The sequence below is a fragment of the Bacillus sp. FSL M8-0063 genome (assembly GCF_038005545.1).
In the GTDB taxonomy this organism is placed as follows: domain Bacteria; phylum Bacillota; class Bacilli; order Bacillales; family Bacillaceae_G; genus Bacillus_A; species Bacillus_A wiedmannii.
Genome location: NZ_JBBOTJ010000002.1, coordinates 425685 through 483355, shown reverse-complemented (window position 1 = coordinate 483355; position 57671 = coordinate 425685). Strand labels below are relative to the sequence as shown.

Annotated in this window: 58 protein-coding genes and 1 pseudogene (2 of these 59 cut by a window edge); 6 read left to right on the top strand and 53 right to left on the bottom strand. The window is 35.9% G+C overall.

All coding sequences use genetic code 11. The features are described 5' to 3' along the window. Positions 1-230, top strand: partial view of a DUF3910 family protein gene (locus MKX31_RS24955; RefSeq protein WP_088047781.1) — the 3' portion only. The gene continues 73 nt to the left of window position 1, outside the view; only the last 230 of its 303 coding nucleotides appear in the window; the start codon falls outside the window, past its left edge; its stop codon occupies positions 228-230. A gap of 99 nt (positions 231-329) precedes the next feature. Here the strand turns inward: MKX31_RS24955 and MKX31_RS24950 are convergent, their stop codons facing one another. From MKX31_RS24950 to MKX31_RS24940, 3 genes are read right to left on the bottom strand one after another with little or no spacing between them, the layout of a single operon-like run. Continuing rightward, positions 330-1709, bottom strand: coding sequence for a zinc ribbon domain-containing protein (locus tag MKX31_RS24950; protein WP_064476160.1), 1380 nt, complete (start codon positions 1707-1709; stop codon positions 330-332). Between the two features lie 12 nt (positions 1710-1721). Further along, positions 1722-3272, bottom strand: a complete 1551-nt coding sequence (locus MKX31_RS24945) for a zinc ribbon domain-containing protein (protein WP_088047779.1) — start codon at positions 3270-3272, stop codon at positions 1722-1724. A 5-nt stretch (positions 3273-3277) separates the two neighbouring features. After that, positions 3278-3769, bottom strand: coding sequence for a zinc ribbon domain-containing protein (locus MKX31_RS24940; protein WP_064476158.1), 492 nt, complete (start codon positions 3767-3769; stop codon positions 3278-3280). A 158-nt stretch (positions 3770-3927) separates the two neighbouring features. Between MKX31_RS24940 and MKX31_RS24935 the strand changes: the two genes are divergently transcribed. Then, positions 3928-5547 (top strand): SWIM zinc finger family protein, encoded by a 1620-nt coding sequence (locus tag MKX31_RS24935; protein WP_088047778.1) that lies wholly within the window; start codon positions 3928-3930, stop codon positions 5545-5547. After that, entirely contained in the window at positions 5531-8287 is a 2757-nt protein-coding gene (locus MKX31_RS24930) for a DEAD/DEAH box helicase (protein WP_088047777.1), read from the top strand. Before MKX31_RS24935 ends, MKX31_RS24930 begins: the two co-directional genes overlap by 17 nt. Before the next feature lie 24 nt (positions 8288-8311). Here MKX31_RS24930 and MKX31_RS24925 read toward each other — a convergent pair whose 3' ends face one another. Beyond that, a complete protein-coding gene (locus MKX31_RS24925) occupies positions 8312-8797 on the bottom strand; it encodes a VanZ family protein (protein WP_064476155.1) in 486 nt (161 codons plus the stop codon). Between the two features lie 110 nt (positions 8798-8907). On the opposite strand from MKX31_RS24925, the gene MKX31_RS24920 reads away from it, so the two are divergent. Then, a complete protein-coding gene (locus MKX31_RS24920; RefSeq protein WP_340981652.1) occupies positions 8908-9132 on the top strand; it encodes a DUF1659 domain-containing protein in 225 nt (74 codons plus the stop codon). Between the two features lie 98 nt (positions 9133-9230). Further along, positions 9231-9446, top strand: a complete 216-nt coding sequence (locus tag MKX31_RS24915; protein WP_001197601.1) for a DUF2922 domain-containing protein — start codon at positions 9231-9233, stop codon at positions 9444-9446. Between the two features lie 19 nt (positions 9447-9465). On the opposite strand, the gene MKX31_RS24910 is transcribed toward MKX31_RS24915, so the two are convergent. Further along, positions 9466-9864, bottom strand: a complete 399-nt coding sequence (locus MKX31_RS24910) for a DUF4359 domain-containing protein (protein WP_016085527.1) — start codon at positions 9862-9864, stop codon at positions 9466-9468. Positions 9865-10058: 194 nt separating this feature from the next. On the opposite strand from MKX31_RS24910, the gene MKX31_RS24905 reads away from it, so the two are divergent. Next, positions 10059-10565, top strand: coding sequence for a competence protein ComK (locus MKX31_RS24905; protein WP_340981651.1), 507 nt, complete (start codon positions 10059-10061; stop codon positions 10563-10565). Positions 10566-10620: 55 nt separating this feature from the next. On the opposite strand, the gene MKX31_RS24900 is transcribed toward MKX31_RS24905, so the two are convergent. The 48 genes and pseudogenes from MKX31_RS24900 to nuoI form a co-directional block, all read right to left on the bottom strand. Then, positions 10621-11091 (bottom strand): sigma-70 family RNA polymerase sigma factor, encoded by a 471-nt coding sequence (locus tag MKX31_RS24900; RefSeq protein ID WP_098111070.1) that lies wholly within the window; start codon positions 11089-11091, stop codon positions 10621-10623. A 218-nt stretch (positions 11092-11309) separates the two neighbouring features. Then, positions 11310-12011: a Yip1 family protein gene (locus MKX31_RS24895; protein WP_064476151.1), complete on the bottom strand. Its 702-nt coding sequence runs from the start codon at positions 12009-12011 to the stop codon at positions 11310-11312. Positions 12012-12139: 128 nt separating this feature from the next. Beyond that, positions 12140-13342 carry an ABC transporter permease gene (locus MKX31_RS24890; RefSeq protein ID WP_262765060.1) on the bottom strand — a complete coding sequence of 401 codons (1203 nt, stop codon included), beginning with the start codon at positions 13340-13342 and terminating at the stop codon, positions 12140-12142. Continuing rightward, positions 13339-14019: an ABC transporter ATP-binding protein gene (locus MKX31_RS24885; protein ID WP_064476150.1), complete on the bottom strand. Its 681-nt coding sequence runs from the start codon at positions 14017-14019 to the stop codon at positions 13339-13341. The genes MKX31_RS24890 and MKX31_RS24885 overlap by 4 nt, the downstream gene beginning before the upstream one ends. Beyond that, positions 14016-15209 carry an efflux RND transporter periplasmic adaptor subunit gene (locus tag MKX31_RS24880; RefSeq protein ID WP_088047773.1) on the bottom strand — a complete coding sequence of 398 codons (1194 nt, stop codon included), beginning with the start codon at positions 15207-15209 and terminating at the stop codon, positions 14016-14018. The genes MKX31_RS24885 and MKX31_RS24880 overlap by 4 nt, the downstream gene beginning before the upstream one ends. Before the next feature lie 239 nt (positions 15210-15448). Continuing rightward, the gene (locus tag MKX31_RS24875) at positions 15449-16783 is read right to left on the bottom strand and encodes an MFS transporter (RefSeq protein WP_046960113.1); all 1335 of its coding nucleotides are present in this window, start codon (positions 16781-16783) and stop codon (positions 15449-15451) included. Between the two features lie 19 nt (positions 16784-16802). After that, the gene (locus MKX31_RS24870; protein ID WP_262765047.1) at positions 16803-17837 is read right to left on the bottom strand and encodes an ABC transporter substrate-binding protein; all 1035 of its coding nucleotides are present in this window, start codon (positions 17835-17837) and stop codon (positions 16803-16805) included. Next, positions 17834-18616, bottom strand: coding sequence for a DUF3919 family protein (locus MKX31_RS24865; RefSeq protein ID WP_262765043.1), 783 nt, complete (start codon positions 18614-18616; stop codon positions 17834-17836). Before MKX31_RS24865 ends, MKX31_RS24870 begins: the two co-directional genes overlap by 4 nt. A 66-nt stretch (positions 18617-18682) precedes the next feature. Next, entirely contained in the window at positions 18683-20113 is a 1431-nt protein-coding gene (locus MKX31_RS24860) for a HAMP domain-containing sensor histidine kinase (protein ID WP_242290038.1), read from the bottom strand. Positions 20114-20124: 11 nt separating this feature from the next. Beyond that, positions 20125-20796: a response regulator transcription factor gene (locus tag MKX31_RS24855; RefSeq protein ID WP_088047769.1), complete on the bottom strand. Its 672-nt coding sequence runs from the start codon at positions 20794-20796 to the stop codon at positions 20125-20127. 121 nt (positions 20797-20917) lie between these two features. Further along, positions 20918-21910, bottom strand: coding sequence for a UDP-glucose 4-epimerase GalE (gene galE / locus MKX31_RS24850; RefSeq protein ID WP_061679387.1), 993 nt, complete (start codon positions 21908-21910; stop codon positions 20918-20920). 89 nt (positions 21911-21999) lie between these two features. Continuing rightward, positions 22000-22818 carry an SGNH/GDSL hydrolase family protein gene (locus tag MKX31_RS24845; protein WP_064476138.1) on the bottom strand — a complete coding sequence of 273 codons (819 nt, stop codon included), beginning with the start codon at positions 22816-22818 and terminating at the stop codon, positions 22000-22002. 98 nt (positions 22819-22916) lie between these two features. Then, on the bottom strand, positions 22917-23831 hold the full coding sequence (tagU, locus tag MKX31_RS24840) for a polyisoprenyl-teichoic acid--peptidoglycan teichoic acid transferase TagU (RefSeq protein WP_103655690.1): 915 nt from the start codon (positions 23829-23831) through the stop codon (positions 22917-22919). Between the two features lie 262 nt (positions 23832-24093). Beyond that, positions 24094-25122 (bottom strand): dTDP-glucose 4,6-dehydratase, encoded by a 1029-nt coding sequence (gene rfbB, locus MKX31_RS24835; RefSeq protein ID WP_340981648.1) that lies wholly within the window; start codon positions 25120-25122, stop codon positions 24094-24096. Between the two features lies 1 nt (position 25123). Further along, positions 25124-25978 (bottom strand): dTDP-4-dehydrorhamnose reductase, encoded by an 855-nt coding sequence (gene rfbD / locus MKX31_RS24830; protein ID WP_131931213.1) that lies wholly within the window; start codon positions 25976-25978, stop codon positions 25124-25126. 4 nt (positions 25979-25982) lie between these two features. Continuing rightward, positions 25983-26543, bottom strand: coding sequence for a dTDP-4-dehydrorhamnose 3,5-epimerase (gene rfbC, locus MKX31_RS24825; RefSeq protein ID WP_030029423.1), 561 nt, complete (start codon positions 26541-26543; stop codon positions 25983-25985). Positions 26544-26558: 15 nt separating this feature from the next. Beyond that, a complete protein-coding gene (gene rfbA / locus MKX31_RS24820; protein WP_226545802.1) occupies positions 26559-27437 on the bottom strand; it encodes a glucose-1-phosphate thymidylyltransferase RfbA in 879 nt (292 codons plus the stop codon). 59 nt (positions 27438-27496) lie between these two features. Next, complete coding sequence (locus MKX31_RS24815) at positions 27497-28600, bottom strand: glycosyltransferase (RefSeq protein ID WP_340981640.1); 1104 nt, start codon at positions 28598-28600, stop codon at positions 27497-27499. Between the two features lie 12 nt (positions 28601-28612). Next, positions 28613-29491 (bottom strand): glycosyltransferase family 2 protein, encoded by an 879-nt coding sequence (locus MKX31_RS24810; RefSeq protein WP_087985955.1) that lies wholly within the window; start codon positions 29489-29491, stop codon positions 28613-28615. 49 nt (positions 29492-29540) lie between these two features. Further along, on the bottom strand, positions 29541-30461 hold the full coding sequence (locus MKX31_RS24805; RefSeq protein WP_340981638.1) for a glycosyltransferase family 2 protein: 921 nt from the start codon (positions 30459-30461) through the stop codon (positions 29541-29543). A gap of 39 nt (positions 30462-30500) precedes the next feature. Next, the gene (locus tag MKX31_RS24800; protein ID WP_340981636.1) at positions 30501-32024 is read right to left on the bottom strand and encodes a lipopolysaccharide biosynthesis protein; all 1524 of its coding nucleotides are present in this window, start codon (positions 32022-32024) and stop codon (positions 30501-30503) included. A gap of 56 nt (positions 32025-32080) precedes the next feature. Next, the gene (locus MKX31_RS24795) at positions 32081-33304 is read right to left on the bottom strand and encodes an O-antigen ligase family protein (RefSeq protein ID WP_340981635.1); all 1224 of its coding nucleotides are present in this window, start codon (positions 33302-33304) and stop codon (positions 32081-32083) included. Between the two features lie 70 nt (positions 33305-33374). Beyond that, entirely contained in the window at positions 33375-34706 is a 1332-nt protein-coding gene (locus MKX31_RS24790) for a UDP-glucose dehydrogenase family protein (protein ID WP_340981634.1), read from the bottom strand. 25 nt (positions 34707-34731) lie between these two features. Continuing rightward, positions 34732-35385, bottom strand: a complete 654-nt coding sequence (locus MKX31_RS24785; RefSeq protein WP_445661309.1) for a sugar transferase — start codon at positions 35383-35385, stop codon at positions 34732-34734. A gap of 50 nt (positions 35386-35435) precedes the next feature. Then, complete coding sequence (gene galU, locus MKX31_RS24780; RefSeq protein WP_340981630.1) at positions 35436-36314, bottom strand: UTP--glucose-1-phosphate uridylyltransferase GalU; 879 nt, start codon at positions 36312-36314, stop codon at positions 35436-35438. A gap of 243 nt (positions 36315-36557) precedes the next feature. Then, positions 36558-37325 carry a tyrosine-protein phosphatase gene (locus MKX31_RS24775; protein ID WP_262786801.1) on the bottom strand — a complete coding sequence of 256 codons (768 nt, stop codon included), beginning with the start codon at positions 37323-37325 and terminating at the stop codon, positions 36558-36560. A gap of 106 nt (positions 37326-37431) precedes the next feature. After that, positions 37432-38133: a CpsD/CapB family tyrosine-protein kinase gene (locus tag MKX31_RS24770; protein WP_340981629.1), complete on the bottom strand. Its 702-nt coding sequence runs from the start codon at positions 38131-38133 to the stop codon at positions 37432-37434. Continuing rightward, positions 38123-38866 carry a YveK family protein gene (locus MKX31_RS24765; RefSeq protein WP_073517175.1) on the bottom strand — a complete coding sequence of 248 codons (744 nt, stop codon included), beginning with the start codon at positions 38864-38866 and terminating at the stop codon, positions 38123-38125. The genes MKX31_RS24770 and MKX31_RS24765 overlap by 11 nt, the downstream gene beginning before the upstream one ends. Before the next feature lie 277 nt (positions 38867-39143). Beyond that, entirely contained in the window at positions 39144-39821 is a 678-nt protein-coding gene (locus tag MKX31_RS24760) for a CpsD/CapB family tyrosine-protein kinase (RefSeq protein WP_340981628.1), read from the bottom strand. A gap of 346 nt (positions 39822-40167) precedes the next feature. Beyond that, entirely contained in the window at positions 40168-40602 is a 435-nt protein-coding gene (gene fabZ / locus MKX31_RS24755; protein ID WP_000931959.1) for a 3-hydroxyacyl-ACP dehydratase FabZ, read from the bottom strand. 505 nt (positions 40603-41107) lie between these two features. After that, positions 41108-42109: a rod shape-determining protein gene (locus MKX31_RS24750; protein WP_000457990.1), complete on the bottom strand. Its 1002-nt coding sequence runs from the start codon at positions 42107-42109 to the stop codon at positions 41108-41110. A 161-nt stretch (positions 42110-42270) separates the two neighbouring features. Then, the gene (gene spoIIID / locus MKX31_RS24745) at positions 42271-42543 is read right to left on the bottom strand and encodes a sporulation transcriptional regulator SpoIIID (RefSeq protein WP_000544012.1); all 273 of its coding nucleotides are present in this window, start codon (positions 42541-42543) and stop codon (positions 42271-42273) included. Positions 42544-42850: 307 nt separating this feature from the next. After that, the gene (locus MKX31_RS24740) at positions 42851-42985 is read right to left on the bottom strand and encodes a hypothetical protein (protein ID WP_000008903.1); all 135 of its coding nucleotides are present in this window, start codon (positions 42983-42985) and stop codon (positions 42851-42853) included. A gap of 288 nt (positions 42986-43273) precedes the next feature. Further along, positions 43274-44179 (bottom strand): M23 family metallopeptidase, encoded by a 906-nt coding sequence (locus MKX31_RS24735; RefSeq protein ID WP_088047747.1) that lies wholly within the window; start codon positions 44177-44179, stop codon positions 43274-43276. 161 nt (positions 44180-44340) lie between these two features. Beyond that, positions 44341-45048 carry an ABC transporter permease gene (locus tag MKX31_RS24730; RefSeq protein ID WP_064476123.1) on the bottom strand — a complete coding sequence of 236 codons (708 nt, stop codon included), beginning with the start codon at positions 45046-45048 and terminating at the stop codon, positions 44341-44343. Then, positions 45048-45890 carry an ABC transporter ATP-binding protein gene (locus tag MKX31_RS24725; protein ID WP_262764866.1) on the bottom strand — a complete coding sequence of 281 codons (843 nt, stop codon included), beginning with the start codon at positions 45888-45890 and terminating at the stop codon, positions 45048-45050. Before MKX31_RS24725 ends, MKX31_RS24730 begins: the two co-directional genes overlap by 1 nt. A gap of 180 nt (positions 45891-46070) precedes the next feature. Further along, on the bottom strand, positions 46071-47078 hold the full coding sequence (locus tag MKX31_RS24720; protein ID WP_262764854.1) for a LytTR family transcriptional regulator DNA-binding domain-containing protein: 1008 nt from the start codon (positions 47076-47078) through the stop codon (positions 46071-46073). Positions 47079-47194: 116 nt separating this feature from the next. Beyond that, positions 47195-47671 (bottom strand): annotated as a pseudogene (locus MKX31_RS24715) (AMP-binding enzyme); the annotation flags it as partial. 108 nt (positions 47672-47779) lie between these two features. Then, entirely contained in the window at positions 47780-48799 is a 1020-nt protein-coding gene (spoIID, locus tag MKX31_RS24710) for a stage II sporulation protein D (protein WP_262764845.1), read from the bottom strand. A gap of 265 nt (positions 48800-49064) precedes the next feature. Beyond that, positions 49065-50369, bottom strand: a complete 1305-nt coding sequence (murA, locus tag MKX31_RS24705; RefSeq protein ID WP_000411269.1) for a UDP-N-acetylglucosamine 1-carboxyvinyltransferase — start codon at positions 50367-50369, stop codon at positions 49065-49067. Between the two features lie 39 nt (positions 50370-50408). Continuing rightward, positions 50409-51113: a YwmB family TATA-box binding protein gene (locus tag MKX31_RS24700; RefSeq protein WP_371399484.1), complete on the bottom strand. Its 705-nt coding sequence runs from the start codon at positions 51111-51113 to the stop codon at positions 50409-50411. Between the two features lie 51 nt (positions 51114-51164). Further along, a complete protein-coding gene (locus MKX31_RS24695) occupies positions 51165-51401 on the bottom strand; it encodes a DUF1146 family protein (protein WP_000940744.1) in 237 nt (78 codons plus the stop codon). Positions 51402-51613: 212 nt separating this feature from the next. After that, positions 51614-53128, bottom strand: a complete 1515-nt coding sequence (gene nuoN, locus MKX31_RS24690) for an NADH-quinone oxidoreductase subunit NuoN (RefSeq protein WP_340981704.1) — start codon at positions 53126-53128, stop codon at positions 51614-51616. A 7-nt stretch (positions 53129-53135) separates the two neighbouring features. Further along, complete coding sequence (locus MKX31_RS24685; RefSeq protein WP_149173780.1) at positions 53136-54638, bottom strand: NADH-quinone oxidoreductase subunit M; 1503 nt, start codon at positions 54636-54638, stop codon at positions 53136-53138. After that, on the bottom strand, positions 54635-56497 hold the full coding sequence (nuoL, locus tag MKX31_RS24680) for an NADH-quinone oxidoreductase subunit L (RefSeq protein ID WP_262764813.1): 1863 nt from the start codon (positions 56495-56497) through the stop codon (positions 54635-54637). Before nuoL ends, MKX31_RS24685 begins: the two co-directional genes overlap by 4 nt. Before the next feature lie 29 nt (positions 56498-56526). Beyond that, positions 56527-56841: an NADH-quinone oxidoreductase subunit NuoK gene (gene nuoK, locus MKX31_RS24675; RefSeq protein WP_000100078.1), complete on the bottom strand. Its 315-nt coding sequence runs from the start codon at positions 56839-56841 to the stop codon at positions 56527-56529. Then, the gene (locus tag MKX31_RS24670; protein WP_340981627.1) at positions 56834-57358 is read right to left on the bottom strand and encodes an NADH-quinone oxidoreductase subunit J; all 525 of its coding nucleotides are present in this window, start codon (positions 57356-57358) and stop codon (positions 56834-56836) included. Before MKX31_RS24670 ends, nuoK begins: the two co-directional genes overlap by 8 nt. Then, positions 57355-57671 carry the 3' portion of an NADH-quinone oxidoreductase subunit NuoI gene (gene nuoI / locus MKX31_RS24665; protein WP_000677191.1) on the bottom strand. It continues 103 nt past the right edge of the window, so 317 of the gene's 420 nt are visible here — the last part of the coding sequence; the start codon falls outside the window, past its right edge — the gene reads right to left on this strand; it ends in the stop codon at positions 57355-57357. The genes MKX31_RS24670 and nuoI overlap by 4 nt, the downstream gene beginning before the upstream one ends.

Genomic DNA, 57671 nt, shown 5'->3' with positions numbered 1-57671 from the left:
ATGCAATCGCGATTGACTTCTCACTAACAAACGATGACAATCGCTATAAATTAATTGTGCTCAAGTCTGAAGAAAATACACATTACAAACTCGTACAATACGGAATAAAACCAGGCTCTCAAAAGCCATTCCCTATTGATATTCCATTCAAACAAAACATGTTACCAATTATAGAACAAATATTACATGATCCATATGTGCAAGCGATATTAAAGGAAACGCGCTCATAATTGTAAAAAAGGGATATCATTTTACCGGCAAAAATTCACAAAAGAAGTAAACTATAAAAAAGAGGTTGTTCAACAATATTGAAAAACCTCTCTCTTTTATTAACGAGTCGGACCAGATACTTCCTCTGATTTCAACGTATTATTGGCACCCAGAGAATGATATAGCACCTTTCCATTTCCATTAACAGTAACGATATGGTCATTATTAAAGCTTTTGAACTTTACAGACCCATCACCGTAACGAATATGGTACTCTTCATATGTCGTTACTTTATATTTCGTAGCACTTTGACGTTCTACATTACGAACATCCATCGTTAATAAGTCTTCTGTAATTCCTTTTTTGTGTAGATACTGTATGTAATCACGGTCTTCCTTGTACGATTTCCCGCTCTTATCATAATCATTTTCAATTAAACTAAAATCATTTAACGAAATCGCACGTACGTTATTATAAATGTGATTTCGTACAAAATCACCCACTGCTGAGCTTGATGTTTCTTTCGGGAATTTTAAGTAATACGTGCTTTGGTCTCCAATTTTAATACTTTCAGATTTTATTACACCAAAATCAGTAGTTTTCTCTAAATGTACTTCTACTGTTTCATCTGTGGATACAGGACCCAGTTTATAATTACCATAACTTAATTTCCCACGTTTTTTACCATTTACAAATACGGTTGCATCATTTTCATCAGAAGAAATGCTTACATACTTTCCTTCAAGTGATAAATCTACATTCACTTTCTCGCCCTGTTCATCTGCTAAATCTACTTCTTTCTCTGTTTCTAATTCAGTAAGTTCTGTCTTCGCTGTTGCCTTGACAACATACGTACCTGGGAAGTATGGTCCCAACTCTTTCGAAGTTTTATCACTAGAAAGTTCTGTTTCTTTTTTATCATTCACATATATTTCCGCATTCTTTGCAGTTGTACTAACACTCATATAATAAGATTTCATGCTAAACTTATACTTTGGATATAAGAACCACTCTTTTCCCTCTTCTACAATTTCCCCATCTTTAAACGAATTTTTATCCTTTGTTAACTTTTGATCTACTGTCTCTTTCTGTAAATAAGACAATAATTGTTTATTGTAAGAAGGGTTCTCTTTTAAGTAACGCATGTACGCTTTAATATCCTCTGTCTTAATCTTTAAGCTTGAATCATTCGCTTTCACAAACTCATCAATTGCAGTAATATCTTTCTTTTGGAATGCTTCAATCATTACATTTATTTGCTTTTCTTTTGAAAACTTGTATGCTCCAAATTTATATGCCCCAAATAATAAAATGGCAATGATGGCGAAACCAATGATTAAAAATAAATTTTTCTTACTTTTGGCTGGTTTTGTCTCGCTTTGCACTTCTGTATATGAAGCGGCGGTGTTATCGACGATTACTTCTACTTTACTCCCACACTCGGGACAAAAGTTCAAATGGTCTGCAACGTTCTTTTTACATGTTCCACAAAACTTCAACGTGCTCTCCTCCTACTTTTTAGCTAACTTCATTCCAACAAATGCTGCTACATATGTCACAATAAAACTACATATAGTTAAATATACAAATGAATTTTGCATAGATAATACCGTTCCACTTGTTCCAAACAAACTTGTTACAGTCCCTGAAACATCAATTTGGGACTTAGAAATCATATTCATTACAATCATCATAATCGTGTAAGAACCACTGCATACTACTAATGTAATATATATATTGGCAGTCGATAATTCAGCTAACTTTCTTCCCGCTCTAAACATAAGGAACAATGGAATAATAAGCAGTAATAAACCGTAATGGAATACGTTATTCACTTCATCAAATTCAGCAAGGCTTTCCTGACTTGCTCCTTTTGAAATCATTATATCTCTAACCACTACGCCATTTACAGAGATACCTGATATAAATGAAAATGATAATGTGCTCTCAGATGATTTTGATTTCTTACCAATTCCAGTAAACTCCTTACTAAGTGCTGGACTTGATACTTCTAACGGAGCAAAATGAGCCATACTCCATAATTGAGGTGTTAACTCTAATGCTAATAATGTACTTTCAGATTTTAAAGTTGTTATTTCTTTTAACGGTTCAATACTGTCTTCCTTATTTACTAACGCCATAATACAAACCACTACTGCTGTTATTAAAAGTCCTTTTATCATGGCTGAAATACCGTAATAAACAGACGCTCCATATGGCATTAACTCTTGAAATGCTGCTGCCATATTATTTTTGCTTGTATGAGCAATAAATCCTATTAAGGTAAATAATGTCCCACATGCAAAACCACTCAATAAACTCTTAATCGCTGAATAGCCAACCGTAATCTTACCTGCTTCTGAGAATGGAATTGCGAAAGATTGTGATGCTATAAAACTTATAATGAATAAAAAGACACCATAAATAATACCAACTGTTGCTGCTATAAAGATTTGATCCTTAATCGTTTTTGCAACACGCTGCTTTCCTAACCAAATTCCTGTACCAGCGAAAATCATAAATGGAATGATTAATAGTAATGTAAATGGAGTATGCCAAGATAAAGAAAATATCAATCCACTCTCGTCGCTAGCTGTAAAACCAAGTAAATGATAACTTAACATCGTAGAAGTTGCACTTGAATAAAAGCTTGGCAACATTTCTAATTCTTTCGCAAATTTACTAAACATCTCACTTAATATAGAAGCAAATAATACACTACCAATCCAACCAGCAATTAACATGAGAATACTTGCAACAATCCCACCAATAAAACCTGTTTTTAAAACGGCTTTATCTGCTGTAAATTTAACTTCAGGAGTACCGTCCATTGTAGGCAATTTAATAGATTGTTCTTTTTTCTTCACAATAAATAAGGAATGCCCACACTTTTGGCAATATAAATTTTGCGGAGCATTTTCACCGCCACAACCTTTGCAGTATTTTGCAGTATCTTGTTCTAACGTTACTGCATCTATAGCTCCTGCAATCTCCATACTTCCTTCATTAGGGCAATAGTTTACCTCTTCACCATGTTGATTTCCACATGTGCGACAATACATCTAATTCACTCCCCACTTTGCTTAATTCCACAAACCGGACAGTAAGTAGAGTTTTGATCGATATGTTCATTACATGAAATACAATTTGTCGTTTCACCTTCATTTTCTATCGCTAACATTGGATTAGGCTTTCCACACGAACCACAAAACTTATCATTTATTGATAAAGGTCCACCACATTCACATGTAGCTTTCTCGCCTTGTTGCTTTTGCAGTTCAACAATGCGTTTTCTTGCTTGATAAATAGCTACATCAAATTCTTGAACTGGAGCAATCATTTCTTTTAAGCTCGCTTCATCTACTCCATTTCCTCTTAATTGAACATAGACTCGTTGTCCAATCTCTAATAGAACCTCTGCCTTTTTCTGCATTTGCACTTGCATTTCTTTTTTCAGTTGAGCGATTTCTTGCGCAACTTGTAACTTCATCTTCCCTTGCTCAATTCCTTCTTGTAACTTATTCATTCCACTGCCTAACTTCGTCTGTAAATCTGACAAATCATTTCTCCCCCTATACATATATAGTAATATGCGAAATTAACATTATATATATTACCATGATTTTCAATTTATGTAATCCAAATTTCATTTTTTCTGTTTTGAGCATTTTTTGTTTATAATGGTAAAGGAAAGAAATATGTGTACGGAGGAATATTATGCTGCAACACTCAATTACGAAAGATGAAATTATGATGATTGCGAATGAGTTCGTTCAAGGACTAGATCCACAGCAAACAGCTGATCAGGAACATGTCGCTACAGCTCGGCACCTATATCGTAGTGGTGTTGTCTACAACGTTGACTTTGATGGTTATACGCTATCAGGAACTGTAGATGCTGGAGGCAGCGTATATAGCGTCCATATCCCGATTCGTAACGTCGCTGAAAGCTATTGCGATTGCTTTGCACCAACGCAATGTGAGCATATGCTCGCTGTTTTACTATCTGCAGCATCTAGTTTCGGGCAAGTAGGAGATGTATTAACTTTATTTAAAAATAATACGAAACCTTCCCTTCCTCCTATTCGAACTGCAAGACAAGTATTGCAATCATCAGCGTTTGAAGAAACGGATTATAAAAGTTGGCAATCGTATTTTGACAACGAATATGAATCATTTAAAAAAGAACAAGCTCGGCTTACTTATAAACAAATGTATTTTCTTATGAGTATTTTTACAGACTTCTATACGAAACTGGAGCGGAAAGCTCCGCGTATCGTTGTGATACATGAGTTGTTCAGGCTACATGCAGCGCTTTATTGCTTTCAAAAATTATTAGAAGAAATTCAGGACTTCGAAGCAAATAAAACGTATTCTTATCACCAGCCTGTTAACGTCGTTCGCTTATTTGTAGATAAAGTGGAATCCATCGTTCGGGACTTACAATCAGAAGCGATTCCTTCAGAGTCTGAAGCAATTTTGCAAGAAACAGCTCGTCTCGTTCACGAAGTATTCTTCTCCACCGACGCCTATACGCAAGAAAGATTTTTTATTTATCGTCACATATGGAGTGAACTCTTACACAATAAAGAGAAACTGCAAGAAGAAGAAAAGCGAATCGATACGAAAATCAATCCACTTTCCAAAGCATTAGCATCTTCTCATCTACTCTTTTTAAATGACGAAGACCTAATAGCTATGGACTTACTAAAGAAACAGCCTGCTTCTGTTGTAAGTCTGTACTTCTATTGGTTAGAAGAGCTATTAAATACAATGCAGTGGGATCGTGCGAAAAACTGGCTTTCCTTTACGTATAAACAAGTGAAGAAAACGATACATGAGCACGAAAATACGATTTTCATAAAAGATATCGTTCGCTTATTTGTCATCATGTATGAAACGTATGCAAACCATACAAATGAACAAGCCGGACTCGAAATGATTTTGCAAGAACTATTACCATATAGTTTCGCAAACTATGAGCAATACGTACTCGCGAAAAAGCAATATCGTACATGGGCAGAACTTCAGCTCTTACATGGGTTTGAAGCAATTGAACTTTTGAAAGAGCCACTGAAAGATATTGAAAAGGAAGCACCAGAAGCAGCCCTTCCTCTTTATCACCTTGCTGCTACCGAGGCCATTGAAGAGCGAAACCGCAAATCATATAGACGTGCAGTTCGTTACTTAAAGAAATTACGTACATTATATAAACGATTAAAGCGTACTGATGAATGGGATGCTTTCATTATTCACATCGCAAACTTACATTCACGTCTGCGTGCACTACAAGAGGAATTACGGAAAGGAAAATTAATTGATGATCAATCAAACTGAAGTAACAATTAGGCTCCAGCACGTTAGTCAAGGTTGGTTCCTTTGGGGAGAAGATGACAGCGGTACTCCATTATCCGTAACAAGTTGGAAACGAAATGCATTTACATGGCACTCTACCTCCTTCTACGGCACGTTTCTAAAAGAAGCGACCTTTGAAGGAAAACAAGGTGTTATGCTAACAAACGCACAAGCATTTGAATACATCGCTAATAAACCGATGAACTCCTTTGCCCATATTCAAATGAATGGCCCTATTACAGCACTTACGAAAGATGCGAATGAATTATGGGATGCCTTCACAAGCGGTAGCTTCGTACCTGATATGGAGCGTTGGTCTCAGCAACCATCTTGGAAAGTGCAAAATAGCCCAATTGAAGATGACACATTGGCATCTCTTTTCTCCGCCGCGGTAAATGAAAGCATATTACAAGATAACCGTTCAAACGATGGATGGGAAGATGCCAAGAGACTTTATGAACATTACGACTTTACGAAAAGACAATTGGATGCAGCACTACATGAAGAAGATTGGCTTCGAAAAATTGGTTACATTGAAGATGACCTTCCCTTTACAATCGGACTACGGCTACAAGAGCCGCAAGAAGAATTTGAAATGTGGAAGCTTGAGACAATTGTTACACCAAAGCGCGGGGCACATCGCATATATGTATATGAAAGTATCGATTCTTTGCCAAAACGATGGCACGATTATGAAGAACGTATTCTTGAAACACAAGAAGGATTCAGTAAGCTCGTACCGTGGTTAAAAGAAGGCGATACATTCCGAAGTGAGCTCTTTGAAACAGAAGCGTGGAACTTCTTAACAGAAGCAAGTAACGAATTACTCGCTGCAGGTATTACGATTTTACTGCCATCCTGGTGGCAAAATTTAAAAGCGACAAAACCAAAATTACGTGTGCAGTTGAAGCAAAATGCCACGCAAACGCAATCTTTCTTCGGCATGAATACACTCGTTAACTTTGACTGGCGCATTTCAACGAACGGCATTGATTTATCCGAAAGCGAATTTTTCGAACTCGTTGAACAAAACAAACGGTTATTCAATATAAATGGTCAATGGATGAGACTGGATCCAGCCTTTATTGAAGAAGTACGAAAGCTTATGAACCGTGCCGATAAATATGGACTAGAAATGAAAGATGTCCTTCAGCAACATTTATCAAACACTGCTGAAACAGAAATTGTAGAAGAAGATAGTCCATTTACCGATATTGAAATCGAGCTAGATGGATATTATGAAGAGCTATTCCAAAAACTATTGCACATTGGAGATATTCCAAAAGTAGATGTTCCTTCTGCACTAAACGCAACACTCCGTCCGTATCAACAACATGGCATTGAGTGGTTATTATATTTAAGAACGCTTGGATTCGGAGCATTATTAGCTGACGACATGGGACTTGGAAAAAGCATTCAAACGATCACTTACTTACTATATATAAAAGAGAACAATCTCCAAACAGGCCCTGCTTTAATCGTGGCACCGACATCTGTTCTTGGAAATTGGCAAAAAGAATTTGAGCGTTTCGCACCAAATTTACGCGTTCAGTTACATTATGGAAGTAACCGAGCGAAAGGCGAATTATTTAAAGACTTCCTTCAATCAGCAGATGTTGTATTAACATCTTATGCATTAGCTCAGCTTGATGAAGAGGAACTTAGTACGTTATGCTGGGATGCTGTTATTTTGGATGAAGCACAAAATATTAAAAACCCACATACGAAACAATCGAAAGCAGTACGAAACTTGCCAGCAAATCACAAAATCGCTTTAACCGGTACACCGATGGAAAACCGACTTGCCGAGCTTTGGTCTATTTTCGACTTCATTAATCATGGATATCTCGGCAGCTTAGGACAATTCCAGCGCCGCTTCGTCTCACCGATTGAAAAGGACCGTGACGAAGGAAAAATCCAACAAGTTCAACGTTTTATCTCGCCGTTTTTACTGCGTCGTACGAAAAAAGATCAAACCGTCGCATTAAACTTACCAGATAAACAAGAACAGAAAGCTTACTGTCCACTTACTGGTGAACAAGCTTCCTTATATGAACAACTTGTTCAAGATACATTGCAAAATGTAGAAGGATTAAGCGGGATTGAAAGACGCGGATTTATATTACTCATGCTGAACAAACTTAAACAAATTTGTAATCACCCCGCTCTTTATTTAAAAGAAACAGAACCAAAAGACATAATCGAACGTTCCATGAAAACAAGCACCCTAATGGAACTAATTGAAAATATAAAAGATCAAAATGAAAGTTGTTTAATCTTCACACAATACATCGGTATGGGGAACATGCTAAAAAATGTGTTAGAAGAACATTTCGGTCAGCGCGTCCTCTTCTTAAACGGTAGTGTACCGAAGAAAGAACGTGACAAAATGATCGAGCAATTCCAAAACGGAACGTATGACATTTTCATCTTATCGTTAAAAGCAGGTGGAACTGGCTTAAACTTAACCGCTGCCAACCATGTCATTCACTACGACCGTTGGTGGAATCCAGCTGTAGAAAACCAAGCAACAGACCGCGCATATCGTATTGGTCAAAAACGCTTCGTTCACGTTCATAAACTGATTACAACGGGGACACTCGAAGAGAAAATTGATGAAATGTTAGAAAGAAAACAATCATTAAACAACGCTGTCATTACAACCGATAGTTGGATGACCGAACTATCTACAGATGAACTAAAAGAATTACTTGGTGTATAAACAAAAGAAGCTAATCTCAAAAGATTAGCTTCTTTTTCTATTCCAAAACCAATTACTTATTATAATCCCTGTTAATCCGCCGCACGTATCCAGTAATGAATCTTGCCACATCGGTGTACGATCTCCCGTAGTCCATTGATGAATTTCATCAAATGTTGCATATCCCGCAACGAAAAGAAGAGCGTATATAAAGCACCGTTTTCTCGAATGACCCGATCGATGAAAAGCATAATACGTCAATGAACCTAGCATAAAGAACACCATAAAATGAGCACCTTTACGAAGGAAAAACTCAATAAATCCGCCTACACCTTTATTTGCAATGCTAACAGGTGTACCACCGCCATAATCAATAGATACCCATGAAAAATGATCTTTCACAAACTCCACATTTACATATTGTTCAATATCCGAGCGCATATCCTGCTTTTTATATGGTTGTGCCGAGGAATAGAAAATCAACCCCATCCATAGTAAAACAGGAATCCAAAATAACCATTTACGTTTCATTCTTCCGAAGCCCCTCTCTTAATCTTTTAAGAGTACCAAAAAAAAGAATAAATTTCACGCCAAAACATGACATTTGCAACCTATTTATAAAGTGAAAGGGGGTGATAAACATGGCAGTCGAAACAATCGTAACGGACTTAACTTTACGTCTTGTCTTAAACAATGGATTAGATAAGAACGGAAAAACAGCTTTTAAGCAAAAACAATTTAAGCGTGTTAAAACAAACTCAAACTTAGAGCAAGTACACAACGTAGCACGTGCTCTTGCTTCTTTACAAGCATCACCGCTTCACGCTATACAGCTTGTTAGCACATCAGATCTTTCTACCCTATAAGGTTAAACTGTACTCAGTGGGGGTGTTCATCCCCCCTAAGTATGAACCAACACCCTACTCGCAATATAGCGGGATAAATAAAAAGGAGGAAATAACGTATGCAAGTACTAGAATTAATTTTCGCGAAAGAAGATGGAAAAACAGTTGTTTTTTCTATCGAGAAACCTATTACACCTGTCGATGCACAAGTCGTAAATCAAGTAATGGATACCATCCTTGCCTCATCTGTATTTTCAACAATTAATGATAATACCCGAAAAAAAGGAGCCCGTCTCGTAGAAAAGAATGTATCTGAAGTTCCTATTACCTTATAAACAAAAAGACGAATCTGCGTCATTTTGCAGATTCGTCTTTTTTCTTCGGCATTTCAATCGGAATAAAGATTTTTGAAAAACCGACGCATACATATTTATAGTGCTCTCCGCCTATATCAAACTCGGTCGTATATGTTGAGAAGAAAATATAATCATTTCGCTTTGTATAATTCTCGATTAATAATCCAACTTGTGGCTCAACATATTTTTTCGCCAACTTCTTACCAGCCGATGCTAAATCGCCAAGGAGGCCCTCTTCATTTTCTTTTTGAACTTCGTCTAGCTTCTTACTTACATCATTACGTTTCATAAACTGCTTTGCTGCCCAGTCCGTATATTCTCCTTTACTCGGATTACTATTTGCTAAATATACTAGAAGAACAACAACTAGAGCCATAATAATATACCTTTTCTTCATACTATCTCACCGCCTACTCTTTTCTATTTTCATATATATGTACAAGCGATGCAAATTAGAAAGACTAACATCTATTGATTGTAAACGAATAGCCAAAATTTACAATATGAAACGGAATATTAACAATCACTTTACTTAATTCGTATATAATTATATTTGGAATTAAAATCATTTATAAGGGAGGAATCAAAATTATGAATGACGAAAATGATATTATTATTTCTAATTCTACAATGATGCTGGAACCTTACAAGCACCCTTATTATCGCACCAAAATTATCGACAGTAGCGGGAACCATCTTTACTCCTGTCAAACCGCTCTCCAACTCATCAAGCAATCTTGTCTAACCAATGTTCATTCTACTTATCAAGGCAGACGTAATGCAGTCCAAACAAATTTTAAATTTAAACAAAATGTCCCAATTCCGATTAATCATCGAGAATATATTTGTGCTTTTCCAACAGAATCTCCTTCTTCTCCAAACTGTATATGGCTATTTTATAACCATATAGATGACATAGAATTTTTCAAAAAGAGTAAAAAATCTAACATTCATTTTTCAAATAGCACTACTACAACAATACATATCAGTCCCCATAAGTTAAAACAGCAATTATTAAAAGCTGGATACGTATTATCACGTATGAACATGCAAGATTCACTACAATTTAAAAACCTCTTATTACATTTACTACCTTAACAGAATAAGTAGAATGGAAAGCAATATCCTTTGCCTTCCATTCTTATAATCCTATTTATCCTCTTAAGCTATTTCGCATTTTCTCAAGTGCTTGCCGATACACCCACCTCACTTGATAATAGGTCATTTCCATCTCGCTAGCGATTTCCCCCATCGTCTTCCCTACAAAAAAACGTTCGAAAATAATATACTTCTCCTTCTCATCTAATACACTCATAAAATCCTGTACTCTCAATCCAACATCTTCAAATGAAAAAATCTCCTCATATTCACCTACATAAACATTCCTTTCTTGCAAGGCAGACTCTTTCTTCAATCTTTCCAATATATAACCACGCACCGTTACAACTGCATATGCAGGAAAACTTCCTTTCTCCGCATCAAATCTTTCATACGCATGCCAAAGACCAATTAAACCACATTGATAATACTCTTCATGATCTTGATAAATACCTAGCTTCTTTATTTGATTTACGATCATTCCTTCATATAAAACAACTGTCTCTGTAAAAGTCGCTGGCTTCACACAGTACCTGTTTCTAAAAGGTATACCTCTTTGTTATTCCGCCGGTACCTCCACAATATAAAAATAAAGAAGCGATTTCACTGTGAGTAATTTTAAATACTACCGCCGAAATTTGAAATTACATGAAGTAGAATTTGAAATTCTGCTTGTCTTATTTGAAATAAGGGTAAAAATAAAAAAGGTGACTCTTGGGAGAGTCACCTTTTAGTCCAATCATATTATACCGGCAAACCAGGTAAAAACTTTGCCATCAATACAACAATCGCAGCTAAGAATACCGCCTTAATAATGAATAAAACGATAATTGGAATAGCTGCTTTCACTTTACTTAATCCTGCTGTAACTTGTAATCCTAACCAAATTAAAACTAAATTCCATAAATAGAACACTTCAATTGAATTAGCGATTCCATATGCAAGTGAGCCTTTCTCAAATAACGGACCTAAACTTGTATACGCAGTTGGTGCAGCACCTAAAATTAAAGCTATAATACCATTAATGAGTCCACCAATAATAACAATAATATCCGTGTATACAATAATCATTACTATTTTTTTATAAGAAGTATCATTCCCGTAAAACATCATAAACACTTTATAAATAGCTGCAACAACGAATGTTGCAATCATAACACCTACTATTCCCCATATCGTACTAGAAATTAAATTTGATACAAGCGAGCCCTGCTCTGCAAGTGCACCACCTAATTTCTTTTGCATTTCAATCATCTCAGGTGATGTATACGTAATATACGAATTTAAACCACCTACAAGTCCTTGTAATAGCGCCACTATGAAGAACATACCCCAAACTTTCTCAGTCGTCTTCATTCTCTCAAACTGTAAACCAGGAGAAGTAATCATTCCGAACAATGATGGCTTCTCTCCACCAGCTTTTTGCGTATTCAAATTCGCTTCCATTATAACGCCTCCTTCTATTTATATAACCCGTTCTAACGGGCGGTTCACTTCCTCAACATAGAGGCTACGAACCGCCCACTAGAACGGTAATGTGTAGTAGAGAGCTCCCTCTCTATTACACTACTAACTTATTCATAACGTAATGCTTCAATTGGATCTAATTTCGCAGCTTTGTTCGCTGGAATTAATCCGAAAATAATACCAAGTGTCATAGAGAATAGTACGCCTCCAACGACAACTTCCCATGAAACGAGTGGTGGCCATTTCGCAAATGTGGAAACGATATAGGCCCCGCCATATCCAAGACCAATTCCGATTAAACCACCTAGAAGTGTTAACATAACTGCTTCAATTAAAAACTGTAATAAAATTTTACTACGTGTTGCCCCAAGTGCTTTACGTATCCCGATTTCGCGCGTACGCTCCGTTACAGATACGAGCATAATGTTCATAACACCAATACCACCAACGACTAATGAAATACCCGCAATACCACCGATAATCATCGTCATAATACCAGTTACTTTAGAAACATTTTCTTGGAATTCTTTTAAATTCACTAGTTCATATTTACCTGGAATTTCACTTGGCTTACGACTATTTAATACATCAACAGCTTGTTTACCAGCTGCTTCTAAATCGTCTACATTTTTAGCTTGAATTGCGATATTTTGAATATCATCTGTTCCGAATAAAACAGGCCATAATGTAAGAGGGATTAACGCTTCTTCCATTTCAAATCCCATAAACTCATTATCAGATGTATACACACCGACAATCTGCATCGGTTGTCCTTTCATCTCAATAATTTGCCCAACTGGGTTTACGTCCTTAAATAACGTCTTTTCTGTTTTTGTACTAATCATCACAACGTTATTTGCATGAGAAATATCTGATTCATTTAAAGTACGTCCCGTTACGACCTTTACTTTATTAACCGCAAAATATTCATTATCAAGACCAATAACATTCAGATTTGCTTTTTTATCATTTACATCTAGTATCTCTGTCGTCGAATTTGTCGTAATAACATGTGAAACATCTTTCACTTGTTTTACTTCTAAAATATCCTCTTCCGTTAACTTCGGTATTTCAAATCCGCCTATAGCAAACTCATCATTCATATCTGGTTTAAATTGAATTGGCATAAGGTTATTACCACCAGAACCTGCGAATTTCGACTTCAGCATTGCTTCCCCGCCTTGCCCAATCGCAACGACAGTAATAATAGAACCAACGCCGATAATAATACCGAGCATCGTTAATGCCGAACGCAGTTTATGAGCTAAAATAGAAGATAGGGCAATTTTTATACTATCTAGTAAACTCATACCGCACACCTTCTATCTTCTGTAATTTTCCCATCTCGCAGTACAATACGGCGGGAAGAATACGCTGCTACTTCCTCTTCATGCGTGACCATAACAATCGTTGTACCTTCTGCATTAAGCTTCGTGAAAATATTCATCACTTGCTCACCAGACTTCGTATCAAGCGCGCCAGTAGGCTCATCAGCCATAATGAACGTTGGATTATTCGCAATCGACCTTGCAATCGCTACACGCTGCTTCTGTCCACCTGATAATTCATTCGGCAAATGGTGAACCCTATCTGACAAACCGACTTTACCAAGCGCGTCCAGAGCCCTTTGACGACGCTCTGCTTTCTTCACACCACCGTATACGAGCGGAAGTTCAACATTTTCTACTGCCGAAAGACGTGGAAGCAAATTAAAGTGCTGAAACACAAAGCCAATATATTCATTACGAATTAAAGCAAGCTTTGACTCGTCTGCTGTTAAGATATTCACATCATTCAGCATATATTCGCCTTCTGTCGGACGATCTAAACAACCGATAATATTCATAAGCGTTGATTTACCAGAACCAGACGGTCCCATAATCGAAACGAACTCACCGCTTTGAATTGTTACACTAATATCATGTAAGATTGGCACTGCCAATTTTCCTTGATAATACGTTTTAGCAATATTATTTAACGTAATCATTTCTCTTTCACTTCCATTCCGTCATACACGTCGTCGGAAGGATTTTTAACCACCTTTTGCCCCACTTTTGCGCCTTCAACAATCTCTGTCCAGTCTCCATCAGTAGAACCTTTTTTCACATTTTGTTTACGAAGCTTTCCTTTATCCTCAACATAAACAAATGCATCACCATCTTTTTCTACAATGCTCTTAGTTGGAACAGCAATCATCGTCTTATTCTCTAAATTTACTTGCAATGAAACATGATAACCTGGAGATAAACCATCTTGACTATCAAGACTTGCTTTATATGTATATTGAGACATATTTTGAGTCGCTTCACCCATACCACCAGCTTGAGCCATCTCTGCACTCGTTGGGAATTCACTTACCTCTGTAATTTTACCTGTCCACTTCTTCTTATTATTTGCTTTAGCAGTTACAGTAAATGTTTGATCTGGTTGAATTTGTGACTTCTGAAGCTCAGTTAACGTCCCTTGCACTTGGAACGGATCTTTAGACGCCACTTGTAAAAATGCTTTCCCTTGACCACCTAACGCTTGAGATGAACTTTGCGCCGCATCTTTATCTAACTTTTGAACGACACCAGTAAAATTACTATAAATCGTAAGCTCTTTCTGCTTTTTACTTAACTCTTCTTTCTGCAACTTCCCTTTTTCTTTCTCAAGATCAGTTGTCTTTTGTGCCATCTCTAACTCACTTACTTGCTCGTCCATCGGATCCGTTACTTCTTTCCCAGCTCCGCTATCCTTTGCCTTCTTAATTTCTTTCTTCAACGAATCAATCTTCTTCTTCCCTTGATCATAACGCATATCCGCCATCTTCTGATCAAGCTCAGCTTGCTTCATTTGCAAGTTAATCTCTTCATTATCATAAGAGAATAACTTCGTACCTTTCTCTACCTCTTGTCCTTCTTTCACTGCAATATCTTTCACTTTCCCTTTAGTCGGATCCGCATAGAAACTTTCAATATTCCCTGGTTTCACCTGGCCAGAAATTAATTTCGTATTATTAAGCTTTCGCTCCGTTACCTTCTCAAAGCTCACAGCATCAGCAGATGTTGATGCCCCCTTCTTCTTGCCTTGCATAATAAAAATATTAACCGCCGCTACAATAACAATTAGTGCAATAACCCCGATAATAATCCATTTCTTCTTCTTGCTTGGAGTACGAACCGTATTTGGTACCATATTCTCTCTCCCTTTATAACTTAATAGTTTAATATAAAAATTGTATAAAACTTTCTGAAAACAAATTACATATTATTACATTCTTTTTACAAAGTTTTACACATCCATTTATATTGTAACAAAAATTCCAATGATTAGAAATATGACATATTGTCTTTTAAGATAGATTTAAGGAAAGGTTATATTAATATAAGAAAAGCTATCCAAAATGATAATTGGATAGCTTTTCAAACAAAATATTATGCTACTTTAGTTTTTTTCCCCTCATGTCCACGTTGAACGATGAACAAGAAGATTGTTGATAAAATTGCACCTGTTAATAGTAAGATGAAGCAACCGTCCCAGCCAGAACGATCAACAATAATACCAATCGCTGCATTAGCTACAAGACTTCCGCCCACATAACCGAACAGACCACACATACCAACTGTCGTACCTACTGCAAATTTCGGTACTAATTCCATCGCACTTAAACCGATTAAGAACTGTGGTACATAAATTAAACAACCGATGATAGAAACTGCAATACTTACAACAAGTATGCTAGTTGCTTGCCAATATACAAACGTACCAATAACAACTCCGACCATACTAATGATACATAATGGCATACGTTTTCCTTTAAATAATTTATCACTTAAAAGACCAACGATTAATGAACTTGGAATTGCCATACCTTCAAAGATTGCGTACGCCGCGTGTGCTTCATTTTTTGAGAAGCCTTTAACTGTCGTTAAATAAAGTGGAACCCAGTTAATAACGCCGAAACGAATTAAATACACAAATGCATTTGCAATACATAAGAACCATACAAATTTATTTTTCACTACATACTTCATTAAAATTTCTTTTGGTGACATCTTGTTAGCATTATCTGCTTTTTCAAGATTTTCATAGTCATTACGATACTCATCAATTGGAGGAAGACCTTCTGATTCTGGTGTATCCTTCGCATTAATCCAAACAAGAACTGAAATTACCATTGCGATAATCGCAGGGAAAATAAACACGCCGCCTTGCCAATGATTTTCACCAAAAATAGCTACACCAATTCCGACAAGTGGTGGTACGAGCATTCCGCCAACGTTATGTGAAATATTCCAAATACCCGTTTTCGTACCGCGTTCTTTCTTCGAGAACCATTTCGTCATAACGATACTACAAGGGGGTGCTCCCATACCTTGTACAATACCGTTTAGAACAAGCAGTGTAACAATCATTCCAAATGACGATGCAAAACCGAAACAAATATTTACAAGCCCTGATAAGAATAAACCGACTGCGATAAAGCGCTGGGCGAAAGCTTTATCTGACAAATTCCCCATAAAGAACTTACTAAATCCATAAACAATTGCCATGATTGAACCTAGTAGTCCAATTTCAGCTGTACTAAATCCATATTCTTGTACTAAATACGTACTTGATAACGTAAAGTTACTACGAACTAAATAATAAGCAGCATACCCAACTGAAATTCCCATTAATACACGAATACGTAGTAATTTGTATACTCGATCAATCATATCTGCTGGCAAACGTTCAATTGCAGGTGCTGGCTTAAGCCATTTAAACATATTCTTTCGTCTCCTTTTCTCACTTCTGAGAGAGACGCTGTCTATTCCATATCTCGATTATTCCGCTATTTGATATATTTTTGTTTGTTCTTCTAACCGGCTGTCCTTCTATTTCTTTCTCATTCTTCGCAAACATCGTTGGTACGCCAAACGAAACCTTTTCTAAAATATGACCCGCTTCTTCTGATAAACAATAATCAATAAATAAATCCGAAATAATACCATTCGGTGCACGTTTTAGTTTCGAAATCGCATTAACAGATAATCCTGTTTGCTCAGGTTCGTTACTTAAAATAGGAAAGCCTCGTTTTTGAAGCATTCTCTGATCTCCCATGAAATTGATGCCTATCATATATTCACCGCTTGCAACAAGTTCCACTGGTATGTAACCATTCACTGTTACTTCTCCAACTTGTCCTGCCAAGTTCTTAACATATTCCTTCGCTTTCCCTTCACCTAAAGTATCAATAAGTGATTGAAAAAACGTATATGCTGTTCCTGAGACATTTGGATCTGGCATAACAATTTTCCCCTTATATACTGGATTTAATAAATCTTGCCACCTTGATGGATAAGGAAGTCCGAGCGGTGCTATTTCTTCATTCCACCGCTCTTTATTGATCGCAATTGCCAGCTTCTCCACTTCATAACCGTACCAATAACCGTCTTTATCTTTAACAGTTTTTGAAATACGGTTCGCATGCTGACTCGTAACAGGAATAGATAGATTTTTTTGCTTCATCATTTGATGCGCGTCTACCGTACCGCCAATAATAATATCCGCTTTCGGATTTCCCGCTTCCTCTTCTACCCTCCGAAGAAGCTCTTCTGTCGAAAGACGAATAAATTCATACGTACAGCCGCGTGGTTTACAAAATGATGACAGCAAAGCTTCACCAACTTCCTCACGAGCTGCTACATACGCAACAAGATGACGATCATCCAAAATAGGGAGACCACTTTTATTATATTTAATAGAGGTTGTATCTCGAGAGCAACTAGACATCGCTCCTCCAATTACTAGCAAAAAGAAGAAAAAGGCTATCTTTCTCATGACACATTCTCCTTTACAAATAAATTTGCGAGGGAGCTTTTCATATACATAACATTCCCGTTATTATCACCGAGATATTGCACAACAAAGTACGATGGATATACAGAAATAGTAAGAATATCTTCTCGCTCATTCTTTATAAGCTTCCCTGTTTTATAAGCGGTAATATAAGCAATCGGTTCATTCTGTGATTGTAATAATTTCTGTATTTCTCCGTAATCTGTAATTTGCTTTGCGTACCGAATCGAATCAAGTATGTGCGTAAGATTCATCGCACGTTCTACATCACCTTGACGTACTATGACATCCTGCGCTGACGCAAAAAAATCACTAATACGTTCTGGTGTGTAATACAGGCTTAACAAATACGTTTGAAATGCTGAAATCATTGGATCCGTACCATTCTTTCCGTACATATCAGCCCCGTACTGGAACAAGTCACCTACTGCAAAAGTACGTTTATGTCCATTCAAGTACGTTACTTCTCCAGTAAATACTTGTTCTTGATTCTTAGCTTCTCTCGGTTCTATTTGAATTCGGTCAAAGAATGAAACAATCGTATGCAAACGAACTTCATCCGTTATAACAATTTCTCCCCACTTTTCATGCCTAACCTTCATTTCAGTAGGCAGGGATTCATTCACCCTTTGTAAAACAGTTTGTTTGTCATTCACTATTGTGATTCGATTGTATATTTGCTTCTCCATCACATAAAACAAAATAAGAGAAACAATTATACAAAGGACAAACATAAGAATTTGAAATGATAGCCTTTTCATTTCTGCCTACCTCCAAGATAAAAAAACGTTGTTTCGAAAATACCGCATAATTGTTTCATAAATGTATCATTTAACCGCTTTCAGGTTTTTTATGTCTTCCATTCGTCTCGGAAGCAAGAATGTAATAAATATTGTAGTGCCTATTTCTTCACTACTCTCAATTCGCATACTTCCGCCCTGCTTATTCATAATCTCCTGACAAATATACAAACCGTAACCATTCCCGTAACTAGAAGGCAGTACCTTCCCTTCTGGCGATTCATTCCACTCTGCAAGCACACCTTCATCTATACCAATGCCATCATCATGAACAAAAACCTTTGCCTCACGTTCATTTACAATTACATTCATACGAATTTGCGTAGCATCGCTATATTTTATCGCATTATCAAGCACGTTTAAGAAAATCTGTTTCGTCTTATCGAAATCCGCAACAACATGTACATCTGTTAACTCATTTATCACTTCAATCTCAAATTTCTGCAGGCGAGGTTTCACAATTGAAACTGCTTCTTCTGCTAATTCCTTTATATTCACAACTGTAGGTGACACTTCAAACGTACTCGTCCCGTACTTTGAAGACTTAAGTAATTCCTCTACAAGTGATAATAGACGCTCACTTTCTACAGCCACATAACGCAGGCTCTCCTGTACATCTTCCTTTACCTTCAACTTTGGAATTAAATCCACATAGCCAATAATCGCCGTTAGCGGTGTTTTCAACTCATGTGTAATACGGTCTAAGAAATCTTTCTGCTTCTCTTTCTCCTCTTTCAATTGCTTAATATGTAGTTCAATTCCATCCGCCATCGCATTAAAAGACGCTGACAGCTGAGCAATTTCCACATATTCATTTAGCTCAATCTTGCTTTTATAATCCCCATTCGCAAGCCGCTTTGCCATTTGTCTTAACTGATCGATTGGCTTATGAAGAGACTTTGCCAAACGAATTGCAAAGAAAATACCCGCAGCTACTAGACAAAGAGACGTCATTAAAAACGTCCAGCCAACATTTGTTAAAACTTCCTTCTCACCCGTTAACTCATTTATAAAACGAACACTTCCGATGACATCGTTTCCATAATAAACTGGGCTTGAAAACAAAAGAATTGGAGCTGGGTCTCCTTCTTCAAAAACATAAGACTTCTTCCCCTTCAAAGAGCTCTCAATATCAATGTTCCGATGAAGAAGTGCTCCTTTTTGCGTATCCGCAACAACATCTCCATTCTTTCCAATCATCTGTACACGGACATCCATACGCTTCGCTAAATACGAAGCAATTAAAAGTGAATTCGGACCGAGCGTCTCTACCTCTGCTTCCTTCTCTAAATAATTCATCGTATAAATTTGTGCTTCTACACTTAATTTCTCTAAAGAATTTGCCGCGTTATGATACATATTCTTTTCTAACGTAATATAAACAACTGCGTACAAAAGAACAAAAATCGGGATTAACAGTCCCACTATTCCAAACACCATATTTCTTTTTAAAGACATACCATCACCACTTAACAATCCAGTTTATAGCCAACGCCATAAATTGTCTTAATATATTCCCCGCTATTCCCTAGCTTCTTCCGCAGTCTTTGCACCATAATATCAACCGCTCTCGTATTTCCGATATACTCAAACCCCCATACTTTCTCAAGTAACTCATCTCTCATAAATACACGCTGCGGATTTGAAGCAAACAACTGACATAAATTAAACTCTCGGTACGTTAACTGAATTTCTTGTCCACTAACATGCACTTTTCTTTCCTTAGGACAAATCGTTATCTCTCCTGCCCCAATTACTTCATGACTTACCGTTACCTCTGCCTTCTTCACACGCCGCGTCATATTCTTGACCCGAAGAATAAGCTCAGCATAATTAAATGGCTTCGTCACATAATCATCCGCACCAAGCTGCAGACCAAGCAATTTATCATTCATCTGACTCTTTGCAGTTAACATGAGCACTGGAATATCCCTATTCTTCTCACGGAACAAGCGAAGCAACTCATACCCATCTGTATCTGGTAGCATAACATCCAAAATCAATACATCCGGCCCTTCATTCCATTTCTCTAAAGCTTCTCTTCCATCAGCCGCCGTGAGCACTTCATACCCTTCCATCTCCAACTGCATCCGAATCAAATTACGAATACTCGATTCATCATCAACTACAAGTATTTTCATTATTCTCCTCCTTTCATCCCGTATTATAGTACAGTTTAGTATAGCAAAAATCATACAAAAAAAGAGAGAGTATTGTCGAACATATGTTGAACGACAATACCCTCTCTTTCACTTATTATATTTATTTAGCATACCCATTAGGTTGCTTCTGATGCCAATTCCAAGCATGCTCAATGATTGTCTTCACATTTACATACTGAGGATCCCATCCTAACTTCTCTTTCGCTTTCTGAGAAGAAGCAACTAAACGTGCTGGATCTCCCGCACGGCGCGGTGCCACCTCAGCTGGAATTTCATGATTTGTAACTTCACGAACTGCATCAACGATTTCTTTTACACTGAAACCATTACCATTTCCTAAGTTATAGAAATCACTTTCTCCGCCGTTCTGTAGGTCTTTAAGCCCTAAGAAGTGAGCTGCTACTAAATCTTCAACATGAATATAATCACGGATACAAGTACCATCTGGTGTATTATAGTCCTCACCAAACATCATAATCTTCTCACGTTGACCTAACGCCACTTGCAGCACAAGAGGAATTAAATGTGTCTCTGGACGGTGATCTTCCCCAATAATACCATTTGGAGTTGCACCAGCCACGTTAAAGTATCTGAAAATCTTATAACGTAAATTAGAAGCTTGGCTATACCAATGGAGCATCTTCTCGATTGCTAACTTCGTTTCTCCATACGTATTCGTTGGATTTGTCATCGTTTCCTCAGTAATAAGGTCTACATCTACCTCACCATACGTCGCCGCAGTAGAAGAGAAAATAAACTTATCTACCTTAAACTCATCCATTACCTCTAATAAGCAAAGTGCACCATACACATTGTTATTATAATATTGCAGAGGCTTCTCCATACTAACTCCAACTAAAGAATCAGCTGCGAAATGCATAACTGCCTCAATATTTTCTTGTGTAAAAACATCTCTTAAAAATGCTTTATCACGAAGGTCGCCATTATAAAACTTCGCACCTTCCGTAATTGCATCTTCATGACCCGTTTGTAAGTTATCTACTACTACTACAGATAAACCTTCGTCTACTAATTTTTTCACAGCGTGAGAACCGATATAACCAGCTCCGCCGCAGATTAGAATTGAATTCATTGTCTTCCTCCTACATATATTAGGATTTCTTATTCACTCTCTTATTATAAAAGGTATACGATTGCTCGTATACCTTTTGTGTACCTTTATTACTTAGCAACGAAATAATCCGTTACATATTGTGCCCAAACTTCATGCCCTTTAGCACTTGGGAAACCGAATTCTTCTGTTAAGTATGGTAGAATAGCCTTTGTTGATGCATCAGGCCATACTCCCCAATGATCCACATATGTATAACCATTTTGCGTCGCAAATTGCTTTAACGCTTCAATTGCCTTCGGATAATTCTTCGCACCATACACTGGGTTTGGTGGTTGAATCATAATCGTAGCACCCTTTGCACTAGTAGAAAGTGCTTGCACAAACTTCTGTGTACTCGCAACAGAGTTTCCATTACCAGTTTTACCATTGTCAGTAATAAACGGTGGCTCGAATAAAATCACATCTGGATTTTCTTTCGCAATCTCTTTATCACGTTTATTTGTGATTAACTCGTCTGTACTTTCACCCTTATATTCCTTTACTGTCACATTCCATAACCCTTTACCGTAAGCAGTTTCTAAATTAGCCGTTAACTTAGCTGCCCAAGCATCTTTTTCAGATGAAGAAGCTTCATCACCAACAATTACAAGGTTTACTGCCTTTTTATCCTCAGCAGCTTTCTTTAACTTCTCTTTCACTTCATCTGGTAAATTCTTCGCATATGCTTCATTAAAAGATGACTTCGCATCTTGGTTTTTCTCTGCTTTCTTCGCTCCGCTATCTTTCACTTCAGATTTCGTTTTCGTTACTTCACTCGTCTGTCCCGTCGCATGCGCAATCTTCTTATTCCAGTACAATTTACCGCTCACAACCGAAGCGACAAACAATACAAAAATAACTAGGACAAGTACTGCTTTCTTATTCATCGATTCACCTCATCTATTAATCTCACAATATATAATATTAATATAAATCTATGCAAAAATAAACCCAACTCCTACCAAAGGAGTTGGGTTATTACATATTACTTAGTCACTTCAAGATGCGCTCTTAGCTTATTCGTAATATCTTGTTTCGCTGCATCTGGAACGTAGTAGTACCAAATACCATCAGCAGCTTTGTGGCCGTCACCTGGAATTTGGATTTCTTCACTATTCTCCATGCAATCTTTATAGTTCTTTTGAATATCAAACATTTGATCTTGCGTTAAACTTGTTTTAACATTTTTCTCAATTGCTTTTAATACATCACCATAACTTGCTAAAGAAGATACACTTGCACCTTTTTTAATTACAGCTTGAATGACTTGGCGTTGGCGCATTTGACGACCGAAGTCACCGCGTGGATCTTCATAACGCATGCGAGTATACTTTAATGCTGTTTCACCATTTAAATGGATATTACCTTTAGCAAAATGCTGATTTCTCGATGTAAACTCCAAATCGTTATTAACATCAACACCGCCAACAGCATCTACAATATCTTTGAACCCAGCCATGTTTACTTCGATGTAATGATCAACTGGTACATTAAGAAAATTCTCTACTGTTTTTACAGACATATCAATGCCACCGAAAGCATAAGCGTGGTTAATTTTATCTTTTTTACCTTTACCAACAATTTCTGTATAAGAATCACGTGGAATACTTGTAATTTTCATAGATTTTGTTTTTGGATTTAAAGTAAATAACATAAGTGAATCTGATCTACCTGTTCCATTATCTTCTTGGTCTACACCCATTAATAAAATAGATATAGGTTTATTATCTGCAATCTCTACTTTCTTATCTCGCTTATCGGACTTATCACGATCCAAAGGCTTATGCACTGCATTTAACGCATTAGACACATTAGAATATACAGTATATGCATATACACCACCAGCAATAACAAGAACGCCAATGATACCTAGAATCCAGAATAGAATCTTTTTCTTCATCGTTTTTCCTTCTTTCGGGTAACAATTTTAATACTCTACATACGAACTTCTAATACTATACTTCCATATGTACAACTTGTAAACCACTTAATATGTACCACAAAAACACAATGAGTTATTTTATAACCAAATACATACATTTTCTCTAACCCACTTGCCTTATATAAAAAAATGCAAAGTTAATTTCTAGTCAATTCATAATTCACATAAAAATATGGAGGTAACACTTATAAAGTATTACCTCCAAGGATTAATTAATAGACTACTTTTTTAATGATGAATATTGTTTTGTAAAATAGTTTTGATACTCACCAGTTACAATTGCCTTCCACCATTCTTCATTATCTAAATACCACTGGATTGTTTGAGCAATTCCCGTTTCAAATGTGTAAGTTGGTTTCCAACCTAATTTCTCTAGTTTTGTTGGGTCAATTGCATAGCGCTTATCGTGACCTAGTCGATCTTGAACAAACTCGATTAGTTCTTCCGATTTGCCAAGTGTACTAATGATCGTTTTTACTACTTCTAAATTTGTACGCTCATTATGTCCACCAACATTATAAACCTCTCCATTTGCACCCTCATGCATAACTAAATCAATTGCAGCACAATGATCAATAACGTGTAACCAGTCGCGAATATTTTTACCGTCCCCATATACAGGAACATTTTCATCATTTAATACACGTGAAATTGTTAATGGAATTAATTTTTCTGGGAAATGGAATGGTCCATAATTGTTTGAGCAACGTGTAATGTTAATTGGTAAGCCGAATGTCTCATGATATGCTCGAACTAATAAGTCAGAAGACGCCTTACTTGCACTATATGGGCTATTTGGTTGTAAAGGTGTATCTTCTGTGAAGAATGTAGTTGGATCAAAATCTAATTCGCCGTATACTTCGTCTGTTGATACGTGAACAAATTTAGTAATACCATACGCCTTTGCTGCATCTAATAACACTTGTGTCCCTAATACATTTGTACTAATAAACACTTCAGGTTCAGCAATAGAACGATCCACATGACTTTCTGCAGCAAAATGAACAACATAATCGAATTTTTCTTGTTCAAATAGTTGGTTTACCGCTTGACGGTCTACAATATCTACCTTAGCAAATGAATAGTTATCTTTATCCTCAATATCTTTATGCTTTGTTAAATCTCCTGCATATGTCAATGCATCTAAATTTACAATATGATAATTTGGATACTTATTTACCATATACTGTACAAAGTTTCCTCCGATAAAGCCCGCGCCACCTGTTACTAATACTTTCTTTTTTTCCATCTTATTTCACCTCTTGTTGTAATTGTGTAATATAATGTTTTGTTGCTTTCTTCCAATCTTGTAATGGCTCAAATCCATTATCAATTAATTTCTGCTTCGACATACGTGAATTTTTAGGACGTACTGCGCGAGTAGGATACTCTTCTGTTGTAATACTATTTACTTTTACATCTTGTCCTGCAATCTCAAAAATTTCTTGTGCAAATTCAGCCCAACTGCAGAAACCTTCATTTGTAGCATGATATGTACCATATTTCTCTGTTACGACCATATCAACTAATAAACGAGCTAAGTCATATGTGTAAGTCGGTGATCCTATTTGATCTCCCACAACGTTCAGTTCATTACGTGTTTCGCCTAAACGAAGCATTGTTTTAATGAAATTATTTCCATTAATACCAAATACCCATGAAATACGTACAATAAAGTTGTTATCTATTAGGCTTCTAACTACTTTTTCTCCCTCATACTTTGTTAAACCATAGTATCCAACCGGATTAGGTGCGTCAGTTTCTACAAATGCATGCGTTCCTTCTCCATCAAATACATAATCCGTACTAATATAAATAAATTTAGCATTTAATTTTTTTGCTGCTGTAGCAAGGTATTTTGTACCTTCTACATTCACATTCCAACAAAGTTCTTTATCATCTTCAGATTTATCAACAGCCGTATATGCTGCACAATGAATAATTGCATCTGGTTTTACTTTATCTACAAATTCATAAACCGCAGCTTCGTTTGTAATATCTAAATCTTCTATTCCAATACCTTGCATTTCTAGTCCTTGCTTCTCTCCACGTTTTACTACGTCATATCCAAGCTGACCATTATAACCGGTTACTAAAATTTTCATTTTTTTACTCCCCGTATACAAAGTTAGTTTCTGCTTCTTTTAATGAAGGTGCTTTTTCGTCTTTTTCAGATAGCACTGGTTGAATTTCCATTGGCCACTCAACACCAATTTCAGCGTCGTTCCAAACAATGCCTCGATCGCATTCCGGAGCATATAATTCATCAACTTTATACTGAACCTCAACATCATCTGTTAATGTCATAAATCCATGTGCAAATCCTTTTGGAACTAATAACTGTTTTTTATTTTCTGCACTTAGCTCAATACCGAACCATTGACCGTATGTAGGACTTCCCTTACGAATGTCGACCGCTACATCAAAGATTGATCCACGTGTACAACGTACAAGCTTAGTTTGTGCTTTAGGATTTAACTGATAGTGTAAGCCACGAAGTGTTCCCTTTGTTGCAGAAAATGATTGATTGTCTTGTACAAATTGTAGATCAATTCCTGCTTCTTTCATTGCCTTATCGCTATACGTTTCCATAAACCAACCACGATGATCTCCAAACACTTTTGGCTCAATTACTTTAACACCTAATAAGTTTGTATCTAAAACTTTCATTACATTCACTCCAAATTAGTATTTAATACTACCGTTTGCTACTTTTAATAAATATTGACCATAGCCATTTTTAGAGCACTGATCACCTGATTCAGTTAAAGTTTCTTTATTAATCCACCCATTAATAAACCCAATCTCTTCAAGTGCTGCAATTTTAATTCCTTGATGGTCTTCAACTGTTTTTACAAAGTTTGTTGCATCCACAAGACTTTGATGTGTACCTGTATCTAACCATGTGTAACCACGGCCTAATAATTCAACTTCTAACTCACCATTATTTAAATATGCTTCATTTATAGATGTAATTTCTAATTCTCCACGTGCCGATGGTTTAACATTTTTCGCAATTTCAACTACGCGATTATCATAGAAATATAAACCAGTAATTGCGTAATTTGATTTTGGCTCTTTCGGTTTTTCTTCTACACTCAATACTTTCCCATTCTCATCGAATTCAACTACACCAAAACGCTCTGGATCATGTACATGATAACCAAACACTGTAGCTCCACTTTCTTTCTGAGCTGCACGCTGTAACATTTTGCGCATTCCGCTACCATAATAAATGTTGTCCCCTAGCACCATCGCTACAGAATCATCACCAATAAATTCTTCACCAATAATAAATGCTTGTGCTAATCCATCTGGACTTGGTTGTACTTTATATTGAAGAGAAATACCAAATTGAGATCCATCTCCTAACAAAGATTCAAAACGTGGTGTATCCTCTGGTGTTGAAATAATTAAAATTTCACGAATTCCCGCTAACATCAGTGTAGATAGTGGGTAATAAATCATTGGTTTATCGTATATAGGTAACAATTGTTTACTTGTTACCATTGTTAATGGATATAATCTCGTTCCACTTCCACCTGCTAAAATAATACCTTTCATAATTACGCTCCTCTGCCTTTAACTTAATATTTATTCTCTTAAAATACTATATTTTAAAGTTAACTTAATGCAACCTTATCAATTACTTCTTTAAGACGAGAGACATGTACTTGTAACGAATATTCATTCTGAAGTTTTTGTTCAGCTAGCATCCCCATTTCTGCTAACATATTAGTCTCATATTCCTTAACTACTAACTCAATATATTTTTCCCAGTCGTCTAAACTATGAGTTAAAAAACCGTTATTCCCATGATCAATTATACTTGTGTTGACACCCACCGCATCAGCGATAGTTGGTTTTCCAACACTCATATACTGTAATATTTTCAAGCCACACTTTCCTTTAGACCAATCCGAATCCTCCAATGGCATAATTCCAATATCAATTTGACTCAAGTTCTCATATTCGGTTTCTTCAGACCATACTAACTCTTCTACAACAAAATATGATGAGTGAGGTATATAATTCAAATTTCCGCCAATACATCTAAATACAATCTGCTTCTTATACTTTTCAGCTACCTTATCAAAAATAGGTAATATCTTTTTGAAGTACGATGAGTTCCCTGGATTTCCTATCCATCCAAAAACAATCTTATCGTTTAAGCCAGACTCTCTACCTATATTTTTCACACTGTTCAAATCAATGACAGTCGGTATGATAATTGTATTAGAGTTTATTTGTTTACAATAAGATTCCAAAAATTCATTTCCACAAATAACCATGTCTGAAATTTTAATTATCCTATCATAACGCTTTCCATATTTCAGATTATAAAGTAACTTATTTTTTTTATTACTTATCTCTGAGGTATCATCTAAGAAGATTGCATCATCTAAATCAAAGATAATTTTAGCTCCCTTTAGCTTTAATAATCGTTCTAACCAAAATAATCCGAAGGGATATATATCTCTGTGAACAAAAAGAATATCTCCTTTTTTCACCTTAAAAATTAAAGATAATGGCTTAAACAATAAAAATATTAAGCGATAAAAGACACTAAATAAGTTATTACTCTTAAATAAACTATATGTAGTATCATCTAAAAATTGAAAGGTCTCTTTTTCTAATTGAATGTTTAGATATGGTAGAAATTGAAACACTCTATATCTAGAACTTGCACCTCTTCTACCAGTCGGTGTACAAAAATAGATTTTCACTTTCAATTCTCCCTATCTGGATATTTCCTTATTATTTAAACTTCCCATATTATTACGTAGTCCATCAATAAAGCCTTTACCCATCATTTTTATTTTTTTAAATTTGTTTTCTTCAATGACAATAGTATCAATCATAATTTTAAAAACACCTTTAGTAGACAAAAATACTCTAATTGGGTATCTAAAAAGATATTCTTTATATAGCTGAACCGTATTACGATAAATATAATACTTTCTTATTTCATTATGATTAAGGGCTTTCCATTCTTTTTTTCCAATTTTTAGTATATGCTTCTCTCTTCCCAACCTATGGCGTAAAATAGCATCCTCAACTTGGTAAACTTTATATCCATTTTTTTTCAATCTAAAACAGTATTCAATGTCAACCATATCAATAAAATATTCGTCCTTAAACCATCCGACAAGAGAAAATGATTTTGTATTAATAAGACTACCAGATGTTATAGCCGCATCTATATATCCACTACTACGTTTTTTACCTTTTCCATTATAGTCAGTGATAACTGGTGCTAAAATCATAATTTTTTCATCTTTTTTATCATTATATGCCTTTAAGAGATTCTCTATCATATTTTCAGGTACTGAACTATCATCATCTAACGTTAAGGCCCAATTAAAACCATTTCTTTCAGCGTATTCACACCCTTGGTTTAAAGCTGTAGCTATACCTAAATTCTTTTCATTATAAATAATAGTACAGTTCTCTATATCTCTCTCAATTTTTTCTAATAGACGTTTACTCTCATCCGAAGAGCTTCCATTATCTACAATTACAACAAAATCGATTAAACTTTTTATTTTTTTTACATTTTGATATATATTTTCTTCAGGATTATAAGAAACAATAACAGCACACACTTCTTTTTTCATTATTTTTACCTCTTTTTAATTAGTTAGCTATATGATTTCTCTCAAGTCTTTAGATAAATTCCGTTCCTTTTTTATTCCATATATACATTAAAAACTTTGTAGGAATACTACATTTAATTACCCCTTTAATAAAGGTACTGATATCGATTGTTTTACTTTTATATGCTTTACAATAAATCTTACACGCTGCTTTCTTTCTTCCATTAGCTATTAAATGATATACTACAAACATCAATAAAAATGAGTGATATGCCCTTATAGATAAATCTTTTTCTACATTTTCTCCCCACTCAATAGATAAGTAGAACTTATTATTATTTCCTACTCTTCCTTCCCTTTTCTCATGATGATAAATTGTCAGGTGCTCCTGGAAATTTATAAATTTCGCTCCATTATTTCTTAATCGTAAACAAAAATCTATATCTTGATGCTTTCTTAATTCTGGGTTAAATAATGTTTCCTTTCCCAATTTACTAGAAAACATATAAGTACTCGCTTGGACCCAAATACCATTATTATTAATGAACATATAGTCCATAATATCCTCATGCTCTTCTAAATCTCTATTAGTAGAAAGTGTTTCTTTTTCATCATCTTTTACTATTAAGCCAGTAAAGCAAACTATATTCTCTGTTTGTCCACTACGCTTGATAAAATCTATTTGTTTTTCTAACTTATTTGGTAACCATTCGTCATCTGAATCTAATAATGCAATATATTCTCCTTGACTTTGCAAGATTCCAGTATTTCTTGGTCTAGTCCCATGAGTGTTTTCTTCTAATTTTATATATTTGATTCTGCTATCTTTATAGCTACTAATAATTTCTTCAGTATTATCAGTTGAAGCATCATCCACAATTATTAGCTCAAAATTAGAATACGTTTGAGCTAATACACTATCAATTGTCCTTCTTATCAAGTCCCCTCTATTATAAGTAGGTACAACCACACTTATTAAGGTTCTTTCCATATCAACCACCATCTTTTCTTACTAAAAGTTATACATAACTTAACGCTTAACTAAAAAGCTAAAAATTTTAAATATCACTGTTCTAAAATATGAAATTGGGAACAGACAAATAAATAATATAATCGTTATAGAAGAAAAAGTCATGAATCCATTTATCAATAAAGTACCTATGCCATTCACTTTAATGGTGAACCAACTCATTATATTTTCCACGACGATTATAGTTCCAAGAGAAATACTTGTTAATAACGTAAAGTGCATAAAATAAGACTTAACACTGCATTTAAATCCTGCCTTAAATAGTATATATGGCCTCCAAAATACAATTATAGGTAAACTACTTGCTAAGGTCCCCAAGTACACTCCTATAACACCATATATTTCACCAAGATAAATTGAAATAAATAAATTTATAATAACTTGGAGTAAAGGTGCATATACATCCCAAAAGATCCCATAACCATCTTTAAAAAAATCAACCGTTCTTCTAGTAACTTGGATAAAGAAATTACACGTAATAACAAAAACTAATGCTTGAGTAAAAACATACTCTTTTCCAATCCATACCCCAATAAACTCATTTGCTAGCTTATAAAACGTATATGAAGCACTTATACCAATAAAAAATTCTAAATAATATAACTGTAAAAATACTTTATAGGATTTTTTATTGTTCCCTTCAGATATTAAGTTACCTATGCTAGCAGTAAACCCATTAAATATTTGCGAAATAATAGTTGTTAGCCCATTTACTATTAGTAAATAATTAGAATACAATGCAATATCTCTTGTAGTTGAAACAATTGAAATTATTATACTATCAGTTTGTGTAGTCACTGTTCCTGAGATTTTGTGCAACATAATATTTTTTATATTAGTTAAAACATTTTTATTTTCTTTCGCTAATTCCTTATATTTTTTTACTGATTTAAGATTTAACCAAGAATATTTTCTATCAATCTCTCTATTAATTAAAATATAAGTAACCATATTTCCTAAACATTCTAAAATAACCCATACAAAAAAGTTCTTGGTATATAGTATTACTGCAATTTGGATTATTGTTTTTACTACTCTTATTATCCCCGTTGCTCTTGTAATAACATAGGCATTCTGATCTGAAATAGCTAATACCTGCTTATATGTCATGAAATACGAAAAAGCTGTAGTTATTAAAAATAATAAATATGTTACATAAACCTCTATGCTACTAAGATTGGATTTGAAAATAATATCAAAAAAAGGAATTACTAAAATTCCAACTCCTAATATTAAAAAACCTATGATACTATAAGTAATTTTTATAAATTTCATTAACTCATTTATCTTCTTAAAATTCTTATCTTGAAGGTGAGAATACAGTGTATATGCAATAGCAGCAGAAACACCTAATTCCATTAAGCTTACTACACCAATGATATTAGTTACGATGGTAATTAAGCCTAAATAATCTGTATTAAAAACCTGTAAGAATATAGCTCTAGAAAAAAAGCCCAAAAATAAATTAATAAAATTAAACGATAAATTATAAATTATGTTTATAAAAGATTTTTTTGTTCTCATATTTAAAACCCCTGCACTCTAAGCTTCCTTAGCACTAAATATCTCTATTAGGTTTACTATTTTTTCTCCTTATAAACCTTAATATTTTTCAATTTCAATTTGATCCCCATATACATAAGAACATACAGACACCAAACGTTACTTACGGTCATAGGCCTAATAAAATAACTTTCATTAAACTCATGAATAAATAATAAAATCAAAAATACTATTGAAAAGTAATCCATTAGTTCCTTTTTATTTGCATGTATTCTCATATTATTTATTACATAACAAATAAAACTTAGTACAACTACTAATAATCCAATAATACCCATATTAGCAATGATATCAATATAATTATTATGTGCATGTGGAACATCTGTATACATATAAAAATCAACATAATTTTTTGTTGCACTATCTTTAACCCAAAAACTATCAAATCCATATCCTAATACCCAATGATTATTCATCATTGTAAAAATAGCATTCCATATACTTGTTCTACCAGTAAAAGTAAGGTCTCTCCCTAATAGAGCAAATATATTATTGATATTCATAGCTAAATAAATCCCAACGGTGAAAAATGCTCCTAAAGTAAGCGAGGTAAACATCATTCTCAAATAATTATTTTTCACCTTTCGGTATAAGGCTAAAACTATAGTTAAGCAAATACCTAGTAATAATATTACTAAGCTAGTTACAGATCCACTGTAAAAAAGAATTATTCCCTGGATAAGCATTACCAATAAATAAATTCCTTTTTTATACATCTTTTTAGAATCAAGCAAATAGAAAAATGTGAGAACAGCATATAAAAACATTGAAAAACCTAATGGATTTTTATGTACAAACACACCAATCCATTCACCGTTGGATGCAATACCTTTATCTGGCTCTATTTGAATAGTAAATAGTGAAACAACAGTAATAAATAAGCCTACTACAAAAATAAGGCGCAATATCTCTTTAAACTTATATACGCTAATTAAAAAAAACATTATTAACGTAGGCATGATCAAATAAAGAACCGAAGATTTAAAGCTTTCAATTGGATAGTTTGACCACATAAAAGATATAAATGCGTATATTAAAATACACACTATACTTTTAGAAAAGTAAATCTTTCCTTTTTCTAAAAAGATATATAAAATAATTCGAACACTATAGTATCCATAGATTAGTAAAATCATACTATCTTTTGGAAAAACCGTCCTAATAATCCCTATTGATGTCAAGTAGAAAAGCATCATGAATAATAGATAATCTATATATTTTACTAACCCTTTATAATTCATTAAAACCTTCCTTATATATCCAATAATTACTTAACAAAAAATCATTGGAATTTATCTATTTATTTTATATTCACACCAAAATATCTCTGTTTATTCTGCTAACGCTTTTCCTACCTATTGAATAGTAGTTCACTTTATATTCTTCTATGTTTTCTAAATCAAAACAATTTCTACCATCATATATATTTGGTATTTTCATTTCTTCTACGAAGCTTTCTATACTTAAAGATTTAATCTCGTCCCACTCAGTTAAAATAAATACTGCCTCAGTATCTTTTATTGTTTCAATTAGGTCCTCATAATACCTTACTTTTGGTGATAGTACTTTTTTTGCATTCTCAATAGCAACAGGGTCATACGCTTTTACTTCTGCTCCCATTTCTATAAGTTCTGGTATAATTGCCAATGAAGCAGCCTCACGAATATCATCCGTATTTGGTTTAAATGCAAGACCTAATATTCCTATAGACTTCCCTTTTAAAGTTCCGAAATCTTCTATAGCCTGATCTAAAAGCCTTCTTTGCTGTTTATTATTAAACTCAATTACAGCACTTAATAAAGAAAAATCATAATCCACATTTTCCGCAATTTTTCTTAAGGCCTTTGTATCTTTTGGAAAACAAGACCCTCCATATCCAAGTCCTGCCTTTAAAAACTGATTCCCAACTCGACTATCCAATCCCATTCCATATGCTACGCTCTCTACATCTGCCCCTACTTTTTCACAAACATTAGCAATCTCATTAATAAAGCTAATCTTTGTAGCTAAAAATGCATTTGATGCGTATTTTATCATTTCTGCACTATTTATATTTGTCATATAGATAGGTGTATTAAAAGGTTTATTAATTTCCTCGATTATCTTTCCAGCATCTTCATTATCTGCTCCAATTACGATACGATCCCCATTAAATACATCCTCAATCGCAGAACCTTCTCGCAAAAACTCTGGGTTTGAAACAATCTGAACAACTAGTTCCTTATCGCTTAAATTCTCCTCAACATACGCTTTAATTTTGTGGTTTGTACCGACTGGTACCGTACTTTTCACTACTATAACTACATTTTTTGTAATTGAATTCGCGATATCCTCACAAACTTTATAAATATAGGATAAATTTGCTGAACCATCTTCTTTCTCAGGCGTACCAACCGCAATATAAATCACATCGGCATCCTTATAGCTATCATTATGCGCTACTTCAAAAGACAGTGTGCCTTTATCTAGATTATCTTTAATTAACTCTTCAATCCCTGGTTCATAAATTGGTGAAATACCCTCTCGCAATTTATGAACTTTCATTTCATCAATATCTAAACATATAACATTATGACCAATTTCAGCCAAAGAAACTCCTGAAACTAAACCAACATATCCTGTACCAACTACTAATATTTTCATTTTCCAGTCTCCTTACACTAAATAATTAGTATGCACCCTTACTTAATAAAACATTTTTTACTGTTAATAATAAAATTTTAATATCAAACCAAACAGATGCATTATAAACATAGTATAATTCTAAATCTACACGCTCAGGGTAACCTACATCACTTCTACCACTTACCTGCCAATAACCCGTTACACCTGGTTTTACAGATAAAAATTCATGTACTTTCTCCTGGTACTCCTCTAACTCCTCTACAACTACCGGTCGTGGGCCAACTAGACTCATTTCCCCTTTTAATACATTAAGAAACTGTGGGATTTCATCTAAGCTAGTTTTTCTTAAAAATTGGCCTAACTTAGTAATTCTCGGGTCTTCATGTGGCTCTAATTTGTAATTATTCTCTAAATATTTTCTATATAATTCCTTATTTCTTTTTAATTTTTCTTCTGCGTTTACAATCATAGTACGAAACTTATATATTCGGAACTCTTTACCTTTTTCACCTATCCTTACCTGCTTAAAGAAAACAGGCCCCTTATTTTCTCCAATCAAAAACAAAAGTGGGATTACTATAAAAAATGGAGAAAAGATAACTAAACCAATAATAGCCCCTATAATATCTAAAGCTCTCTTAATAAAAACATAGGATGTACTTTTCTTTTTTATATGTACTTCCTCATTCTCTAAAATTTCAATTTTAGCCAATGAAGTTTTACTCAATTGACACTCCCCCAATTAAATTATTTTAAATTACTATTTTTTAATACTTCATTCATGTAAGTAATCATATCTTTTTTTAAATTTATATCTTGCAAGGCAAATTCTATTGTCGTCTTAATAAAGCCAAACTTCTCCCCAACATCATAACGTGTTCCTTCAAAGTCATACGCAAATACTCGTTGAATTTCGTTTAAGTGTTGAATTGCATCTGTTAATTGAATTTCTCCACCTGCTCCTGTTTCTTGATTTTCGAGGAACGCAAAAATTTCAGGTGTTAATATGTAACGACCCATAATCGCTAAATTTGATGGTGCTGTACCTTCTGCTGGCTTTTCAACAAACTGGCGCACTTGATAACGACGGTCATTTTGTTCAATTGGATCGATAATACCGTAACGATGTGTTTCGTTTTCTGGCACTGTTTGTACACCGATAACTGAAGATTGTGTTTCTTCGTATTGATCCATTAATTGACGTAAACATGGTGTTTCTGCTTGTACAATATCATCACCAAGTAATACCGCAAATGGTTCATTTCCAATAAACTTACGCGCACACCATACTGCGTGTCCAAGTCCTTTTGGCTCTTTTTGTCTTATGTAATGAATATTAATCTTTGAAGAAGCTTGTACTTTTTCAAGTATTTCATGCTTTCCTTTTTCTAAAAGGTTTTGTTCTAATTCAAAGGAATGATCAAAATGATCTTCAATCGCACGTTTTCCTTTTCCAGTAACAATAATAATATCTTCAATTCCTGATTCTATCGCTTCTTCTACTATGTATTGAATTGTCGGTTTATCGACGATTGGTAACATTTCTTTCGGCATCGCTTTCGTTGCTGGTAAAAATCTTGTTCCCAGACCAGCTGCTGGAATAATTGCTTTTCTTACTTTTTTCAATTATACTCCCCCTACATCCTTTTATTTATATGTAACAATAATAAAAACCCTACCTATAGAGTCAGTTCTATAACTCCATAGGTAGAGTTTCTATTACAAATAAATGATGGGCATCTAACCCAACCTCACGTCATACTCCCGACGACAAGCGTCTAAGGTAGGTTCGAAATAAAAAAATTTCTACCCACAGCACGACCGAGTGCCTCCGTTGATAACGGTTAGGAGACATCACCAGTTCTTTATTTAAAAGATGCCAAACAACTTTTTACGACGAATTTGTTCTGGATCTTCTTTATAAATTGCTTTCCCACTAATTATTAAATACGGATTCTCTCTTAAATCATTCATAACACTTGCGCCGAATTCTTTCTCAATTAATTCATAGCTTTCTGCTAGATGAAATCCTCTTGATGTTGTGTTATGAGCATCTGATGCGATCATATGGGTTAAATTATGTTCCACAAGCTGTAATGAAAACTTTTTAATTTTTTTACCAAACTTACCTAGTAAACTACCTGCCGTTACTTGTGTTAATGCACCTTTATTGACAAGGTTATATAACTTATCTGGCCTCTCGATTAACTCGGCATTACGTTCGGGATGAACGATAATTGGGATTATTCCTTTTACACGTAGTTCATAAAATATTTGTTCTGCATAACGAGGTACATGATTAGATGGAAATTCAATGAATATGTATTTGTTTGTTTCATTTAAAGTAACGATTTTACCAGCTTCATAGTCTTCTAATATGTCACCATATAACCTGACCTCTTGCCCTGGTAAAATGGTAAGTGGAATATTATGTTGTTGCAGTTCATCATTTAGTTGTTTTACTTGATGAAGAATTGAGGTACGTTCATTTATATATTTTCCATTTTGATGGTGTGGTGTTGCGACAATTGTATGAATACCTTCCTCTATTGCCTTTTGTGCCATCACTAAACTATCTGTTACTGTCTGTGCACCGTCATCGATACCAGGTAAAATGTGACAATGTAAATCTATCATTTATTTCATCCTCCCTCTCTTATAGTAATCTTTTTTCCCTTGAATATGAGATGTCTCATATTCAAGGGAAAAAAGGAGATATGTTTCCCATATCTCACTCTTTTAATTAATTTGCACCGTAGTAATAATATAAGCCCTGCTCACGTTCGCGATCATTCAGGACAACGCCTAACAATTTACCTTTTGCTGATTCTAATAAACCTTTTGCTTTTACTGCCGTTTCTTTTTCTGTCGATTCACTACGAACGACAAGAATAGAAGCATCACATACATTCGCCATAATTTGTGCATCAGTTACAGCTAAAATTGGCGGCAAATCAAAAATAACTAAATCATACAGGCTATATGCTTGCGCAAGGAGCTCTTGCATCGATTTTGATCCTAACAGTTCCGCTGGATTTGGCGGGATTGGACCACAAGCCAAAAAGTGCAGATTATCTACAGCTGTCGTTTGTACACATTTTTCTAAACGTTCACTATGTGTTAATACGTTCGTTAACCCGAAAATATTATCCACTTGGAACATTTGATGCATTGCCGGTTTACGCATATCTGCATCAATTAATAATACTTTCTTTCCTTGCTGGGCAAACACGACTGCCATATTCGCTGTTGTCGTTGTTTTCCCTTCACTTGGGTTTGCAGATGTTACCATTAATGAATGTAAATTCGTATCAATGGCTGCAAATTCGATATTCGTTCGAATATTACGATATTGCTCTGAAATTGGTGATTTCGGTTGTTGATGAGCAATTAATTGACGACGTTGACGATGATTTTTTTTCTTTTTAAATAAATTAAGAACCAATTGTTTGTCCCCTCACTTTTCTTGATGATGGAGCGTGTGATGTCATATTCATTGTTTCTTCATCCATACGAGCTACAATACCTAACACCGGTAAACCAAGTAAGTTTTCTACATCTTCTTCTTTTTTTACTGTGTTATCTAAGTATTCTAGTAAGAATGCAAGACCAACTGCAGCCATTAAGCCCACAACGAAAGCAATTGCTACATTTAACATTGGACGTGGTTTAATTGGTGATAATTCTTCTGATAGCTCTGCCTTAGAAAGTACCGTCACGTTATCCACACTCATAATTTTTGCAACTTCACCTTTAAATACTTCTGCAGTTGTGTTAGCAATATCACGAGCTAACTTTGGATCTTTATCTTGCGCAGTTACCGCTACAACTTGTGAATCTTTTTCATTAGCCACTTCGATTTTTTTGTTTAATTCTTGTGTTGTTATGTTCAAACCTAATTTTTCTTTCACTTGATCCAAAATAACAGGACTTTTAATTATAACTTTGTATGTATTTGTTAACTGAATATTTGTTTGTACCTCATTGTATTGAATTGCTGCCCCTTCTTGCTTCTTCTGATTAACAAGAATTTGCGTAGAAGACTGATAGATTGGTGTCATGAAGAAGAAGCTAATGATAGCACTTACTATAGCGGCACCAAAGGCGATTACGAGGATCATTGCTAAACGTTTTTTTAAAATATGAAATAACTCTTTCAAACTAATTGTTTCTTCCATAAGTTCCTCCAACTTTCTAAAATTTGCACATAAGAAAAATTATAACATATAAATCTTACATTTTTTATTTTGAATATTTTAGTTCTACATTTATTGACATCAAGCACATATAATCTTACAAAATAATCTTAAATATGACAACACATTCCAACGAATTTCCAAAATTTCTATTGTATCATTTTTTTCGTATAATGCAATAAAAAATTTTATAAAAATTCAAAAAAAGCTGATAAAAATATTTATCAGCTTTCTCATTTACTATTCTATACATTATTTTCTAATAATATCCATATTGTTCTTTTTCTTCTCTTTTATCGTTTAAGACGACACCAAGTAATTTACCGGACGCTTTGTCTAATATTTGCTTCGCTTTTACAATTTTATCTTTTTCTGTTTTTTCACTGCGTACGACAAGTACGATTCCATCGCATTTGTTCGCTAGTATTTGTGCATCGGTAACCGCAAGAACCGGTGGTGTGTCGATTAGAATAATATCAAACATGTTATATGCTTCTAGTAATGTCTCGTCCATTATCCGGCTACCTAATAGTTCAGCTGGGTTGGGCGGGATTGGACCTGCCGCCATTAAGTATACATTCTCTATATCTGTTTTTTGAATACATTGCATCAGTTTCGCTTGTCCTGATAATAGGTTCGTTAATCCATTTGAATTGTGAATGGCAAATAAGTTTTGAATCGTTGGCTTACGCAAGTCAGCTCCGATTAATAAGACTTTCTTTCTTTGTTGTCCGAAAACAACTGCTAAGTTTGCGATTGTCGTTGTTTTTCCATCACCTGGATCTGCCGAGGTAACAATAATAGAACGAACATGACTATCTACAGATGTAAATTCAATGTTTGTACGAATGTTACGATATTGTTCTGCAACACGTGATTTAGGCTCTTTATGCGTAATTAATTGTCGTAATGGTTTTCTTTTCTTTCTTCCGAACATATTAATAGTCTCCTTTTGTGAAATGCGACATTTCTCCTTTTTCTCTCTATGCTCGATTTCATACGTCTAATTAATATTTTGTATCACTGATTTCCCTACATCTCATCTTAATCAATATCATTCTACTTTGTCTTATATGAACACCTTTACAATATGACAATGACTTTACTTCTTTTCTGCCCTTATCATTTATCCTAATTTTTGAATAAATAATAAAGTAATTATATGGTAATCCCCTTCCATACACAAGTAATTTTCTGACTAGTTTGCATTTTAATGATTACACCGATATATAGTGGAAATAAAAAATCTCCTTGCATTTTCACAAGGAGATTTTTTATTTCTGTTATTCCTTTTTATCACCAATCGCAAATGTAATTTCAGCTTCACATGCAACTTCACCATCTACTGTTGCGATTGCTTTTCCTTTTCCGATTGGACCACGTACACGTGTCATTTCTACTTCTAAACGAAGTTGATCACCTGGACGTACTTGTTTTTTGAAACGACAATTGTCGATACCTGCGAAGAAAGCAAGTCTTCCGCGGTTTTCTTCTTTCTTTAATACCGCAACTGCGCCGACTTGTGCTAATGCTTCTACAATAAGTACACCGGGCATAACTGCATAGTCAGGAAAGTGCCCGTTAAAGAACTCTTCGTTTGCGGATACATTTTTAATTCCAACCGCTCTTTTTCCTTCATCTACTTCTAATATTTTATCAACAAGTAAAAATGGATAACGGTGAGGAATGATTTCTTTAATTTGTTCTATATTTAGCATGTAACAATCGCCCCTTTTGTAATATTGGTCTTACCACTTGGACATATTGTTTATTATCCCATTTTGTTTATTGTTTGTCATTATAAAGTATAACTTTACTATCTTTTCCGCTTTATATATAAAAAAATGCACACACTCTATTCTCTTAAAATAGCTGCATATTCCAGCAACTGACACGGAGGTAGAAAAGAGTGTATGCCCAAATTAGGGAAAGGCAATATGTACTGAAACATGATTTGCCTTAATGTCGTATTCGACTCATTATATTATAAACGTTTTCAAATAAGGAAATATTAAATTTAACCATATATATGAATATTCCATCTGTTTTCTTCATTTTTCTTTATTTTTCTTCTATTTTCTCAATAAATCAAAATAAAATAAAAAAATGAAAGAATAAAAAAACAAAAAAGAACTACGGTTAACACCGTAGTTCTTCTCATCTTCCCCGCCTTTTGCGAGCTAATAATAAGTGGGGGATGCCCCCACTTATTAAAGTTTCACTTTATCGTAAAGCACGCTTTGGTAATTTATCGATATTCTCTAACATAATACCTGTACCAACCGCAACACATTGCATTGGGTTTTCAGCAATTAATACTGGTACTTTTAGTTCTTCTGCTAGAAGCATGTCGATACCGTGTAGTAAAGCTCCACCACCTGTTAGAATAACACCGCGGTCGATAATGTCCGCAGATAGTTCTGGTGGCGTGCGCTCTAGTACGCCTTTTGCAGCTTGTACAATGATAGCCGCGTCTTCTTTTAGTGCTTCTGTAATTTCTTCAGAACATACTGTAATTGTACGTGGTAAGCCCGTTACCATGTCACGTCCGCGAATTTCAAGCTCTTCGCTACGTGCACCTGGGAATACTGTACCAACTTTAATTTTAATATTTTCTGAAGTACGTTCTCCAATTAATAGCTTATACTTACGTTTAACGTAGTTTAAGATCTCCATGTCAAACTTATCGCCAGCCATTTTGATAGAGGAAGAGGTAACAATATCACCCATAGATAGTACAGCGATATCTGTTGTACCTCCACCAATATCAACAACCATGTTACCGCTTGGTTGGAAGATTTCCATACCAGCACCAACTGCGGCTACTTTTGGTTCTTCTTCTAAAAATACTGTTTTACCACCTGAACGTTCAGCAGCCTCACGAATTGCTTTTTGTTCTACAGATGTGATATTTGTTGGACAGCAAATTAAAATGCGAGGTTTTGAAAAGAAGCTCTTTACGTCCAATTTGTTAATGAAATACTTTAACATTGCTTCTGTAATTTCGAAATCTGCGATTACACCATCTTTAAGCGGACGAATTGCTACAATATTACCAGGTGTACGTCCCACCATACTTCTTGCTTCTTCACCTACTGCTAATACTTTACCTGTGTTACGATCAATTGCCACAACAGATGGCTCATTTAATACAATACCTTTGCCTTTAACATGAATTAATACATTAGCCGTACCTAGGTCAATTCCGATATCTCGCGCAAACATTCCCGTCATTTCCTCCTCGATATTCAAAATCAGGTTACACCCGAATTCTTTTACACCTAATTTCTGATTTTATCATAAATTTAACAGAAACGTAATATTCGCAAAAAGAATTCTTCTGAAAAATATTACCGAATTGAAACGGAATGTTTGCGATCGCATATTTATTGACGGACCGGCTTTTCTACATCTTCTTTTCTATACTTTTGCTTTGTTGCTTCTCCGCCTCTTAAATGACGAATAGACTTATGATAATCAAGAATTTCTTTCACTTCATTTGCGAGCTCTGGATTAATTTCTGGTAGACGTTCCGTTAAATCTTTATGGACTGTACTCTTTGATACCCCAAATTCCTTTGCAATGACACGCACTGTCTTTCTTGTCTCCACGATATACTTACCAATCTTGATAGTTCTCTCTTTGATGTAATCGTGCACACCACTCGCCTCCCTAAATTGGATGTGAGAAGTGTGAAATGAGCCTCGCTGCATACGACTAAGAAGTAAGTGTGAGTGCTGTTTGTAAGCGTTAAACATTCTTGGATTTATAATGAAATGATTCACGATTTCTCACCTCAAACACTCTCTTTGCTTTGGTTTATACCATTGTATTGCCCGCACTACTGATATATGCTACATGTTCACTATTTTTGCGGACTAAGTTAAGAAAAATTACGTTTTTTTGTGAGAAATACGTTAACAGTGACTATTTTGGCGAAAAAAATGACACCTTGTATATAAGGTGTCATTCTTCTCGTTCCAACTCTTCTTCTAACAATTGATGGTGGGGAACCTCTTTCTTACCGGCAATATAATAATATAAAGTGAATAAAACAAACAATAAAATAATAGCAGTCGACAGAACAAATAAAAATGACACAGTATCCCCTCCTTTTTTTAATATATATTCGAGAATCTCGTCATTTTTCCTTGTTATTGCAACTTTTTTCTCGAAATTGAGTATTTTTATATAAAGTGAAACTTTAATCAGTGGGCGCCATTTCCCAATGATTATTAGCCTTCACCAATCGGGCTTTTACGGGCAGTTGACCCCAGGCCTAACTTCTTAGCTTTCACTGAATTTTGAAGTAGGGGTCTTACTGCCCGTTAATGCGGGGTAAAAGTAAAAAAATCAGCTCTCCTAGTGAGAACTGATTTTTTCACTTTCTTATTCTTGTGAAGAAGAACTGTTAGATGATTCTGTAGAACCATTTGTTGATTTTTCTTCTTTCTTCGGCTCTTCTTTTTTGTCACTAGTCGAACCGCTTGTTGATTTTTCTTCTTTTTGAGACTTATCTTCTGTTTTACTTTCTGGTTTCGTGCTCGTTGACTTCTCTTCTTTTTGAGATTTGTCATCAGCCTTTTTACCAGAAGCATTCGTTGCTTTTGCAGCACCTGCATCAGCTTTAATTTCTGCTACTGACTTATTTAAGTAGCGCTCAGGGTTCACAGCCACATTGTCTTTACGTACTTCAAAGTGAACGTGAGAACCTGCTTCTTTATTCATTGCACTTAGACCGGATGTTCCTAATACTTCACCTTGTACAACTCGTGCACCTTTTTCTACTTTCACACTACCTAAGCTTTGATAAGAAGCTGCTACACCATTTCCACTATCAACTGTTACAACATAACCAAGAAGTGAATCTTTTTCAGCTTTCGTTACTGTACCGCTTAAAGCAGCAGCTACATTGAATTCTTTTCCATTCTTCGCAGCAATGTCGATTCCTTTATTTGGGGAATATGTGTTGTTATAAAAGACAAGTGCTTTTTCTTGTTCCGCCTCAGTTGCTGCATCTTCATAGAATTTCTTCTGTACGACTACTTCCGCATTAGCGGCAGCTGGCATTTTCACTACTTCTGAAGATTTCGTTACTGGTACTGCTGGATCTTCCGATTGTGTATACGGTGTTGCTTGATCTTGGTTCGGAGTCTTCTTCGGATTAGCTCCTTGGAACCATAGCGCAACCATTAAAATTACCGCTGCACATGCAATGTATAGTGCCGGAAACACCCATCTTTTTTGAAATAAATGTACTACCTTTTGCGACTTTTTATTATTTCTTCCTCGCATTCCATCATCACCTCAGCAATCATTTTGAACAATATTCACGTATCCTATACAACGCATAACTAATTACTTTTCGACAAAATATGTAAAAATATGTATAGGAATTGTAAAATTTCCGAGGAAATGATAGAAAAAAGAAAAAACTGAGCATTTCAGCTCAGTTTTTAGTCCATTTGTTTCTTTTTGTAAACTACCATACAAAGAACAATTGAAAGCACACACCAAATTATAATATTGATTAAATCACCACTAACAGTTGAAAAACCTTTTCCAGCCAGCATCTTTGGCATTGCATCTACAAGATGTTTCGTTGGAAGAAACTCAATTGCCTTTGTTACAAACTTATTTTTAATAAATTCGCCCAACATTGGAGCCAGGAAAAAAACAAACAAGATCGGCATACCTACTACTGATGTCGATGCCATTGTTTTAGCTATTAATCCAATTGCCGTACCTAACATAAGGAAGAAAAATATACTAGCAAGTAAAAATAGAACGATTAAAACCATATTCCCCTTTATCACACCTAAAATGGCGAAGTTACTAATACAAATTACAAAGGTAATAAGAGCTGTTAATGCGCTTTTTCCTAGTAATACTTCTAACGATGATGTTGGTGATAACATCATCACACGTAAAGTATGCTTTTCTTTTTCTTCTGCAATTAAAGCCGCTTGAACAAAGCTCCCTACCATTATTAAAGTCATTAAAGTTACCATATTAGCTATTTGTTCTTTTGGCCCATCCATCTGTTGATAAACAAAAGCGAACATAATTGGCATCGCCGCCATTACAAGTACCGATGCATTTGTTTTAATATCCTGTACCTCTTTCCGAAAAATAGCTGAAAATCGTCTCATTGAAAATGTCATTATAGTCCCCTCCCAGTAACTTCAATAAAGATATCTCCTAGCGTTGGTTCGTGTGAATGAATGGATAGTAATTCACCTTTTTTCATCCATTCTGAAATACGTTTTGCACCTAATTCGTCTTTTTGCACGACTTCTTTTTGCTTATCTTTTAATACGACTTGTATTTGATCTTTCGCGTATTGTAGGCGAAGGTTTTCTGGTGTATCAAGCGCTACAATTTCTCCGCCGCATAGAAAGGCGATGCGGTTACAAAGCGTCTCTGCTTCGTTCATATTGTGAGTCGTTAAGAAAATCGTCGTTCCTTCTTTATTTAATTCTTTTAAGATTTTATGAATGTTTTGTACGTTTACTGGATCAAGTGCAGATGTTGGTTCATCTAAGAAGAGGATATCTGGTTTATGAAGGATTGCTCTAGCTAATGTAACGCGCTGTTTCATTCCTTTTGATAGTTTCTTTACTGGTGTTTTTTTATCATCTAATAGATTCACTTGCGCTAGTACTTCATCGATTCTTTCTTTTTTGCAATCGTATAAGTCACAAAATAATAGTAAGTTATCATAAATGCTAAGTCTTTCATATAAACCGCTGTTGTCTGTTAAAATACCAATTCGTTTATAATCGATGCTGCTTGGTCCTGTAATATCTTTACCTAGTATCCTCACTGTTCCAACGCTATGCAGCAATTGAGAAGTTAAAATCTTTACTGTTGTCGTTTTTCCAGATCCACTCGGTCCGAGGAATCCGAAAATTTCTCCTTGCTTCACCTCAATATTTACATTTCGAAGTGCCGTTTTTTCGTTGAAACTTTTCATTACATCTTTCATTTCAATTGCCAATGTCATCTCGTCATCCCCTTTGTTTTTTCTTTTATAAATGAAAGTCGCTTTAGCGCTTTTCGTTTGTTTGTTTCGCTTTTCTTGACTCAATCATATGAAAAACAAAGAGTAGGCGCAGTAAAATACCGGTAAAAGGGGTATTTTTACCGGTGAATGAATCGTATTTTGAGCTTATTGGAGCAATTTTTATAGCCCAATCACACCTTTTAATTCATCCATTCGTCCTTTTGAAAGCGGAATTGAACTTTTTCTTTCGTCATCCAAAATTAAACTAAAACTATTACGAGTCCACGTAATCACTTCTCGCACTCTTTGTAAATTCACAAGGTACGAGCGATGACATCTAAAGAACCCGAATCCTGTTAATCTCGCTTCTAGTTCACTTAATGTTAATGCACATACGAAATCACCTTCGCGCACATGAATATGTGTCACTCCGTTTTGTGTTTCAATGAAATGAATTTCCATCGGATCAAGTAAAATGATTTTATCGTTCACTTTCGCTGGAATTCTTTCAAGTTTCATTTGTGGAATCATTTGAACGACCTTCTCTTCATCCACCTCTTCAACTTCTTCTTGTTCGATTTCTATTTTTTTTACACCATCATTGTTTAATATGTATACATCTTCTGTTAATGAAAGGGCGTCCGATAGAAAGGATGACGTAATAAAAATCGCTTTTCCTTGCTCTTTCATTTTCATAATTGATTTTCGAATAATAATCGTACTCTCTGTATCTACATTTTGTTCTGGCTCTTCCAAAATAACTAAATCTGGATTATGAATCATAACTCGCCCAATATGAAGGCGACGTTTCTCTGAAAATGATAGTTTTTCTATTTTAACGTTTAATTTATCTAAGAGCCCGACATATTGTACTACTTCTTCCGTGCTCATATTTGATTCATAAAGTCCTATTAAAAACTTGAAGTATTCCTTTACCTTCAAACGGTCGTATGCTTCATCTTTCAAAAAACAAAAACCGATGCGTGAATAATTTTTCTTTCCAATCGCTTCTCCCTCAAATAGCACGTTGCCAGTTGAAGCTTCTTCCTCACCAATAATAATGCGGTGCAACACTTTAGCTGTATGGTTATTACATTGCAAAACAACACATTGTCCTTGCTGAACCTTCAGTTCAACTGCTGGTAACTGGTTCGTCTTCCCTAATTGTTTCAACTCCAATAACGCCATTTTGTCTCCCCCAAATGCTTTTTATCACATTATACCAAACAATTAATGGAAATTTTTGATATTTTATGAAGCACCATAAAAAGAAGACTATCCAAATGAAAGGATAGCCTTCTTCTCTAGTTTTGTTCTACCATATAAGTCTCGAGCTGATCACGTAGTGCTCTCTTTAAAAACTTCCCTACAGATGTTTTCGGAATTTGATTTACAAATAAAATATCATCTGGCATCCACCATTTCGGAAATTCTACTTCTAGTAAAGCGTACAGTTCTTCTCTTTCGACTGCTTGTCCCTCTTTTAATACGACGCAAGCAACGGGACGTTCTTGCCATTTTTCATGCGGCACCGCCACAACAGGTGCTTTTAACACTTTATCGTGCGACATTAAGGCATTTTCCAAATCTACGGAAGAAATCTATTCGCCTCCACTTTTAATTCAGTCTTTCGTACGATCAGCAATCTTAATACATCCTTCCGAATCAACCGTGACAATGTCTCCTGTATAGAGCCAACCGTCTTTCATTGATTCTTCTGTACGTTCATCCTTATAATAGCTTCCAGCGATCCATGGGCCCCTTAAACAGAGTTCTGTCATCGCTGAACATTGATGATTTTTTTAATATATCAACGATTCGACAAGGAACCTATCCACTAACAAAAGAAAACCGTCCCAATATATCTCTTGGAACGGTCTCTTTTCCCCCTACTTCTTCACCATTAACTTTCCTTCATAATCATTCATCGACTTTATTTCGACACCCTTATAATAATGAGCAACGATATCTGTATATTTCTTACCTTCCGCTGCCATGCCATTTGCTCCGTATTGGCTCATGCCAACGCCGTGACCGAATCCCTTCGTTGTAACGACGATTTTATCCCCCTCTTGTTTCCACGTGAAGTCAGAAGAGCGTAAATCTAGCTTTTCACGAACTTGCTTTCCTGTTAATGTTTTCCCTTGAAATGCTACATCTTTTACTCGCTTTCCTTCCGTAAGATCTTTAATATTTCCAACCTTCCCGTCTGCCAACACCTTCACACCAAGACGTTTTTGAAAGTCAGCTACTGTAAAAGTTTGCTCGCTCGTAAATTTTGGAGAGGCTTGATCCCACGGACTATCTACGCTCTTTAAGTACGGATAATCATTTCCCCAATAATCAGCCGCATTTTCTGTCCGGCCATTACTCGTTGAGAAGAAGGATGCTGAGATTGGTTTTCCATCATACGCTAAAACTTGTCCTGCGGTTTTCGAAACGGCTTCTTCGATTTTCTTCAAATTATTTTCATAGTTATTACCCCATTGTTTCTTCAATTCTTCTTTGCTTTTGTACACTTGATCTTTCACCGTATCGGTCACGTCCGCATTGTTTTTCTTTCCTCCGCTTAGCATACGCTGCACCACAAATGTTCTCGCTGCTAATGCCTGCGCCTTTAGCGCCTCTATTTCAAAACTGGCATTCATCTCAGAAGCTACTACACCGGTCACATACTCCTCCATAGGTAATGTTTCTACCTTCTTTTGCCGATCACGATATACAGCAACTTGAATCGCTGTATCCACTTTCCCTGGAGCTGGTATACTATCTATCGCTGGAGGAGTTTTAGAAGCTGCTTCTTCCCCTACTTTTGCTTTCGCAAACGGAATAACAAGAGCAGCAGGTACAATGATAACGAGCGCTATTAGAAGCGCTACTGTGATAAAAAGTGGCTTTGAAAATTTCATCTTATTTCCCCCAATATCCAAAAGCTGTACTCCATTCATTCTTATGGAACAACTCTTTCTTTTAGAACATACTGAAGGGGAACCATATAAAGTGGAACTTTAATTAGCCGCACCAATCGAATGTTTACGGGCAGTTAACGCAGGATAAAACAAAAATTTTCTAAATATTTTTACTGGTACGTGCATAAGTATAGAATTTATTGACTATAACAGTAATAACCCAAAAAAATAGCCCCTACGTCAAAAGACGTAGAGACTATTTCAATTAAGCGTGAAGATCAGAAACTTCTTGTTCTTTCACTTCTTCTACTTTTTCGTTTACACGTTCAATAGTTGCACCTAATGCAGCTAATTTCTTATGGAAATCTACATAACCACGGTCAAGATGCTTTAACTCAGTTACACGAGTGTAACCTTCAGATACTAAACCAGCTAAGATTAATGCAGCAGCAGCACGTAAGTCAGTTGCGCCTACTTCAGCACCTTGTAAGCTGTTTGGACCGTTCATAATAACAGAACGACCTTCAATTTTAATATCAGCATTCATACGACGGAATTCTTCAACGTGCATAAAGCGGTTTTCGAATACCGTTTCTGTAATCATACTTGTTCCATCAGCTTGTAGTAATAATGCCATCATTTGTGATTGCATGTCTGTTGGGAAACCTGGGTGAGGCATAGTTTTAATATCAACCGCTTTTAACTTATCTGGGCCGATAACACGTACACCTTCATTTTCCTCAATAACTTTAACACCCATTTCTTCCATTTTCGCTGTAATTGAGCGTAAATGTTCAGGTACAGCATTTTCAATTAAGATGTCTCCACCAGTAATTGCCGCTGCAACCATGAATGTTCCCGCTTCAATACGGTCAGGAATAATAGAGTGGTTTCCACCATATAATTTATCAACGCCTTCGATACGAATCGTTCCAGTTCCAGCTCCGCGTACTTTCGCTCCCATTGCATTTAAGAAGTTAGCTAAGTCAACGATTTCTGGTTCTTTCGCTGCGTTTTCAAGGATTGTTGTCCCTTTTGCTAATGTAGCTGCAGACATAATGTTTTCTGTCGCGCCCACGCTTGGGAAGTCTAAATAAATTTTAGCTCCTTTTAGTTCTCCCTCAACGTATGCCTCAACAAAACCATTACCAACCTGTACTTTTGCTCCCATTGCTTCGAAGCCTTTTAAATGTTGGTCAATTGGACGTGAACCAATTGCACATCCACCAGGAAGTGCAATACGAGCACGACCGTTACGTGCAAGTAATGGTCCCATTACTTGAACAGATGCACGCATTTTACGTACATATTCAAATGGTGCTTCAATGTTTAGTTCTTTAGAAGCATCGATTGTTACTTGGTTATTTTCAAATACGACTTCAGCATTTAAATGACGTAATACCTCATTAATTGTGTATACATCAGACAAAACTGGTACTTCAGATAGTACATTCTTTCCATCACTCGCTAATAGGGCTGCAGCGATTATAGGTAATACAGCATTTTTTGCGCCCTCAACACGCACTGTGCCGTTTAACCGCTTTCCGCCACGGACGATGATCTTTTCCAAATTATTCCCCTCCGTGTCCTTTTTTCAGTATCTATTCACTCAATACTCAGAAGTTATGATCGGTGTGCCAACCACAATTGTATCTTTGTTGTCTGTAGAACGTATTGCTATTTGCACATTTATTTTCTCTCTATTTGTTGAAAGAGCGTCATCCCACTTTTTATTGTATGCGGAGACTGACACAAATGCTCTTTCTTCTATCTGTTCGATCGCTCTTGCTGAAAGATCTTTCAAAACCTGATTGGTTTTATTTTGCAAAACACCTTCAATCTTATCATTCAGTACACCTTGAACACAAGTGTAAATTATAGGTTTTTCACTAAAAATTTTATTTGTTTTCTGAATGTACTTCGGGTCCCATTTCGCCCCGCTTACTTCAAAAATAATGAAAGTGTTTTCTTTAGTATTTTCCTTACTCCATGTTACTACTACTCGTTCTTCATAAGAAGAAAATTTTTTATAGGATGTAGCTTTATATCCATCTGGAGATTGCTCTAATTCCCACTTTTGAATATTCGCCTTGTCCTTCACATCGTTTAACAACTTTTGAAACGTATGTATATTAGAAATTGTTTTTGTTTCTCGCGCTAACCATGACCACTTCTCTACTTTAGCATCATTTTTCTCTAAAGTTGCAATCATGCTCTCCATTTTCTGTTCATCGCTGATCGGTTTCATCTCTCTATATCCAACCAAAAATAAAACAACACTTATTACAACAATAAGAATGGCTTTAAGCTTCAATTTCATCCCCTCCTATCCCCATTGTTAACGGAGATATGAGGTTCTATACACTTACTTTACTAAATACGTTAAACTCTTTGAATAGCCTAAATAATCAAGGAAAAAGTTACTTACAGATGTCCCAATTGCAATTGTAATTAGGATGAGTAACACTCGCGTCTGCATCACCTTTCCAGACTTCATTAAACGCTCAATGTGAACACCTTGTAAGGCCCACCATGTAATGGTAATAAACAATAAATGTGAAACAATGGCAATCAGTGCTTGTTGCCCTAAAAGATGTGCCAAAAAATCGACCCCTTTTTACCCAGCTACTACTTACGAAATACTATAAAAACGATACCATAATAAGTAGAAGCCACACTTTTTCAAATACAAATAAGCATCTTACATTTCACATCATAATTTGCTCTCAAAAAACATATACCTACATGCATTTTCAATTGTAATTCACACAAAATAAAAAGCGCAGAGTAACAACTCCACACCTTTTATTTTCACTATTGTACCACGTTCCCTAAGAAGAAGAAATCCTTCATTAATGGAAAATATTCATAAAAGAAATTGTATCCAATCATCGGCATAATCCCTAGTATTACAATCGCAATTGCACAAAGGCTCATAACAACCTTTATATTCAATGGCAAAGGAATTTTCTCTTCCACTTCTCCCGTCCGGAAAAACATTTGCTGTAAAATACGGAAATAATATACGAATGAGATGACTGTCGTCCCCATCATAATAGAAGCTAGTACGTAATGAGCTGGCTCTACATGCAGTGCACCTAAAAAGATGTTAATTTTCCCGATGAAACCAGCTGTTCCTGGTATCCCGGCCAACGATAATATAAAAATCGTCATCACTATCGCTGTAAATGGCGACCGCTTATATAATCCGGTGAAAATGGTAATGTTTTCTTTGTCGCTTTGTAAGATTAAGCCGTGGATAATTGCAAACGCGCCTATATTCATAAGCATATACGCAAGCATGTAAAACCACATGCTATCCATCGTAAATGGTGATAATGCTACAAGCGGAACGAGTAAATACCCCGCATGTGCGATTCCCGAATAGGCAAATAGGCGTTTTACGTTATATTGCTTTAACGCTACTACATTTCCAATAATCATCGTAATACTCGCTAGTACTGCAATGTATATGCTCATACGTCCGTATAAAGATTGCATGTCTCCTTGCACCGATACACTTGCAAAAACCATGAGAAACAGACGAATAATGAGTAAGAACCCAGCAATTTTAGAAATCGTCCCGAGAAAAGCAGTAACAGGCGTAGCCGCTCCCTCATACACATCTGGTGCCCACATATGAAACGGTACTGTCGCAATTTTAAATGAGAGTCCAACGAGCAGGAGTAGAAATGCGAGAGCTAACAATAACTGAATACCACCAGCAAGCTCCCCTGTGAATACTTTTTGCATCTCCACGATATTAGTTGATCCTGTAATACCGTATAAATAACTCATTCCAAAGAGCGTAATTGCCGTTCCAATTCCTCCATTAATGACATATTTCATGGCCGCCTCGTTTGATGCACGGTTCTTTTTTCGTATTCCTACTAAAATATATGAAGAAAGTGAAAGCAATTCTAAACCGATGAAAAGTGTAATGAAGTCGACACTAGAAGCCATAAACATAGCCCCAAGAAGTGCCATTAAAAATAAGTAATAATATTCTCCCTTATCTTCAATTGGATTCTTCCTATCATCGCTCATTGCGGTGCATAAGATGAGGGCCGCTCCGCCTAACAACAACGTTTTGAACCCTTTTGAAAACCCATCTAACACAAACGATCCGTTTAAAATATCTCCTGTCGGTTCACCATATAGCGTAATTAATGAGACAATTGCTAATATGACGGCTGCGATTGCACTAAGCGCTACATATCTATGGTTCAACTTAAAAAACAAATCACATATGGAAAGAAGGATGGCAGCTCCGAGAATAATGAATTCTGGCACCATGAGATGCCATGATAAGCTAAGTAACGTATTCATATCCATCCTACTTCACCCCCAATGTTTTCAATGTATTTTGAAGCGGATCCCCTAGTATTTCTGGCATTACTCCAATTGCAATAATGCAGAAGATAAGTAGCAATATAGGGACATACTCCCATCCGTGTATATCAGCTTTCGCCTCCCACTCTTTCTTACCAAATGTTACTTGAAGTGTCGCTCTCAATACGTATACAGCGGTTAAAATGATGCCAAGTACACCGACTGTAGCAATGATTGGCTCCCCTTGGAATAAACCGAGAAAGGCAAGAAACTCGCTAACAAATCCAGACATTCCTGGTAATCCAAGCGATGCCATTCCTCCTGCTAAGAAGAATCCGCTAAGTACCGGGACACTTTTTGCGAGTCCGCCAAGCGCTGTAATATCCGACGTTCCAAAGCGCTGTTCTATAACGCCCAGTAAAAAGAAGAGTAAGGCTGCAATTAAACCGTGAGAGACAACTTGGAATAGTGCCCCTTGTGTACCTGGTGCATTTAACGCCGCAAGGCCCATTAATACAATGCCCATATGCGAAATACTAGAGTAAGCAAGTACCTTCCGGAAGTCCGTTTGGATGAGCGCTAAGAAGGCTCCGTACAATAAATTAATGACTCCTAAAATCGCAATGAGCGTTGCAAACTCGCGAAAGTATTCCGGGAATAGCCCCTTTCCGAAACGAATCATACCGTATGCCCCAATCTTCAGTAAAACGCCCGCATGAAGCATAACTACAGCCGGATGCGCTTCAATATGCACATTGACCATCCAGCGATGTAACGGGAAAACGGGTAGTTTAATCGCAAAAGCAATCATTATGGCAAGAAACAAGCCGAACTGTAAACTACTTGAGACAGCCATTCCTCCCCCAGCACCTACACTCGTTAATATTTCTTTAAGCTCTGTAATATTTGTTGTACCTGTTTTCGCAAATAAAACCGAGAAAACGATGAGCAAAATGGCGGAGCCAATACCGTTATATATTAAATAACTATAAGCAGCTTTTTCACTCGACAATTTCCCCCACTTCCCAATTAATAAAAACATTGGTGGCAACGTAATTTCAAAGAAGATAAAGAACAACATTAAATTTTGAGCAGCGAAGACGCCGAGCATCCCTATTTCTAACATGAGTAGCAGCATATAAAAGGCTTTCAAGTTTCTTTTAATAGTAAATGCCGCAATTGCTGCAAGCATCGCTAGAAGGGCTGTCAGCACCATCATAACGAGCGATAAACCATCAATGCCGAGCTCGTAATAAATGGAAAACCATCTTTTATCAACCGCTGCAAGATCCCCAAATTTAATCCATTTCACTTTTTCATCAAATAGCGATAAACTCTTTCCAGAAGCGTATGTACAAGCGAGAACGATAGCGATTCCAAATGGAAGCGCCGTTCCAAATAAACCAAGCGCTCGCACTGTACGCGATTCTTTTTTCGGTGTTAATACAAGTAAGAGAATTCCTAAAAGCGGGGAAAAAATGAAGAACGTTAATAACAAATCATTCATCGTAAATCCCCTCCCGTATAGAGCAAAATAATGACGAGTACTGCAAGCGAAACAGCTGTTACAGTGCCGTACACTTGTACATTTCCGTTTTGGAGTCTAGAACCGAGTCCGCTTATCCCTTTAATTAGACTCCCTATTAAAATGGCAATTCCTTCGACTACATACACCTCAAATAAGCGAAGCACATGGGCGACTCCCTTCGTAATAGGGAGCACCGTCATATTGTATAGTTCATCCACATAATATTTTTCTTTCAAAAGGTTATAAAGAGGTGTTCCATCACCACCAGCCCAATCTCTAGAAATAGATTTCTTGCCATATATGAAATATGCAAGAGCAATCCCAGCAAATGAAACGATAGTCGCTACGATCATAATCCAAACTGGTCCGTGTGCCTCTCGCGCTTTAAATGCTACATCTTTCGTAAGCCAATCCCCGAGGAATGTCCCAAACCATGGTGTATTCATATAACCCGCCACTACCGCGAGAACGCCAAGGACGATCATCGGATACGTCATAATGCGGGGCGATTCCTGCACATCTCCCTTCGTCTTGGCTTCCCCAGTAAAGACAAGGAAGTATAGCCGGAACATGTAGAATGCTGTTAAGAACGTTGCAATTACTGCTAATATGAATAAAACGTAATTGCCATTCATCCAAGTCACCGCTAAAATTTCATCTTTACTAAAGAAACCTGAAAGGAGCGGAACCCCACTAATTGCAAGTGTACCGATTAAAAATAGTGCGCCCGTTACTTTCATCTTCTTCTGTAAACCACCCATTTTATTAATGTCTTGCGTATGCACTGCATGAATGACACTTCCTGCCGCCAAAAATAGTAGCGCTTTAAAAAAGGCGTGTGTCGTTAAATGGAAAACACCAGCTACATAACCGGCAGATCCTAACGCAAGCATCATATACCCAAGCTGGCTCACTGTAGAATAAGCAAGCACTCTCTTTATATCCGTTTGTACAAGACCTATGGAAGCCGCAAAGATTGCAGTGAAGGCTCCAACAATTGCCACCGTCTGCATCGCCACCGCACTTGCTGAAAATAGCGGAAACATCGTCGCCACTAAATATACGCCAGCTGCGACCATCGTCGCCGCATGAATAAGTGCCGAAACAGGCGTCGGCCCTTCCATCGCATCTGGTAACCACGTATGAAGTGGGAACTGACCTGACTTCCCCATCGCACCGATAAAAATTAATATCGCTGTTATTGTAATCATCGTAGGGGTAAGATCCCCCGTATGAATCGCCCTAAATATTGCGTCATATTCAAAACTACCTGCATGCCAGAAAATTAAGATCATCCCAATAAATAAACCGACATCTCCAATACGAGTCATAATAAAAGCCTTTTTCGCAGCAGCCTTCGCTTCTTCTTTAAAGAAATAAAAACCGATGAGTAAAAATGAACCAAGGCCGACTAACTCCCAAAATATATAAAGCTGTAATAAATTCGGGGATATAACGAGCCCGAGCATCGCAAATGTAAAGAGCCCTAAATAGGCATAAAAGGTTGGTAATCTTTCCTCACCTTTCATATAACCTTTCGAATACACATGTACAAGTAAACTCACAAGTGTAACGATAAACAGCATTAAAGCCCCTAATGCAGTCACTTCAAAGCCAAATGATATATCAATATCTCCCGTTCTAAGCCATACCCACTTATGCTTCACGCTTGCTTCTGAAAATCTTTCTATTAATACAAGTACCGCAAATATAAAGGAGAGAAAGACGAGGAAAATACTAAGTACACTGCTTCCTTCTCTAATTTTCTTCCCGAATATAAGTAATAAAAAAAACGAAACAAGCGGGAAAAGCGGTATGAGCCATGCATAATCGATCATTGTTTCCTTCCCCCTTTTCGGTCACAATGTTATCCTTTGAGCGTATCCATTTCATCTACATGAACCGTCGTACGATTACGATACAAAGCAATTAAAATGGCGAGTCCTACCGCCGCCTCCGCTGCTGCTACAGCCATCGTAAATAGAGAGAAAATTTGCCCTGTTAAATTTGGGAACAAACCTAATTTACTAAACGCTACTAAATTCAAATTGGCCGCGTTAAGCATTAATTCAATACAAACTAATACAATCACTGTATTTCGCTTCGTTAAAGCTCCAAACAAACCGATGCAAAACAAAATAATCGCAAGCGTTAAATATGCAGAAGCTGGAACACTACTCATTGGAATCCTCCTCTTTCTCATCCTTCTTCGCAAGTATAATCGCGCCAACAAGTGCTACAAGTAAAATAACTGAGGTTAACTCAAATGGAATAATATATTTCGAATAGAGAAGTGTACCGATTTGAAGTGTGTTTTTTTCATGGAGAGGTAAACTTCCTTGTGTGCTTTCATTTGCAAAATCAATATTGTTAACAGCGAAATACATAACTGCCCCAAATGCTACAACCGCAAAGAAGATAATCCATTTTCGAAGAGTAAGACGCGATTCATTTTCTGCGTTATGTTGTGTTAACATAATGCCAAAAATCATAATAATTGTGATCGCACCGGAGTAAAGTAAAATTTGTGCAACTCCGATAAATTCGGCCGATAAAAGAAAGTACAAACCTGCGATACTAAGAAATGTCAGAACGAGAGCTAGCATCATATGCATGACTTTCGCTAAGTTCAACATAAGAATACCGCCGATAATTGCAGACAAGGATAGTATGAAGAATGCTACAAACTCGCCATTCATGCTTTATTCTCCTTCCTGACGTTTTCGTCGTTTTCGTCAAGCCACTGCAAATTTTTAAATAAATCATCACGTGAATATTCCGCGAGTTCAAAGTTATTTGTCATAACAATCGCCTCTGTCGGACAAACTTCTGTACATAAATCACACAGAATACAAATTTCAAAATTAATGTCGTACGTGTCGATAATTTTTCCTTTTTTCGTAGGATCCGGATGTTTTTTTCCCGTTAACTGAATACAGTCTGTCGGACAAATGTTGGAGCACTGATTACAAACAATACACTTTTCCGGATAAAACTTTTGAATACCTCGAA

What these genes read in the sequence shown, in the direction of transcription:
- MKX31_RS24945 (WP_088047779.1), bottom strand. Translation starts at nt 3,272, where the DNA reads ATGTATTGTCGCACATGTGGAAATCAACATGGTGAAGAGGTAAACTAT.
- MKX31_RS24935 (WP_088047778.1), top strand. Translation starts at nt 3,928, where the DNA reads ATGCTGCAACACTCAATTACGAAAGATGAAATTATGATGATTGCGAAT.
- MKX31_RS24930 (WP_088047777.1), top strand. Translation starts at nt 5,531, where the DNA reads ATGATCAATCAAACTGAAGTAACAATTAGGCTCCAGCACGTTAGTCAA.
- MKX31_RS24925 (WP_064476155.1), bottom strand. Translation starts at nt 8,797, where the DNA reads ATGAAACGTAAATGGTTATTTTGGATTCCTGTTTTACTATGGATGGGG.
- MKX31_RS24920 (WP_340981652.1), top strand. Translation starts at nt 8,908, where the DNA reads ATGGCAGTCGAAACAATCGTAACGGACTTAACTTTACGTCTTGTCTTA.
- MKX31_RS24915 (WP_001197601.1), top strand. Translation starts at nt 9,231, where the DNA reads ATGCAAGTACTAGAATTAATTTTCGCGAAAGAAGATGGAAAAACAGTT.
- MKX31_RS24910 (WP_016085527.1), bottom strand. Translation starts at nt 9,864, where the DNA reads ATGAAGAAAAGGTATATTATTATGGCTCTAGTTGTTGTTCTTCTAGTA.
- MKX31_RS24905 (WP_340981651.1), top strand. Translation starts at nt 10,059, where the DNA reads ATGAATGACGAAAATGATATTATTATTTCTAATTCTACAATGATGCTG.
- MKX31_RS24895 (WP_064476151.1), bottom strand. Translation starts at nt 12,011, where the DNA reads ATGGAAGCGAATTTGAATACGCAAAAAGCTGGTGGAGAGAAGCCATCA.
- MKX31_RS24890 (WP_262765060.1), bottom strand. Translation starts at nt 13,342, where the DNA reads ATGAGTTTACTAGATAGTATAAAAATTGCCCTATCTTCTATTTTAGCT.
- MKX31_RS24885 (WP_064476150.1), bottom strand. Translation starts at nt 14,019, where the DNA reads ATGATTACGTTAAATAATATTGCTAAAACGTATTATCAAGGAAAATTG.
- MKX31_RS24880 (WP_088047773.1), bottom strand. Translation starts at nt 15,209, where the DNA reads ATGGTACCAAATACGGTTCGTACTCCAAGCAAGAAGAAGAAATGGATT.
- MKX31_RS24875 (WP_046960113.1), bottom strand. Translation starts at nt 16,783, where the DNA reads ATGTTTAAATGGCTTAAGCCAGCACCTGCAATTGAACGTTTGCCAGCA.
- MKX31_RS24870 (WP_262765047.1), bottom strand. Translation starts at nt 17,837, where the DNA reads ATGAGAAAGATAGCCTTTTTCTTCTTTTTGCTAGTAATTGGAGGAGCG.
- MKX31_RS24865 (WP_262765043.1), bottom strand. Translation starts at nt 18,616, where the DNA reads ATGAAAAGGCTATCATTTCAAATTCTTATGTTTGTCCTTTGTATAATT.
- MKX31_RS24860 (WP_242290038.1), bottom strand. Translation starts at nt 20,113, where the DNA reads ATGTCTTTAAAAAGAAATATGGTGTTTGGAATAGTGGGACTGTTAATC.
- MKX31_RS24855 (WP_088047769.1), bottom strand. Translation starts at nt 20,796, where the DNA reads ATGAAAATACTTGTAGTTGATGATGAATCGAGTATTCGTAATTTGATT.
- galE (WP_061679387.1), bottom strand. Translation starts at nt 21,910, where the DNA reads ATGAATTCAATTCTAATCTGCGGCGGAGCTGGTTATATCGGTTCTCAC.
- MKX31_RS24845 (WP_064476138.1), bottom strand. Translation starts at nt 22,818, where the DNA reads ATGAATAAGAAAGCAGTACTTGTCCTAGTTATTTTTGTATTGTTTGTC.
- tagU (WP_103655690.1), bottom strand. Translation starts at nt 23,831, where the DNA reads ATGAAGAAAAAGATTCTATTCTGGATTCTAGGTATCATTGGCGTTCTT.
- rfbB (WP_340981648.1), bottom strand. Translation starts at nt 25,122, where the DNA reads ATGGAAAAAAAGAAAGTATTAGTAACAGGTGGCGCGGGCTTTATCGGA.
- rfbD (WP_131931213.1), bottom strand. Translation starts at nt 25,978, where the DNA reads ATGAAAATTTTAGTAACCGGTTATAATGGTCAGCTTGGATATGACGTA.
- rfbC (WP_030029423.1), bottom strand. Translation starts at nt 26,543, where the DNA reads ATGAAAGTTTTAGATACAAACTTATTAGGTGTTAAAGTAATTGAGCCA.
- rfbA (WP_226545802.1), bottom strand. Translation starts at nt 27,437, where the DNA reads ATGAAAGGTATTATTTTAGCAGGTGGAAGTGGAACGAGATTATATCCA.
- MKX31_RS24810 (WP_087985955.1), bottom strand. Translation starts at nt 29,491, where the DNA reads ATGAAAAAAGAAGTGTGTGCTGTTATTGTTTCTTATAATCCTGAAGAA.
- MKX31_RS24805 (WP_340981638.1), bottom strand. Translation starts at nt 30,461, where the DNA reads ATGGAAAGAACCTTAATAAGTGTGGTTGTACCTACTTATAATAGAGGG.
- MKX31_RS24800 (WP_340981636.1), bottom strand. Translation starts at nt 32,024, where the DNA reads ATGAGAACAAAAAAATCTTTTATAAACATAATTTATAATTTATCGTTT.
- MKX31_RS24795 (WP_340981635.1), bottom strand. Translation starts at nt 33,304, where the DNA reads ATGAATTATAAAGGGTTAGTAAAATATATAGATTATCTATTATTCATG.
- MKX31_RS24790 (WP_340981634.1), bottom strand. Translation starts at nt 34,706, where the DNA reads ATGAAAATATTAGTAGTTGGTACAGGATATGTTGGTTTAGTTTCAGGA.
- MKX31_RS24775 (WP_262786801.1), bottom strand. Translation starts at nt 37,325, where the DNA reads ATGATAGATTTACATTGTCACATTTTACCTGGTATCGATGACGGTGCA.
- MKX31_RS24765 (WP_073517175.1), bottom strand. Translation starts at nt 38,866, where the DNA reads ATGGAAGAAACAATTAGTTTGAAAGAGTTATTTCATATTTTAAAAAAA.
- MKX31_RS24760 (WP_340981628.1), bottom strand. Translation starts at nt 39,821, where the DNA reads ATGTTCGGAAGAAAGAAAAGAAAACCATTACGACAATTAATTACGCAT.
- fabZ (WP_000931959.1), bottom strand. Translation starts at nt 40,602, where the DNA reads ATGCTAAATATAGAACAAATTAAAGAAATCATTCCTCACCGTTATCCA.
- MKX31_RS24750 (WP_000457990.1), bottom strand. Translation starts at nt 42,109, where the DNA reads ATGTTTGCGCGAGATATCGGAATTGACCTAGGTACGGCTAATGTATTA.
- MKX31_RS24735 (WP_088047747.1), bottom strand. Translation starts at nt 44,179, where the DNA reads ATGCGAGGAAGAAATAATAAAAAGTCGCAAAAGGTAGTACATTTATTT.
- MKX31_RS24730 (WP_064476123.1), bottom strand. Translation starts at nt 45,048, where the DNA reads ATGACATTTTCAATGAGACGATTTTCAGCTATTTTTCGGAAAGAGGTA.
- MKX31_RS24725 (WP_262764866.1), bottom strand. Translation starts at nt 45,890, where the DNA reads ATGACATTGGCAATTGAAATGAAAGATGTAATGAAAAGTTTCAACGAA.
- MKX31_RS24720 (WP_262764854.1), bottom strand. Translation starts at nt 47,078, where the DNA reads ATGGCGTTATTGGAGTTGAAACAATTAGGGAAGACGAACCAGTTACCA.
- spoIID (WP_262764845.1), bottom strand. Translation starts at nt 48,799, where the DNA reads ATGAAATTTTCAAAGCCACTTTTTATCACAGTAGCGCTTCTAATAGCG.
- nuoN (WP_340981704.1), bottom strand. Translation starts at nt 53,128, where the DNA reads ATGAATACGTTACTTAGCTTATCATGGCATCTCATGGTGCCAGAATTC.
- MKX31_RS24685 (WP_149173780.1), bottom strand. Translation starts at nt 54,638, where the DNA reads ATGAATGATTTGTTATTAACGTTCTTCATTTTTTCCCCGCTTTTAGGA.
- nuoL (WP_262764813.1), bottom strand. Translation starts at nt 56,497, where the DNA reads ATGATCGATTATGCATGGCTCATACCGCTTTTCCCGCTTGTTTCGTTT.
- nuoK (WP_000100078.1), bottom strand. Translation starts at nt 56,841, where the DNA reads ATGAGTAGTGTTCCAGCTTCTGCATATTTAACGCTTGCGATTATTTTG.
- MKX31_RS24670 (WP_340981627.1), bottom strand. Translation starts at nt 57,358, where the DNA reads ATGAATGGCGAGTTTGTAGCATTCTTCATACTATCCTTGTCTGCAATT.